The organism is Pseudomonas sp. B707 (genome assembly GCF_022496685.1).
GTDB classification, from domain to species: domain Bacteria; phylum Pseudomonadota; class Gammaproteobacteria; order Pseudomonadales; family Pseudomonadaceae; genus Aquipseudomonas; species Aquipseudomonas paraglycinae.
In genome coordinates, this window is the sequence record NZ_WTVE01000004.1 from 173,015 (window position 1) to 227,915 (window position 54,901).

Sequence of the window (54,901 nt, forward strand, 5' to 3'; positions counted from 1 at the left end):
CCAATATTCTGGTGATGAGCCACAGCTCGCGGCGCGGTCTGACGGCCACCGTGCCGATCATCTTCGGTGCCTGTGTGTCGGCGGCGCTGGTGGTGTTGGTGGTCGGCCTCGGCGTGGGGGAAACCTTGTTGCGCTATCCCCTTGTGCAACAGGCGATGGCCTGGGCCGGGGTGTTGTGGCTGAGCTGGCTGGCGTGGCAGATCTTTCGCAGCACGCCGCCGTCGCTGGACTCGGCGACAGCGGCCGATGACGGCTTCAGTGTATTCGGCGCCGCCGGCCTGCAATTGATCAATCCCAAAGTGTGGATGATGGCCGTGGCGGTGGTAAGTGTGTTTGGCGGCAACGGCGACGACAGCGCGCGGATGCTGCTGTTGTCGGCGGTTTTTCTAATGGTCTGCCTGCCGTGCATGACGGCGTGGGCGCTGCTGGGCATGGGCAGTGCGCGGTTCTTTGGCTCGCCACGGGCATTGCGGCGCATGAATGCCGTGCTGGCGGTTTTGTTGTTGCTGTCGGCTTGGTTGGCGGTGTTGTTCTAGGCGTCGCGATTGGTCACATAAATTTGAATTGCCAGCCGTTGCCCCCCAGAATCGCGCCCCGATCCGGCCACCAGTGCCGGGCGTTCAGAGTGAAAGGGGTTGCGGTTGAACGAACAGACATTGTCCATGCGCCTGGAGCGGGTGGCGGCGCACGTGCCCGCCGGTGCGCGGCTGGCCGATATCGGGTCGGATCACGGCTACCTGCCGGTGGCACTGATGCGCCGTGGCGCGATCGCGGCGGCGGTTGCGGGCGAGATGGCCGAGACGCCGTTCCGTTCGGCGCAACGCACCGTGCGCGAAAGCGATCTTGAGCAACAGATCACCGTGCGCTTGGCCAATGGCTTGATGGCCGTCGAGCCGGCGGACGGGATCACGGCAATTACCGTGTGCGGCATGGGCGGTGAGACCATCCGCGACATTCTTGAGGCCGGCAAGGCGCGCCTGAGCGGCCGCGAGCGCCTGATCCTGCAACCCAACGGTGGCGAACAACCGCTGCGCCAATGGCTGATGGACAACGGGTACCGCATCCTCGTTGAGGAAGTCTTGCGGGAGAACCGCTTCGACTACGAAGTCATCGTGGCCGAGCGGGGCGGGCCGGTTTCCTATACCGCCGAGGAACTGTACTTCGGACCGCTGCAGTTGCAGGCGCGCAGTCCTGCGTTTGTCAGCAAGTGGCAGCATCGGTTGCGACACAAGCAGCAAACGCTGGCTCATTTCGGACGGGCGCGGCATGGGGTATGCGAGCGGAAGGTGCAGGATCTGAAGCAGCAGGTGCAGTGGATCACTGACGTGCTGGGGTGAAGCAGGCCCAACGCTGATATCATTCAACAACTTTCAAGCAGGCCAAATCACCATGAACCGTCAGAAAAAACTGCAGCAGCTCTTCAAGGAAAAATCCAGAAAGGCCAACGCCAAACTGGCACCCAAGAGCAACAAACCGAAGTACATCAGCAAGGCGGATCGCCTGAAACTGGAAGCTGAAGTGGCTACAGAGTCGACTGACACCACTGAGGCCTGATCAGGAGGCGCGCAGCGGTACAGATTCCCATCAGGTTTTTCCTCAGGTACTCGGCGGCTTCGCCAGCTCAATCCCCGCCGCCCCCAGCCGCTTGAGAATCTCGAACAACAGATCACTCTTGGTCGTCCCGACAATCCTAGGGCTGGCGACATACCCGGTCACCGTCAACGTAATCCCGTCCGGCGTCAGTTTGCTGAAACGTACGAACGGCGCGGGTTTTTCGAGGATGGTTTCGTGTTCCTTGTAGGTGTCGAACAGCAGGTTCTGCACCTGTTCGGGATCGATATCCAGCGGGAACATCAGTTCCAGCGTCGCCACGCCTTGGGCGCTGCCGCCGAGGGTGACGTTGCGCAGGTTCTGCGAGATCAGTTGCGAGTTGGGCACGATCACGATCGAGCGGTCGCTGAGCTGGATCTCGGTGGCGCGCACGTTGATCCGGCGGATGTCGCCCTCGACGCCGCTGATGCTGATCAGGTCGCCGACCTTGACCGGGCGTTCGGTGAGCAGGATCAGGCCGGAGACGAAGTTCTTCACGATCTCCTGCAAACCGAAGCCGATGCCCACCGACAGGGCGCTGACGATCCACGCCAGGTTGGTCCATTGCACGCCCAGTGATGACAGGGTCAGCAGGATAACCACCGCATAACCGATGTTGGAAAACAGCGTGCTGAGCGAGGCGCACATGCCCGGGTCCATGTCGGTCTTGGGCAGGAACTCGTTGTCGAGCCAGCGGCGCAGGGCGCGGATCAGGTAGATGCCGATCAGCAGCGCGAGCATCGCGTTGAGCAAATGGCCGGGGACGATGTTCAGCTTGCGCAGGCCGGCGCCGCCGAGGATCGTGCCGATGTTGTTGGCCAGTTGGCCCAGAGTGGTGCCGATCCCGCCGACAAACAGCGTGATCACCGCCAACAGCAACAGCGCAGCCCGACCGAAGCCGGCCAGCAGGGTCGAGGCCTGTTCGAGGCGCCGGTCTCCGACACCCAGCAGCTGTTTCAGCGCCTTGCCGCTGGAATGGCGGGGTGAGAAGAAATACTCGCAGCTGTCCTTGAGCAACTGCATCAGCAGGTAAAACCCGGAAAACACGATAAACGCCCACACCAGTTCATAGGTGATGAACCGCGCCAGCGATACGTAACCCGTGAGCAGGGCGCCGAACGACAGCACCATCGCCAGGGTGGCGATGGTGTAAACCACCCCGGCAAAGGTGTTGCCCGCCACTTGGGTGTCACCGGCTGCGGCCAGTGTTTTGCGCAACCTGCCGACGCGCATCAGCAGCGTGGTGACGATACCGAGCACCGCCAGCGCAATGATGCCTCTGCCTGCGAGCACGATCTGACTGCTCATGCCGGCGGCATTGCTGACTTGCACCGCCGTCACCAGCACCAGCAGCGTTGCGGCGAGGATCCGCGCGTAGGGATGCAGCGCGAGCGCCACCGGGTCAGCCACCGCCGGCAGTCGCCAGGACGGGTGCTCGGTCGAGAGCAACGCGCGGCTGAGCCCTGTGATCAGCACGCAGGCATAAACCACTTTCCCGAACTCCTCGGAAAATGTCGCCAGCATCGGCGGCAACGGCACGTGACGGGTGCAGGCGTAATAGAGCAGTTGCAGGGCAATGGCGGTGGTCGCGAGAGTCGCCAGCGCCGAGGCGAACGCCAGTGAACTGCGGCGCAGTCGACCCTCCGGCATGCGGTGAATGCACACCCACGCCAGCCAGCGGTCGGCCAGTCGCCGCCCCAGCGTCCAGACGACGAAGGCCAGTACCACCAGCAGGGCGGTGTAAAGTCGCTGACCCGGTTGCCAGGCTTCGGCGCCGGTCTGTTGCACCTGATCGACGAAAGAGCGCAGACGCTGGCGGTCATCCGCCGACGGATTGACAAGGGGAGCCCAGAAGCCGGGATTCAGAATGCTGTGGGTGCTGAGCGTCAGTTCGCTTTCGAGCAAGGTGCGGCGGATACCGGCGATCTGGGTGATCAGCTCCGTGGCGTTTTGCTTGAGGGTGGCGAGGTTCTTCAACGCCGTATCGACTTTGGTTTTCTGCTCGATCAACGTCGCCCGTTGCGCCGCGATATCGGCTTGTTCGGCAGCGACCGCTTCGGCCGGCGCGGCACCGAGTACGCCCAGTTGCACAGTCAATTGCGCCTGCTGCGGCAACAGCGAGGCCGATAGCCGATCGATGTCCAGAATGAACGTCTGCACCCGATCCTGCGGGCCTTCGAGCTGGTTGTAATTGTTGGCGGACGAGATCTGCTGCTTGAGGCCGTCGAGGCGCTGTTGCAAGGCCTGCAGATCGCTTTGCGTGACGCCGGGGAGCGGGGCGCCGGTGCTGACATCCGGTGTGCCGGACACGTCGGCGGCCGACACCGCCACCAACCCCGAACCAAGCAGGATCAGAGCGATGAACATCAATGACTTCAATGCATTACGCATGGGACTGGGAGATTCCGGTTGATCACACAAACATTGAGGTTAGGTGATGGGGCGCCTGCTGCATCATTTTTTGCTGCTAATCCTGGCTTAATGCGTGTCCGGTGAGATCGCTGGGCAGCCGATTGTAGGCGCCCGTTTTCACGACTAGACTCCCGGCCATGAAACGCTATCTGCGGTTTTGTCTCGTTTTCCTGATCAGCCTGGCGCTTCCCCTCAGCGGGATGGCGGGCGTGCAGGCACCGACAGAACCGTGCCCGATGCAAACCATGGGCATGGCGATGATGGACGGCATGAACATGGATTGCTGCAAGGACATGAAGAGTCCTGCCGACCATGGCTCCCCCTGCAAACCCGGCCAGGAGTGCAAGACCGGCGGCCTGCTGCAAGTCGCGATCCTCAAGCCGCCCGTTACCGTTTTCAGCCCTGTCACGCATTCGTTCTTCAGTGATTCCCTGCCGCTAGCGGCCCCGTCCGGGGTCTGGCGACCGCCCCGCACCTGATTCCTGTCCCCCCTCGAAGCTCATTCCGCCCAGGCGGAGTGATTTGGCTGTGCGCGTGTTTTTCGCCGCGCGCAGTGGACGATCACAGGAATCGTAACCATGACATTCAAGTGCAATTGCACGGGTTGGCCTCTGGTGGCCGGCCTTGCGGCAAGCGTGCTCGCGTGGCCGGGTTTCGCCGCCGCGCTGACACTCGATCAAGCGCTGCGGCTGGCCGAAAACAATGCGCCGTCGCTGACCGCACAAGATCAGAAAATCCAGGCCGCCAGCAGCGCGGCCATTCCGGCGGGTGAGTTGCCCGATCCCAAGTTGTTGCTCGGTTTGCAGAACTACCCCGTGGGCGGCCCGGATCGCTGGAGCGTCGATCAGGACTTCATGACCATGCAGATGGTCGGTTACCGGCAGGAGATGCCCAACGCAGACAAACGCAAGGCGCGCATCGAAGTTGCCGACGCCGCTATTGAGCGCGCGGCGGCCGAGCGCCGTGTCGAGCGTTTGAAGGTGCGTCAGGCGACGGCGCTGGCGTGGATCAGCGGCTATTCGGTCGAGCGCAAAGAAGCGTTGTTCCAGGACTTGTTCAAGGAAAACCGTCTGCTGAGCGAGACCGTCCGGGCGCAGATCGCCGGTGGCCGCGCGCAACCTGCCGACGCGGTAACGCCTAAGCAGGAGGCGGCCCGACTCGCCGAGCAACAGGACAACCTGACCCTCGAGCGCACCCAGGCCCGAGCCGCGCTCAAACGCTGGATCGGCACCGCCGCCAACGACAAGCCCGAGGGCGGTTTGCCCGTGTGGCCGGTCGATGCCTCGACCTTCAATCATCAACTGCAACACCATCCCGAACTGGCTGCTTTCGCCCCCATGACCCGCGAAGCCCAGGCCAGGGTGCAAGAGGCGGTGTCCGAGAAAAAATCCGACTGGAGCTGGGAGGTGGATTACCAGCATCGGGGCCGCGAGTTTGGCGACATGGTCAGCGTGCAGTTTTCCTGGGATCTGCCGCTGTTTCCCGAGACGCGGCAGAACCCGAAAATCGCCGCCAGACAGGCCGAGGTCAGCCAACTGCAAGCCGAGCGCGAGGCCCTGTCCCGCGAGCACACCGAACAACTGGAAAACCAGTTGGCCGATTACCAGCGCCTCGATCGGGCCGTACGCCGCACCGAAGAAAGCCTGGTGCCGCTGGCCAGAGAGAAAGTCGATCTGAGCCTGGCCAGTTATCGCGCCGGCCAGGGCGATTTGAACGCGGTGGTCAACGCCCGCCGCGAACTCATCGAGGCCCGCCTCAAACAGATCGACATGGAAGAACAACGCGCGCTGACCGCTGCGCGTCTGCATTTCGCTTATGGGGAGACCAGCCTGTGAACCGTAAACAATGGAACGGCGTGTGGCTGGCCGGCCTCGCGCTGGCGGTGGGCGTGGGTGGCGGTTACGGATTGGCTTATCAGCGAATGAAGGGCGTGCCGGCTTCAGCCCCAGCGCCGAGCACCGAGCCCAAGGCCTTGTATTGGTACGACCCGATGTACCCGCAGCAAAAGTTCGACAAACCGGGCAAGTCACCCTTCATGGACATGCAACTGGTGCCCCGATACGCCAGCGGCGGGGAGGGCAGTGCGACCGTCAGCATTGATCCGGGGCTGAGTCAGAACCTCGGTCTGCGTGTAGCGCCGGTCAGTCGCGGCGCCTTCACCTCAAACCTCGATGTGAGCGGTGTGCTGGGGTTCAACGAGCGCGATGTCGCGGTGATCCAGGCGCGCACCAATGGGTTTGTCGAGCGAGTCTACGCCCGAGCGCCGGGGGATGTGCTGACGGCTGGCGCGGCGTTGGCCGATATCCTCGTGCCGGAATGGACGGCGGCCCAGAGCGAGTTTCTGGCGCTCAGACGCAGCGGCGATGCCGACCTGATCGCGGCGGCGCGCCAGCGCTTGCGGCTGACCGGGATGCCGTCGAGCCTGATTGCTCAAGTGGAGCGCAGCGGCAAGGTGCAGTCCGAACTGACGGTCACCAGCCCTTTGGGCGGTGTGCTGCAAGCACTCGATGTGCGGGCGGGCATGACCGTGGCGAGCGGTGAAACCCTGGCGCGGGTCAACGGGCTGAACAGTGTCTGGCTCGCTGTGGCGGTGCCGGAATCGCAGACCGGTTCGGTTGCCGTGGGGCAGGCCGTCGAAGTGCGCCTGCCGGCCTTTCCCGGCAGAGTTTTCAACGGAGTGGTCAGCGCGATTCTGCCGGACACCAACGCAGACAGCCGCACCCTGCGCGTCCGGGTCGAGCTGGCCAATGCCGATGGCCACTTGCGGCCGGGGATGACGGCGCAAGTGCGGCTGAGTCGATCAACCGGGCAGAGTCAATTGTGGGTGCCGAGTGAAGCCGTCATCCGCACCGGCAAGCGGGCTTTGGTCATGCTCGCCGAAGACGCGGGGCACTATCGCCCGGTGGAGGTTCGGCTCGGCCAGGAAAGCGCCGGCAGAACGGTGATCCTCGACGGCTTGGCAGAAGGGCAGAACGTCGTGACGTCCGGCCAGTTCCTGCTCGATTCCGAGGCCAGTCTCAAGGGCATCGTCGCCGAGCCGCTTGAAACAGACGGGAACGTTTCGGGGAGTCAGCCATGATCGCTGCGCTGATTCGCTGGTCCGTCGCCAACCGTTTTCTGGTGCTGCTGGCGACGCTGTTTGTCACGGGGTGGGGCGTGTGGTCGGTGCAGAGCACGCCGATCGATGCGCTGCCGGATCTGTCCGATGTGCAGGTGATCATCCGCACGCCGTACCCCGGACAGGCGCCGCAGATTGTCGAGAACCAGGTGACCTATCCGCTGACCACCACCATGCTCTCGGTGCCGGGGGCGAAAACCGTACGCGGTTATTCGTTCTTCGGTGACAGCTTCGTGTACGTGCTGTTCGAGGACGGCACCGATCAATACTGGGCGCGCTCGCGGGTGCTGGAGTACCTGAGCCAGATCCAGAGTCGATTGCCGGTCAGCGCCAAACCGGCGCTGGGTCCGGATGCGACCGGCGTTGGCTGGATCTATCAGTACGCTCTGGTGGATCGCAGCGGCGGGCATGATCTGGCGCAGCTTCGGGCGTTGCAGGACTGGTTTCTCAAGTTCGAGCTCAAGACCCTGCCTAACGTCGCCGAGGTCGCCACCGTCGGCGGCATGGTCAAGCAGTATCAGGTGCAGCCCGATCCGGTGCGGCTGGCCAGCCTCGGCATCACCCTGGCGCAGGTGCGCGAAGCCATCGGCAAGGCCAATCAGGAAACCGGTGGCGCGGTGTTGGAAATGGCCGAAACCGAGTTCATCGTACGGGCATCGGGCTACCTGAGAACCCTTGATGACTTTCGGGCGATCCCGTTAAAACTCGGTGCTGGCGGGGTGCCGGTAACTCTCGGCGATGTCGCAACGGTTCAGACCGGGCCGGATATGCGCCGGGGCATCACCGAGCTGGACGGCCAGGGCGAAACCGTCGGGGGCGTGGTAATCCTGCGCAGCGGCAAGAACGCCCGCGAGACCATTGCGGCGGTCGCGGCCAAACTCGATGACATGAAAAGCAGCCTGCCGCCCGGCGTGGAGATCGTCACCACCTACGATCGCAGCAAGCTGATCGATCGCGCCGTGGAAAACCTCAGCCACAAACTGCTCGAAGAGTTCATCGTCGTCGCGCTGGTGTGCGGGATCTTCCTCTGGCATTTGCGCTCTTCGCTGGTGGCGATCATTTCGTTGCCGGTGGGCGTGCTGATCGCCTTCATCGTGATGCGTTATCAGGGCTTGAACGCCAACATCATGTCGTTGGGCGGGATCGCCATCGCCATTGGTGCGATGGTCGATGCGGCGGTGGTGATGATCGAGAACGCCCACAAGAAAATCGAAGCGTGGCACGCGGCCAATCCGGGGCAGGCGCTCAAGGGCGAGCGCCATTGGCAGGTGATGACCGACGCGGCAGCGGAGGTGGGGCCGGCGCTGTTTTTCTGTTTGCTGATCATCACGCTGTCGTTCATTCCGGTGTTCACCTTGCAGGCCCAGGAAGGGCGGCTGTTCGGTCCGCTGGCGTTCACCAAGACCTACGCCATGGCAGCAGCTGCGGGATTGTCGGTGACGCTGGTGCCGGTGCTGATGGGCTACTGGATTCGCGGGCGGATTCCGGATGAACGCCACAATCCGCTCAACCGCTGGTTAATCCGGATCTATCAGCCGGCGCTGGATGCGGTGTTGCGGCGGCCGAAACTCACTCTGCTGGTGGCATTGCTGGTATTCGTCAGCGCGGCCTGGCCGATTTCGCGGCTTGGTGGCGAATTCCTCCCACCGCTGGACGAGGGCGATCTGCTGTATATGCCTTCGGCCTTGCCGGGTTTGTCGGCGCAAAAAGCCGCGCAACTGTTGCAGCAGACCGACCGTCTGATCAAAACCGTGCCCGAGGTCGAGCACGTGTTCGGCAAGGCTGGCCGCGCGGAAACCGCCACCGACCCGGCACCGCTGGAAATGTTCGAAACCACGATCCAGTTCAAGCCCCACGATCAATGGCGCCCAGGCATGACCCCGGAAAAACTCGTGGAAGAACTGGATCGCGTGGTGCGCGTGCCGGGCCTGACCAACATCTGGATTCCACCGATCCGCAATCGCATCGACATGCTCGCCACCGGGATCAAAAGTCCCATCGGCGTGAAAGTCGCCGGCAACGATCTGGCCCAGATCGACGCCGCGACCCAGGCCGTCGAGCGGGTGGCCAAAGGTGTGCCCGGCGTCAGTTCGGCACTGGCCGAGCGCCTGACCGGTGGCCGCTACATCGACGTGGATATCGACCGCAACGCCGCCGGCCGCTACGGGCTGAACATCAGCGATGTGCAATCCATCGTTGCCGGTGCCATTGGCGGGGAAAACGTCGGGGAAACCATCGAAGGGCTGGCGCGGTTTCCGATCAACATCCGTTATCCACGAGAGTGGCGTGATTCGCCCGGCGCCCTGGAGCAATTGCCGATCTACACGCCTTCCGGCAGCCAGATCACCCTCGGCATGCTGGCGAAGATCAAGGTCACGGACGGCCCACCGATGCTCAAGAGCGAGAATGCCCGGCCGTCCGGTTGGGTGTACATCGACGTGCGCGGGCGGGACATCGCTTCGGTGGTGGCCGATCTGCGTCGCGCCGTCAATGAACAGGTGAAATTGCAGCCCGGTATGAGTCTGAGCTATTCGGGGCAGTTCGAGTTTCTGGAGCGGGCCAATGCGCGGCTGAAACTGGTAGTGCCTGCCACGCTGCTGATCATCTTCGTGCTGCTCTACCTGACGTTTGCTCGCTTCGATGAGGCGCTACTGATCATGGCCACATTGCCGTTCGCATTGAGCGGCGGTGCGTGGTTCCTGTATTTGCTGGGCTACAACTTGTCGGTCGCCACCGGTGTGGGCTTCATTGCGCTGGCCGGGGTTTCGGCCGAGTTCGGCGTGATCATGCTGCTCTACCTGAAAAACGCCTGGGCCGAGCGCGAAGGCCTCGGCGACCACTCTGAACGTGGACTGGTCGCGGCGATTCGCGAAGGCGCTGTGCAACGCGTGCGCCCCAAGGCGATGACCGTGGCCGTGATCATCGCCGGCCTGTTGCCGATTCTGCTGGGCAGCGGCACCGGCAGCGAAGTCATGAGCCGCATCGCCGCGCCCATGGTCGGCGGCATGGTCACGGCGCCGCTGTTGTCCCTGTTTGTCATACCGGCGGCGTATCGCCTGATGCGCCGTCGACGGTTGCCCGCTGAAAACAAGTCACCTCAAAGCGACGATGCTTCCATCCAGCCGTAACCCGGCGACGAAAAAAACCGGTGCGAACGTTCGCACCGGTTTTTTATTGTGAGGTCTGGTCATCAGATCGAGCGCTGATTGACCCGCTGCATCAATTCCTCCGCCGATTCCTTACGCTCGGAATAACGATCCACCAGATCCGGCCGATCACGCAGCAACAGCGTGAACTTCACCAACTCTTCCATCACGTCTACCACCCGGTCGTACAGCGCCGAGGGTTTCATGCGGTTGCCTTCGTCGAATTCCAGATAAGCCTTGGGTACCGATGACTGATTGGGGATGGTGAACATGCGCATCCAGCGGCCCAGTACGCGCAGTTGATTGACCACGTTGAACGACTGCGAACCGCCGCAGACCTGCATCACCGCCAGGGTCTTGCCCTGAGTCGGACGGACCGCCCCAAGGGCCAGTGGCACCCAGTCGATCTGCGCCTTGAACACCGCCGACATCGCGCCGTGGCGTTCCGGCGAGCACCAGACCTGGCCTTCCGACCATTGCATCAGCTCAAGCAGTTCCTGGACTTTCGGGTGATCGCCCGGCGCATCGTCCGGCAGCGGCAGGCCGGAAGGATTGAAGATCCGCGTCTCGGCACCGAAGTGCTCCAGCAAGCGGGCGGCTTCTTCGACCAGCAAACGGCTGAAGGAGCGCGGGCGGGTCGAACCGTACAGCAACAGGATGCGCGGCTTGTGCGCGTCTTCGTCACGCGTGGTTGTTTGAACCAGTGAAGGATCGAGGTTGGGCAGGTCAGTCATGTCGGCTCCGGTTACAGCGTGCTGATGCGGTCGAGCTCGCGCTTGAGGGCATCACGGTCAAGTTCGGCGAAGGGCAGGGCGAGGAAGGCCCGGCAGCGGGTTTCGATTCGGGCGAGGGTGGCGCGGAAGGCGGCGTCGATGGTGCGTTCATCGCCGCGCACATCCGACGGGTCTTCCAGCCCCCAATGGGCTTTCAGTGCCGGGCCGAAATACACCGGGCAGGCTTCACCGGCGGCCTTGTCGCACACGGTGATGACGATGTCCGGCGGGTTGTCTTCGAAGGCCTCGTTGCCCTTGCTCCTCAACCCGGCGATGGAAATGCCGGCCGCCTGCAACGTGGTCAGGCTGCGCGGCAGTACCTGGCCCTTGGGGAAGCTGCCGGCGCTGACTGCTTCGAAACCGGCCGGCGCCAGATGGTTGAACATCGCCTCCGACAGAATGCTGCGGCAGCTGTTGGCGGTGCACATGAATAAAACTCGCATGGTTGATCCTCAGCAGCAGGCAGACGTATTGAGCGGGCGATCGCCCATGGCCGCCAGCCGCGCGCTGTTTTCTTCCAGCCAGGCGGTGTTGGCGGCGAGCGTGGTTTCAAGCAGCGTGCGAATCCATGCCGGCAAATCAGGGTTGAGCCGGTAATAAACCCACTGGCCCTGACGGCGATCCAGCAACAGGCCGCAGGTGCGGAGTTGCGCGAGATGGCGGGAGATTTTCGGCTGACTGTCGTCCAGCGCACAGACCAGTTCGCAGACACACAACTCACCTTCACGGGTGATCAGCAGCGTGGCCCGGGCGCGGGTTTCGTCGGCGAGGCATTTGAAAACGGAGGCGGGGTTGAGCATGACGATGCCTTGGGTACATATGGTTGTCCGAATATACGGATATCCATATGTAATGGGCAAGTCTTCTGTTTGATGTCTTTTGCGCGAGTGGTGTCAGAGAGGATCAAGCAAGGTAATGGGCCCGCGTGTCATGCAGTGGGCGGGCAGTGGCGAGCGTTCGTTTGACTGCTGCCAGTTCCGAACCTGCCAGACGCGTGCCGCCCAGTTTGCAGAAAACACCGCCCGGATCGATGTGCAACGAAAACAGGCCGATGATCTCGTTCCCGATGACTTTGACGATCAACTCCATGAAGGCTTCATGCGGTGTGAGGGCGTTCAGATAGGTGAACTCCTCAACGGTAGCGCTGCCAGCCCAATGAATTTCATCCCAGGCCAGACGATCCAGGTGTATGAAGCTCTGCTGCCCCTGCAAATCCTCCGCAAGCGCTCGCAATACACTCACAAACAGCTCACGGTTCAGGATTTCGAGTTCGTATCGACCACGACCTGAGGGAGCAATGCCGACGACTCTGGTAGTCAGGAGATAGCTCTGCGTAATCTCAGATGGCTGCTCATCCCAGCCATTCAGATCGGAAATGGGCGGGCACCAAATGACCTGGAGGGTTTCACCAACGGTGATTGGCTCGTGGTAATCAAACCGGGCCAGTGCGCGCTGACCGACACTTGGCACGAGGTCGTTCAGGTCAAGAATCGGGGCGCTGTAATCGATGCCGGAGTCTTTTGACCAGAACGTCGGTAAACAGATCTTAATGGATTGATAGTGATCCTTCAGGCCTTTAGCGCTTGCTGAACGCCAACCGCGCGGCAAACAGTACGAAAATCATCCCGGAGGTGCGATCCATCCAGCGAATCACCTTCTCGCGGCGAAGGAAACCGGACAACGGCTGCGTCGCGCCAATCAACACCAGCGACCAGATCAGCCCGAGCACCACGTGAATGCTCACTAGGCCGAACGTCCACGGCACCAGCGGCTGACCTTGCGGAATGAACTGCGGCAGAAACGACACGTAGAAAATCCCGATCTTCGGATTCAGCACATTCCCCAGCATGCCCTTGAAAAACCAGTTCGCCCCCGGCTTGCCGTCGGCCTCGGCCGGTGCCAGCGAACGGCGAGGGCGCAGCAGCATGTTCAACCCCAGCCACGCCAGATATGCCGCGCCGCAATACTTCAACAGGTTGTAGGCCAGCTCCGACACTGCAATCAACGCCCCCAACCCAAACGCCACCGCCGCGCCCCACAACAGACAACCGGCATTGATCCCCAGCGCCGCACGCAACGCCTGCTGCTTGCCTTCGACGGTGGCGGTGCGCAGCACCAGCGCGGTGTCGAGACCGGGCGTCAGGGTCAACAGCGTGGCGGCGAAAGTGAAGGCGAGGAGGTTGTCAGCGATGGACATGGTGCGAGGGTTCCCTGTTCTGGATTGGGAACGGTAGCGGTTTCAGGCAGGGGGATCCAGCAGGGAAATCAGGCGCGGTTCGATGCGGTCGGGTTGTATCTCGAGGATCGCCAGCGTGACCGGCAACTTGAAACGCCGAGGGCCGGCGCTGCCGGGGTTCACGTAGAGACGCTCACCGCGCCATTCGATGCGGGGTTTGTGGGAGTGGCCGGTGATGATGAGCCTGATGCCCGGATCGAGATCGGCGGGAACGTCGGCGATGTCGTGGACGAGGAGGGTTGGCCAGCCGTTGAGGGTGAAGGTCAGGAGGTCGGGAAGGTTTTCGGCCCACGGGCTGTTGAGGTCGTTGTTGCCGCGCACGGCGTGAACGGGGGCTATTTTGGCCAGCTGGGCGAGGATGTCCGGGTTGCCGATGTCGCCGGCGTGGATGATCTGGTCACAACCCTGGAGCGCGGCGAGGGTTTCGGGGCGGAGGAGGTTGTGGGTGTCGGAGATTAGGGCGGTTTTCATGGATATCTCCGTTGATGTTTTGAAAGACGAATTGCTGGTTCGGTTATATATGAAGCCATTTAACGGTATCAAATAATTTGAACCGCTTCAGGACGCTCTCGCCTAATGATCAGCTTGTGGAAAATTTCATAGGCAATGTGCCAATACCGGCACTTCGAGAGGTGGTCGTCGTGGCTAAAGAAGAGAAGAAAAATAAAGGTGAGTCCTCGAAAAATGCCAAGGAATTGAAAGATAAAAAATCGTCCCCGACGAAAAAGTCAGCGGCAGCTTCGGCGCTTGCCAAATCGTCCGAAAAGAAAGACAAGAAGAAAGATGCCGAACCAAAAAAATCTGACAAGAAAGCTGATGGTAAATCAACCAAAGCTAAGAAATCAGACAAAGCAGAAAAACCGGCGAACAAGAAAAAGTGATATCAGCTAGGGCTACTGGCCCTAGCGTCCTCCACCTGTATTTCCAATCATTATTACCTCTCGCAGCCGTTGCCGTGTATTGGTTCACTTCCGCTATTTGCAAGAACCTCAACCCCTGCTCATGCAGAGTGCATGCTTATATTTGGCCATCATATTGCGCAAGCCGTTGATGTTTAATGCCATTTAAAAGCTGAAGTGCTGGCACAAAATATGCGGTGTCTGTCTGGAATGACGCAAGAATTGCCGACCTGGATCGGCGAATAATAATCCGTGATAGAGGCCTCAAATGAACGCCATCGACCTTTTGAAAACTGACCACGAAAAAGTTAAAGGCATCCTGAATCAACTCAGTGAATCCACCGATCGCGCATTAAAAAAGCGGGCGGAGTTGCTGGACAAGCTTGAACTGGAAATTACCATTCATACCCAGCTCGAGGAGCAGATTCTGTATCCGGCTTTCAAGGAAGCAGGCGGTAAGGAACAGGATGAAATGTATTACGAGGCGAAAGAAGAACATCGCACGGTAGATTCACTGGTATTGCCAGACCTGAAGTCTACCGATCCTTCTACGCCCGAGTTTGCCGGCCGCGTGAAGGTGGTCAAGGAACTTTTGGAACACCATATCGAGGAAGAGGAAACCGAGATGTTTCCCCAGGCCAAAAAGCTGCTGGGCAATGCCAAGCTCGAGGAGTTGGGCAAGGAAATGGAAGTGATGAAAGCTTCACTGAAAAAAAGCCTCAGCGGTTCGAATATGGCGGCCTGAACGAATAGATAGACGGACCTGCGGCGAGATCAAAAGCCCGGCTTAATGCCGGGCTTTTCATTTGGTTACGCCTGGCACATCCATGTTTATCTTGCGCCAACACGCTTCAGAGAAACTGTAAACCGAGAAGGCAATCAGCCCCAGAGCCATCACCATCAAGACAAGCCATCCAGCGGGTAGACTCTGGAGTGCGTCCAGCGCTTCCTTCATGCCGGGTGGGTCCATGGCTTGATAAGCGGAACCGCTCACTGCCAGCAGCAAAGCAATTTCTATAAACACGACTCCGCGGGCGATCAGGCCGAATCGTGACACCGGACGGACGTAACGCATGACCTCGTCGTCGGCCTCAAAATACTTCTCGAACGAAGCCTTCCATCCCTTGATGATGTGAGCCACTCCAACGCCCAGTGGTATGAGCGCGATCAGATACAACAATAAATTCGAGTGCTCCCACGACAGAAGATGCGCCAGCCAATCCTTGGTTTGCTCTCCTGAATGGCTCGAGTTTCGGGTGCCGCTCACGAGCAGGCCCAATGCGAAGAACGCGAGAGCACCGTTGACCAAACCTCCTGCAAACAGGCCTGCACGAATCACCAGACCCTTGAATTGCGTGCCGTGATGATCGACATCGCGTACGGCTTGCAGGACACGCCATGCCGAAAATGCAAGCAGACCCGCCACCACAAGTCCCACCAGAAAATAGCCGAACGGTTGGCTCAGCAAGGCCTCCAGGCTCTTGTGACTGTCCTTCGGTTTTGTCGAGTCATGGGCTGCCATCAAGGCAAATATACCGATGATCAAATAGAGCATTCCGCGGGAGGCGTATCCACCCCGAGCGAGTATTACCAGGTTGCGCTGCGCGGACATTGGATTTACTTCCGAGAGGTCATAAAAGAGCAGACCGTCCTTTCTGGAGGGGGTTCTATTACAAGTCGTAGATGATCGCGCAAACTGTGGTCCCAAGGGCGATGTGAGCTGTTGTTGCGGGCTGAACGATCCTGACCCATCATTTGGGTTTCAGCGGTTATCGCTGTCGTGTATTGGATGTCGAATTGAAGGTATTGGGTGGCGATGTGGAAGGCGTAGTGTTGGGCGAGAAGATTCAGCGTGAAGCAGATCGACTGCTGGCGCAGATTGTCCGGGCAGATTCGATGATCATTGCTGTCAAGGCAGGGGCGCGGGCGGATGGATTCGTGCTGGGACTGGAAACCGGCGGAGCTTTGCGTGCCGGCGATGCCGAACGGCTGTACATCATTTTTGAAGCCGCACTGGTCGAGCGTCTGAAGTCCTTGTCGCGAGGCTGATCAGATCACGTGACTGGATCGAAATTCATGAACAGTCATCTGCTTGAACTATAAGCTGACCACTCAGTCAGGATAGGTGCCGATTACCATTCTGAGGGTGTCATCCATGCGCAATTACACGATCACGTACCTGTTCAACGACCAGCCCCGTACCCATCAGCTCGAACTGAAGCAGCCTGAATTGCCCATTCAGGACGCGGCCATGCACTTGTTGCAGTTACATTTCGGGGATGGCGAGAACAGCCTGATCATGCCTGATGCAGACTCCACACCCGAGGAGATCATCAAGCAGGCGAGTCTGGTCGGAATCACTCGAATCGAAGTGGTGGATGCCCAAGGCGAGTAGGGTGATCCGCTCCGACTGAGCCAACGTTCATTTCAAAGCCACTGCTCTTGATAATGGTTTCGAAGCACGTGGTTCAGGGTATTGCTGCGGGACGGCCATTGTTGCAACCTCATCGTTCATTTTCAGTATGGGACGAGGGCATGGAATGGAGTGACATGCGGGTCTTCCTGGCGATTGCCCGCAGTGGCTCGCTCGGTGGTGCCGCCAGGCAGTTGGGGGTCAGTCACCCGACCGTCGGGCGGCGCCTGCAGGTGCTTGAACAAACCATCGGGCAAACCTTTTTCCTGCGGACGGCTCAAGGGCTGGTGCTCACGGATGTTGGTGAGAGGATTCTCAGTCTGGCGCAGGACATGGAACACAGCGCCTTGGCTATCGAGCGTCGTTTGGCAGGACATGGCGATCAGCCGGAAGGCCTGTTGCGCATATCCTCGGCCGACTGGTTCGCCTGCCATGTGTTGGCGCCGGTCCTGAGCGAACTGGTGCAACGGTATCCGTTGATCGTTCCCGAAGTCATCGCCGGGCATCGTCTGTTCGACCTCGCTCGCCGGGATGCCGACATCGCCTTCCGGATCGTGCCTTTCACCGAACCCGACATCGTCCACCGCAAGCTGACAACCCTGACTTACGGACTCTACGCCGCTTTGCATGCTCCGGCGCCGCAGCCGGACGGTGAAGGCCTGGGGCTGATCCTCATGAACGTTGCCCAGGCTCATTACCCCGACGTGCATTGGTTGCAGCAGCGGTATCCGCGGGCCCGAACAGTGTTCACCAGCAGCAGCCGTACAGTTCAGGCGCAGATGTGCGCGAAGGGGCTTGGTGTTGCCGTATTGCCCCGCGTCCTCGGCGACTCCATATCAGGACTGCGCCTGCTGGATGAGGATGAGCCGCCACCAGGGCGGGACATCTGGATGGGTTATCACCAGGACATGCGCCAGATGGACCGGTTGCGTGCGCTGGCCGACCTCGCTTCCAGCATGATCGGCGCGGGGTAGCCCCCTCAGGTCAAACGGACAGCCGATACCTCCGGTACATGCACTGGCTGGCGCGCTAACGTCAGGCTTATCGCTGCTCCCACGGCCAGACAGACGGCGATGCACAGTACAGCGATAGTGAACGCGTAAGCGATGCTGACTGCCGTAGCCGGTTCTCCCAGCAAGGTATAAAAGACACCGCCAATCAGCGCGACGCTCAGTGATGTGCTGATTTGCAGCGTTGCACTGGTGATGCCTGCGATCATTCCGGCATACGCCGGCGCGACCCGCCCCGTGACCATGCGCATCAACGTCGGCAGGCCCAAGCCTTGTCCCAGACCGATCAGGAACAGGATGATCGTGAGTGATGTGAAGGGCGGGGCGAGGGTGGTCGGTGTCACTGACACGAGCCAGCCCAGCCATAGCAGTCCGAAAACCTCCAGTCCCATGCCTATGGGATTCACGTAGCCCCCGAGGATGCGTCTGAGTAGAGGGACCGACAGGGGGCCGAGCAGAAACCCAGCGCCGAACGGCAGGAAAATCAGCCCGGCATGCAGCGCGGTCATATGCAGCGCGCCTTGCAGGTAAATCGAAAACATCAGAAAAAACACACCGATTGAATAGAAGCAAAGCGCGACCAGTAGCGCTCGCCCCAGGCCCGGCGCTTTCAGTACGGCCGGTGCGAGGATGGGGGTCCCACCAGTTCGGTGCAAGCGGTTCTCGTAGCGCCAGAACAATACCGCCAGCACAGGGCTGGCGGCCAGTGAAAGCCATGCCCACAACGGCCATCCCGCCTCGCGACCTTCAATCAAAGGCACGACCAGAGCGGTCAGGGTCAGCATCGAAAATGCTGTGCCCACCAGATCCAGCTTGTTGGCATGCTGCGCACGGGTTTCTTTCAGCACAGGGATGCCGAACGCAATCACCAGCAACGCAATCGGTAGATTAACGAGAAAAATCGCCCGCCACCCCATGCCCAAAACGTCGATTTCAATCAAAAAGCCGCCCAGTGCCTGACCGATCACGGATGCCAGCCCAAACACGGCTCCGTACAGGCTCAATGCCAATGGTCTTTCCGACGCCGGAAAAATCGCCTGCACCGATGCGAGCGCCTGAGGAGCCATTACGGCGGCGGTCACCCCCTGCAAGGCTCGGCCGAGGATGAGGATCCACGGCGAACCTGCCACGCCACACAACAGTGACGCGGCGGCAAAACCCAGCAGGCCAAGGAAGAACATCCGCCCGCGACCGTACAGGTCGCCGAGTCGCCCGCCGGTAATCAGCGTCACGGCATAGAGCGTCGCGTAGGAAGAAATCACCAACTGCTCGGCAGAGGAACCTGTCCCCAAGTCGTCCTGTATCGAGGGCAGCGCGACGTTGACGATAAAAAAATCCAGGGGCGGTAGAAACGCACCGACGAGCAAGATGGCAAACATCAACCAGCGCCGGGGTTCGGACACTTCGATTTCGATTCGAGACATGACAGGCATCCTGTAGGGAAACTCAGGTTTGACGACAAGTGAAAGGCAAGGCTTCGCGCCCGCTCGGACCAAGTCATGGGTCCCAATTTAGGGAGTCACTCCTGCGTTTTCGCCTTACAAAACTGCACGATCAATGTTCATTCCTGTCAGTGCCGCTCTGCTCCGATGACGCTCACCATGAGCAAGGTCGTTTCAGACGACCCCTTAATCAACGACCGAGGAGTCAGACATGTCAGGAAAATTCAGCGATCAGGTTGCCGTAGTGACCGGCGGTTCCACGGGGATCGGATTTTCCATTGCGCAAGCCTTGATCGCCGAGGGCGCCAAACGCGTTTACATCACTGGGCGGGCAGCGGTAATGCTGGAGGCGGCGGTTGCCAGACTCGGCGACAAAGCTGTCGCGGTGGTTTCCGACGTCTCGCGCCAAGCCGATCTCGACGCGCTCAAAGCGACAATCCAGGCGCGGGACGACCGGCTTGACGCGGTCTTCGCGAATGCCGGGATCTGTGAGAAAAATCCCCTCGGAGAGACCAGCGAGGCTGCTTACTACGCCATGTTCGACGTGAACGTGAAAGGCGTTTTTTTCAGCGTTCAAACACTTCTTCCCTTGATGAAAGACAATTCGTCCATCGTCTTGACCGCCTCAATCTGCTCCAGCAATGGTATGGAGGGATTGAGTCTGTACAACGCGTCGAAGGCGGCGGTGCGATCATTTGCACGCACGTGGGCCAACGAACTCAAGGACCGCAAAATCCGCGCAAATGTGTTGAGCCCTGGCTTCACACGCACGCCGCTGATGGACAACGGGCTGAAAATGAGCGAGAGCGACATCGCTGCACTACGCCAATACGTCGAGCAAATCACGCCATTGGGCTACATGGCACAACCTGAAGAAATCGCCAGCGCGGCACTGTTTTTGGCCTCGGTCGACGCCAGATATGTGAACGGCGTGGAGCTGATGGTCGACGGTGGTTTGTCGCAAATCTGAAGTCTCTGTCGCTGCGAACGGCCTGTTCCACGACATAAAAAGAGGGCGGACACTGGAGATTGGACCTGGTCACAATCGGCAACGTTTGCTCTGGCCGATAGCTGCCATCCACCATGGCAGCTTCGGTCAACACTCATTCCGCAGCCGGCGGACTCTGGCGTAGTCGTAGGCAATGACGCAAGGCGTTGTAGCCTTGAGGAAGTAACGCAGAGTGTCTTCAAACAGCGAAGGCCGAAACCCTTAAACAACCTCCGATGGTTCCTTCAATAACCGTCGTATTGGATCTTTCCCTGGCGTTCTGCTGCCCTGAACTGGCTCCGGCCAGGCGTTCACGCAGGATGCCGGACCCGGCTGGCATCTCTGGAGGGCGGGCACCCGAACTGGCGACTGTATTCCCGGCTGAATTGCGACGGGCTTTCGTAGCCCACTCGATAACAGGCGCTCGCCACATCCAGCCCTTCGCCGAGCAACAGGCGGCGGGCTTCCTGCAGGCGCAGTTGTTTCTGATACTGCAGCGGACTCATGGCTGTCACCGCCTTGAAGCGATGATGCAATGTGGAGTTGCCCAAATTGGCGACCCGGGCGAGTTCTTCGATGCGCAAGGGTTGGGTGTAGTGGTTGTTCAACCAGTCGATTGCCCGTGTTACTCGCCGTGTTTGCGAGTCGCCGAGGGCAAGCTCATACAGACGACGGCCGTGCACACCCCGCAGGAGGCGGTAATACAACTCGCGAAGGGCGAGCGGTGCCAGCATGCCGATGTCTTTCGGTGTTTCCAGCAGCCGGACCAGCCGCAGCATGGTTTCCAGCAGGGGTACATCGACTTTCTCAAGAAAAAGGCCAAGCTCCGGCTCGTCCGGGACGCCTGCCGGCGGAGCGTCGGCGATGACCTGAGCGATTTCCGTGGGCTCGAAATCAAACCGGATACACAGGTAGGGCGCCTCCGGGCTGGCCATCAGCACGCGACCGGACACCGGAAGGGTGACCGAAACCACCAGGTAGCTGAGGGGGTCGTAAAGGTACTGGTCGTCACCCAGGCCGATTTCCTTTTGTCCTTGCACGATCAGGCAAAGTGCCGGTTTGTGCACGGTATGGATCAGCTCCGAAGGTGCATCGAAACGGATGACATGCAGGGGCGCTATGGCGGTCTCATAGATCCCGGGTGTGGTAAAGCGTTGCGTCAGCAGGCGAACCAGTTCGTCACGGTAGACGGCTGTGTTTTGAAGGATGAAAGCATCGCTCTGTTCCATTTCAAGGCTCTCACAAGTGTTGATGAACGTCTGCCTGAAGCTTTTCAGGCAGACGATATTCGCCCGACATCATCAAAGTACTCATTGCCGATACAGGATCATTCCGGCGTGATACAGCACGTCGTCATGAAAGTGGCCGTCAGCGGTGAAGCCGGTGTCGTCCCAGTACTGGATGTAATCACCGACCAGTTCGTAGCGGCCCTGATAGGCGCTCTTGTTTTTACCACGGGCCTCGTCGTAACGACCAGTCGTCAGAAGCTCATGACGGATGAGTCCATCCGCGGTAACCCACATGCCTGCGTAACGATGGTCCTGAGTGGTTTTTTTGGCATCTTTCATCACTTTTCTCCTCGGATGTTCAGACTGAGCCGATACGGCCCAAAGCCGTGCGATCAGAGCCGTTTTCGGCAACGCGAAAACCCGGAGTGCGATCACTGCCACCTTCAGTTACGCGCATGCCGGGGGTGCGGTCCGAACCATCAGCGGCAACGCGGAACCCTGGAGTGCGATCACTGCCACCTTCAGTGACGCGCATGCCTGGCGTGCGGTCCGAACCATCAGCGGCAACGCGGAACCCCGGAGTGCGGTCACTGCCACCTTCACTCACGCGCATGCCTGGAGTTCGATCAGCACCGTCAGCTGCCAGGTACAGGCTGGTCGAGGAAAGGTTGATCGCGCAGGCCACCATCGCGCCGATCACCAGTGAAAGGGAAAGCCGTTTTGCGTTTTTCATTGTTCAGTCCTCATTGACGTTGTTCATCTGAGCGGCCTGCCGTGGCCTGTGTCTGCATCCGTTGCGTGCTTTCAGATTACGTAGCCGAGCGCAGCGGTGTTAGGACGAAACTGCCGCAGATTTGCCTGATCCTCTCGGGTTGGTCGGGCATGTCCTGCGGCGCGTTTGTGCTGCGGCTCAGCCGGCCGTGACCGTCATGCCGCCGTCGGCCATGACCACCGAACCGACCATGAAGCTGGCCCGGTCCGAGGCGATGAACGCGACCACTTCGGCGATTTCTTCCGGTTGGGCGGCGCGGCCGATCGGTGCGGCTTCACCATGTTGGGCGAGAAAGGCAGGGCCGTCGTCGACCACATTGTTGAGGATGTTGGTCACCACATCGCCGACACCGACAGCATTGACCCGGATGCCGTGGCCAATGACCTCAAGCGCCAGGGTGCGCGTCAGTTGGGCCAGCGCGCCTTTGGAGGCGGTGTAGGCCGCAATGGTGGGGAAGGCGAAATAGGAGGCGTAGGACGCGATGTTGACGATCGATCCGGACTTGTTGGGTATCATCGCTTTGACCGCCTCCCGGCTATGCAAAAAGGCCGCCGTGGCGTTGACCGCCTGAATGCGCTCCCAGTCTTCGCGGGTCATGTCGATGACCAGTTTATTGATGATGATGCCGGCGTTGTTGACCAGAATGTCCAGCCGCCCGAATTGCTCGACGGCCAGGGCGACCGCGCGCTCGGCTGCCCCGTTCTGAGTGATGTCGGCCACCAGGGGGACCAGGCCGGGGCGTGCCAGTGCTTCGACCTCAGGGTTTATATCTTCAGCAATGACCTGGGCGCCGCGGGCATGCAGCAGCAGTGCGATGGCCTTGCCGATGCCACTGGCCGCGCCAGTAACCAGCGCGACTTTACCGGCCACTTCGTTTGGGGTGCTGTTCTTGAAGTCGGTCATGATGTTCTCCAGCGTTTTTTGATCGAGTAGGGATAAGCCGTGTTGGCGCCTGCGAGGCGCTGTCATCGGCGACGGGCCTACTGTCTCGCAGCGGAGTGAGGTCGGCTTTCGTGAGATTGCCCACGCTGTCGGGGTTTTGCGCTGAATGTCAGTGAGCGAGGCTTGGTGCTCGATTCAACCCACGGCAAAAGCCCGATATTATCGAGCCGGTCTGCTGACGCGGCGTGCGGGCAAGCATCGGAGACCTGTCTGGCTTCGCACAGCAGAATCTGAAAAGGACGAGTTCATGGCAAATACCGGGCGTACCTCCCAGGACGCGTTGTCGACATCCTCTCGAGACTTGCGCATCACCGGCGAGTCGATGGGTGAGTTCCTGCCAGGCGAACCCCAGGCGTTACCCTCGCACCCGGAAATCACGGACGTGGTGATTCAGCTGTTTACCCATCGCAGCGTTACTGAGCCCATTCTCGTGCCTGCAGTGGTGGAACCGCTGCTCGTTCTGGTTCTGGCCGGGGCGGCGACGGTAGAGGAGCGCGCATTGGGTGGCGAGTGGGAAGCTGCAGATGTCAGTGCCGGCGATTTTTTCCTCACCAGTTCCGATGAGCCGTATGAAATGCGCTGGCAGACGCACGGAGGCGATACCTTCGAAGTCATGCATCTTTATCTGGGGCTGCCCTTGATCGAGCTAGCGTCTCGAGAGCTGTCGGGCCAGCACGCCGGGCCTGTGCGTTTGCGCGATGTTTCAGGGGCACGGGACGGGCGCGTCGCGTTTGTCATGGAGCAGTTGCGCACCGAATTGCTTCTGGAACGCACGCCCAGCGCGCTTTTCGCCCGCTCTCTGGCGCAGGCGCTGGCCGTGCATCTGGTGCGCAGCTATCTCGCTGAAAGCCAGCCCGGGCGTCGGGTCAACGCCTTGCAAGCCTACAAACTGCGCAAAGTCACCGACGCCATGCGCGCGCAACTAAGCGCTGAATTCAGCCTGGCCAAACTGGCCAGCCTTGCCGAGCTGAGCGAGTACCACTTCAGCCGCCTGTTCAAGCGGGCGACGGGGCTGTCGCCATCGCAGTACTTCATCCGCTTGCGCATGGCTCGCGCGCGGCACCTGCTACTGGAAACCCGCCTTAGCATCATCGACGTCGGGCTGGAGGTCGGCTACTCAAGCCCCAGTCACTTCTCTCAGGTCTTTCGTCGTGAAGTGGGCGTAACGCCCAGCGAGTTCCGTGGGGCGTGAGCGGCGCTTCATCACAAATTTGCAGGCGATGCACTCAGACACGAATAGGCAAAAGTTGCGCAGGTTTCGGCACGCGTCGAACAGGTCTGCGCCCTTAATCTTTTCGACGTACCCCGCAGCAACGAACGCGTCTTCAGCGGTCGGTGCTGAACCTCAATGCAGACAGCAGGAGCTACGGATATGTCGAACATTCAAAACAAAGTCGTCCTGATTACCGGTGCAAGCAGTGGTATCGGCGAAGCGGCCGCCAGGTTGATCGCCGCCAAAGGCGCGCATGTGGTCCTCGGTGCCCGCCGTACCGAGCGTCTGGACAAACTGGTCAGCGAGATCCGCGCCGAAGGTGGCTCGGCAAGTGCCTGCGCACTCGACGTTACGGATCTGCAATCAATGCACGCCTTCGTGGCGTTCGCCAAGACGCAACATGGCAAGGTCGATGTGATCATCAACAACGCGGGCGTGATGCCGTTGTCTCCGCTGGCTTCGTTGAAGGTCAACGAATGGAACCAGATGCTCGATGTCAACGTGCGTGGCGTACTGCATGGTATTGCAGCCGTCCTGCCGGACATGCAGGCGCAGGGTTTCGGTCAGGTCATCAATATCTCGTCGATTGGTGGCCTCGCGGTTTCTCCGACCGCCGCGGTGTACTGCGCGACCAAATTCGCGGTCAGGGCTATCTCGGATGGTCTGCGTCAGGAAACGGACAAGATCCGCGTCACCGTGGTGTGCCCGGGGGTCGTCGAGTCCGAATTGGCGGATACGATTTCCGATGATGTGGCTCGCGAGGAAATGAAAGCCTTCCGCCGTGTGGCGCTCAATGCAGACGCCATTGCGCGAGCGCTCGCCTATGCCATCGAACAGCCCGACGATGTCGATGTGAGTGAGATCGTGGTTCGTCCGACTGCCAGTCCGCACTGAGCCGTTCCGGGCGCAATCACCCGTGGTTTGTGCCCCGTTCTGCCTGGCTATAAAGACTGGGCATAGACCTCACAAAGCAATCGCCCACGTCTGACTGACCAAATCCTTGCCGAAGCTGTGAATCGGCTCTTCCTCGACCAACTCAAACCCCGCCCGCTGGTATAACCGGCGGGCATCCACCAGATTGCTGGTGGTCCAGAGAATCATCTTTTTGTAGCCGACATCCCGGGCAAAACGCAGGCATTCCTCGATCAGCCGATTGCCGATCCCCAATCCCCGCGCACTGGCATCCACGTAGAGCATGCGCAGTTTCGCAGTGGTTTCGTCGTGGCGGATGACGAACACCGAACCCACCACCTTGCCATCCTTCTCCGCGATCCAGCAGCGCTCGCCCGTGGGGTCGAATTCGCGCAGGTATTTGGCGACGACCTCTGACACCAGCGCTTCGAACTCTGAATTCCAGCCGTATTCACGGCTGTAGATCGCAGTCTGCTGATGCACCACCAGACCCATGTCACCGGGCTGCGGATCGCGTAGCAGGTAGGTCGTAGACTGGCCGCCCTCGAGCAGCGTTTGGATCTGCTTCATCGACGCGATCAGTTGCAGTTGCTGCGGTTCGGACAGGCGTTCGAGCAGGGTGATGACTTCTTGTCGCGAGGCTTGCTCCAGCGGGGCGAGGATCTCGCGGCCGAGATCGGTGATGTGCAATTGACTGGCGCGGGCGTCGGTGGTGGAGGGGACTTTCTGGATCAGGCCCTTTTTGTCGAAACCGCTGATGAGGCGACTCATATAGCCCGCGTCGAGGCCGAGCATCTGGCGTAGGTCGGTGCTGGTCAGATCGCCCTGGGACGCGAGCTCGTAGAGGATGCGCAGCTCGGTGAGCGAGTAGTCGCTTTGCAGCAAGTGTTCCTGCAACACGCCGATCTGATGGGTGTAGAAACGGTTGAACTGCCGGACGATGTCGGCGCGGTCAGTGATCGTGGACATGGCGTGATGCTCATATGCTTGCTTTAGGCAACTATATAGTTGCCTTAGGCAAGCAAGTCAAATGAATGATTTCACGATCCCGGACCCAAAGTCAGCCGGAACGAACGCTCAGTCGTGTCCATTCGTATGTTTCTGAGGCTCACGGTTTCCAGATGCGTCGCCGCGTGACCGCGATGACAGGGCCATCTCTCCATGCCTGTAAAAAAAAACTGACTAGAATCCAAACACACCTATTCATTCAAGGAACGACCCATGTCCGGTTTACGCACGTTGATTGCGACCACGACCTGTATTGCGCTGTTGAGCACTTCGGTGTCAGCGCTGGCCGATCCTGGCAATGGAAAGGGGCAGGGCAAAGGCAATCCGCATAACAGCCAGGATCATGGCAATCAGGGGAAAAAAGGCGGGGGCGGTTATCAGGGGCACGGCCCAAGTATCGATCGCGGCGGGGTGATCGGGATTGTGGAAGGCTATCGCGGCTACTGGACCCCGGGCCCGGCGTTGCCACCCGGCATCCAGAAGAACCTGGCGCGGGGCAAACCGCTGCCGCCCGGTATTGCGAAGAAGCTCGATGGTCGACTGGTCGGCAGACTGCCGCACTACGACGGCTACGAATGGCAGCAGGTCGGCACCGATCTGATCCTGGTCGCGCTGGCCACCGGGCTGATTTATGAAGTGCTCAATGGCGCCTTCGATTGAAAAATAGATCTGTCCCCATATGAAAAAGCCCGGCGGATAAGGCCGGGCTTTCGTCGGGTACTGCGGTAAAACCCGGCATTCAGGCGTTACGACTTTCGATCAGACGGTCAGAACCACCTTCGGCAACTGCATCACTGAACAGCGGATCGGTTTCAGTCGCGGCAACCGAATCACTGAACAGCGGATCAGTCTGGGTCGCAGCAGCAACCGCATCACTGAACAATGGATCGGTTTGAGTCGCAGAGGCAACAGCATCGCTGAACAGTGGGTCGGTTTGAGTCGCAGCGGCAACCGCATCGCTGAACAGTGGATCGGTTTCAGTCGCCGCAAAAGCATTCAGGGCGAAGAGCGAGAAGGCGATGCCGATGAGGGTTTGGCGTTTCATGGTTCTGTACTCCGTGTGCAGTGGGTTGGTATGGAGCAGATCCTACGCTTTCGATTTGATATGAGAACTTCATTGAATTAATGGTTGTTATTGATGCGGTCAATGATTGGGCTCGGTGGCCTGAGATGCGCTGAACGGTACCGATGACACCAATTCGCTTGCCAGTCACTGCGTAATAAACCTGCGAATCGCTTGAATGGTTTCGACGGGCGCTTCTTCCATCAGCCAATGACCCGCACCGGCGATCACCAATTCGGTGACGTTGTCGGCGGCATTACGCATTACGCATCACGATGGCTTCATTGTTGCCGAAGGACTTCTCACCGCCGACCGCCAGCACCGGCATTTTCAGTTTGGTCTTCATCGACGCCTCGTTGTCCACCGCGTCCTGGCGGATCGCGCGGAACTGGGCGAACGCCGCGTGCATGGCGCCGGGGCGGGCGTAGAGTTTGGCGTAGTGTTGGCGGGTGGCTTCGTCGACTTTTTTCGGGTCGCCGGCGAACTCGTTCCAGAAGCGGTCGAGGTAGATACGCTCACGGCCGGCCACCAGCCGTTCTGCATCCGGCCCGCCGAAATCGAAGTGCCAGAGCATCGGCGAGCGAACGATCTCGTTCCACGGCGGGATCCCCGGAACGGGCGCGTCCATCACCACCAGGCGATCGGTCTGCTGCGGATAACGCGAGGCGTAGGCGAAGGCGACCATGGTGCCGATGTCGTGACCGACCACCACCGAATGCTCGATGCCCAGCGAAGCCAGCACCGCGCGAATATCACCGGCCTGAGTCTTCTTGTCGTAACCATCAGCCGGGATCGACGACAGGCCCATGCCCCGCAAATCAGGCACCACCACGGTGTGATCCTTCGCCAGATCCGCCGCCAGCGGCGCCCACATATCACCGGTGTCGCCGAAACCGTGCAACAGCACCACCGCTGGGCCTTTTCCGTCGATGCGAGTGTGGATTTTCGCGCCGTCCACGGCGATGTCCTGAGTGCGGAACGAGGCGGGGAAGGGCGTCACATCCGCATGGGCCGGAACACTCATGGCCAGCAGCAGGGAAGCGGTGAGCAGGGCGCGGATCATGGCGGTCACTCCAGAGGGGGTGGCTGGAGCGTAGACGGATTTGTGATCGCTGAAGTGCGAATTGTGAACTGGATTTTGGCAACGCTTCAGGAAAGGTATCCGCTGACCCCATCCCACAACAGCTTCAATGCCGTGACCACCAGCAAGCCATAACAGGCGCGGTACATCTGACGCTGGTCCAGTCTGGCGTGCAGCCGCCAGCCCAGCCAGACGCCGCTGGGAATGGCGAGCAAGCTGACGAGCATCAGTGTCAGCACGTTGCCGGTAGGTTTGGCCAGCAGCAGCCATGGCACTGCCTTGAGAAGATTGCCCACGGTGAAAAACAGGCTGGTCGTTCCGGCATACATCTGCTTGCTCAGCCCCAGCGGCAGCAGATAGATCGCCAGTGGCGGCCCGCCGGAATGCGCCACCATCGTCGTGATACCCGAAGTAATGCCGGCAGCCACGGCTTTGGGAGAGGAGCGCGGCCGCACTTGCACTTCTCCGCCCGCCTTGAACCACAAACCGACAAACAACAGCGTGATCGCCGCCATGACGATGGCGATGGCGCGGTGGTCCAATACCCGGAAAAGCAAATAGCCGGCGCCGATGCCGACGATCAAACCTGGTACCAACAACTTCAGGTCAGTTTTTGACCAGGTGGAAGGCTTCCAGTAGCGCAGGCTGAACAGATCCATGGCGACGAACAATGGCGCCAGCAGCCCGCCAGCGGTAATCGGGTCCATCACCAGCGACAGCAGCGGAATCCCGACAATCGCAAAGCCGCCGCCGAACGCGCCCTTCATGAAGCAGATCAGGAACACGCCGGCGAAGGTGACGAGGAGGGTGGTGACGGTCAGATCCACGGCGTGTGCTCACTTCATCTCGGTCGGGGAGTGGCCTTAATTTCGCTCACGGTCTGCAGGATGAACAGTTACAGTTTCGAGGCCGATTCACGGACCAGTTGCCAACTGGATCGAATGTGGGCCTCGGGCAAAATTAAGTTTGCAAAGATAGGGGCACATGGGACTTGAAGACATCCTGACCTAAGACCTTTACGTGGTGTTCTGCGGAATCAATCCGGGCTTATTGGCGGCAGCGGGTATCCGGCAAGAAGTCGATCAAGTGGGGGCTGCAAGAGGACACGTTCGGCGGCGCTGACGTCTGGATCCTGCCCAATCCCGGCGGGCGTAATCTGGCGTTCAATCAGGCGCAACTGGTGACGGCGTATCGTCAGCTTTACCTGGCAATACGCGAAACGATGATCGACTCCCGGTCCAGGATGGGTTTTATATAAAGCAGCTCGTATTCCCCATTTTTTGATGACGCGCAAGGAGCGGCCCTTAATGGATTACCTGATTCGAAACGCTACGAATGCAGATGCGCCAGCGATCAGTCGAACGATCATCAGTGCTTTGCGCGAATCCAACGTTCAGGACTACTCCGCCGAAATCATCGAGCAGGTGACGCGAAGTTTTTCTCCCCCGGCGATCCTTCATCTGTTGAGTGAGCGTCAAGTTCTGGTGGCTACAACCGGCAGCCATATCGTTGCAACCGCGAGTCTGGATCACGACATTGTCCGAAGTGTGTTTGTCGACCCGCGCTATCAAGGAAAGGGTATCGGAAGGCAACTGATGGAGAGGCTTCAATCACTTGCCATCAATGCAGGTCTGAACCGGCTGCGTGTGCCTTCTTCAATCACCGCGGAAGGCTTCTATGCTTCGCTTGGGTTTGAAAAGGTTCGAGACGAGTTTCACGGGGCGGAGGGCACGGTCATCATGGCGAAGGCATTGGAGCTGTAGGCCTCCGTTGTTAAAAAAAACGCCCAAGGGTTTGGCACGTCCTGGATGATTAGGACGGCTTACTGCCTTGGGCGGGATGTGGGTGACGGGAAAAGGATACGGCTTGAGGGGCGAGCCCTGAAAGCCGGCGCTTTCTGGTGAATTTGTAGGCACTTGCTCAAGGGGGTGTAGGCTCGAGTAGCAACAGAAAAGCAAAGAAAATGCTGCCGTTACAGTCGAGGTCGTTCCAGCTTGATCCACTCTTGTACTGTCTTGCGCTGCCATTGGCGTTGAGCGTAATCCTCCAGTTGAGCCGGCACAGCGTCTCCGTTGAGTATCAATCGGTTCAGCATCAACGCGAGATCAACATCGGCGATCGACCATTCACCAAAAAGGTAGTCCGGACTATCGGTAAGCAGCCATTGAGCGACCTCAACCAACTTTTGCCTGGCAGCCTCAGCCGACGCTGACAACGGTCCGTATTTCTGACCATAGAACACGACAAGGGTAGAGCGCTCCTGTCGGATTGGGAGCAGATCACTGCGTAGCCACGCTTGAACTTGCCTCGCTGCGGCCCGTTTTTGTGGATGCTGTGGGTAAACAGGTGTTTGGGGGAACACATCTTCCAGGTATTCCGTGATCGCCGATGATTCCGACAACGCAAAGTCACCCTGCACGAGGGTGGGCACTCTTTGAGTCAGGGAAAGACGGGCGTAATCGCTGGCCTGGTTTTCCAGTTTGTCCAAGTCCAAGGTACTCATTTCGAACTCGATCCCCTTTTCTCGAAGGGCCACAAAGCACGACATTGCGTAGGGACTTGTGAATTGAGCATCGACGTAAAGGCGCAGGCTTGAGTCATTCATAGCGTCATCTCCATATGCGGAATGGCCACGCTAAAAGATTGATCGCTTTAAATAAAATTCATGTTTTTTATGGGGGCATTCCCATCAGGAATGGGCAAAAAGGTCGACACGATTTCCCATCACGGTTTGCAAATCAGCGGGCCAGCGTCACCCAAGGCGCACCTTCAGCAAAAGCGCCCTCGATCCAGTCCTTGAACGCCGTAGTCGTCGCGGTGTTAAACCGCGACGAAGGCCGCACCAGATAAACCCTCGTGTCAGCATCCAGTTGCCACTCGGGCAGCACCCGCACCAGACGCCCCTCGCGCAGGTCGTTGGTCATCAGCCAGTCGCCGCCGGCCAAAATCCCCACGCCCATGCGCGCGGCACACAGCTGCGCTTCATTGTCGTTGCTGACCAGTCGGCTGCGAATTTTCAGAGTGTGTTTCTCATCGCCTCGGGTCAGTCGCCATTCGGGATACGAATGCAACCCGGTAAACCCCAGGCATTGATGATCGGCAAGATCCGCCGGCGTTTTCGGCTCGCCATGCTGTTGAAGATAGGAGGGCGCGGCACAAAGGATTCGGCGGTGATCGCAGAGCTTTTTCGCCACCAGCCGATTGTCCGCCAGCTCGCCAATGCGGATCGCTGCGTCGAAACCTTCAGCGACGATATCGACAAAGCGCTCGGCATATTCAACCTCCAGCGCCACGTTCGGATGGGCCAGGGCAAACGCCGAAACGATATCCCCCAGCCACAGCCGCCCCATGGCGGCCGGCAGGGCGATGCGCAAACGCCCGCGAACTTCGGCGGCACCCTCGCGCGCATCCTGCTCCGCTTCGGCGATCAGGCTGACCGCATGCCCGAACCGCGCCACCAGCCGTTGCCCCTCATCGGTGAAACGCAATTGCCGGGTGGTGCGCTCGATCAGCCGCACCCCCAGCCGTGACTCCAGCGCGCTGAGCCGTTTCGACAGCACCGAGGGATGGCGCTGCAACGTCCGGCCCGCCGCCGCAAACGAGCCGTGCTCGGCCAGGGCCAGCAGGGTGGCGACTTCATCGGCCTGACGGCTATCGAACAGATCCATGCAACGACAACCCTCGTGGATGACTCGAAAAAAGACTCAAGGCACCAGCACAACCGCCCCCGGCAAACCGCCCCGGTGCAGATCGGTATGGGCCCGGGCGGCGTCCGCCAGCGGATAACGACGCCCGACATTGGGCTGGATGATACCGGCGTCAATCGCTTGCAACACGTCCTTTGCGCGCTGCTGGTATTCCTCCGGCGTGGCGGTGTGCGCGGCGAGGGACGGTCGGGTCAGGAACAACGAACCCTTGGTGTTCAGAGTGCTGATCTCGACCGGCGCCGGCGCCCCCGACGCCATGCCGAACGACACCAGCAACCCGTGCGGACGCAGGCAATTCAACGACGCCTCGAAAGACACCCGGCCAATCGGGTCGTACACCACATCCACTTTCTTGCCCTGAGTGAAGTCGATCACCGCGTCGGCCAGCGTCGCCGCATCGAACACCAACACCTCATCACAACCCGCCAACCGGGCCCGCTCGACACTCTCGGCGCCGGACACCACACCAATCACCAACGCCCCCAAATGCTTCGCCCACGGCACCATGATCTGCCCCAGCGCACCGGCCGCGCCGTAGATCAGCACCGTCGAACCCGGCCCGACCGGGTAGGTGGACTTGAGCAAATACTGCGCGGTGATGCCCTTGAACAGCACAGCCGCCGCGTCCTCGAAACTCAGGCTGTCGGGAATCTTCACCAGCCGATTGGCCGGGTAGAGGCGGGCGCTGGCATAGGCGCCGACAGGGCCCGTGGCATAGGCGACCCGGTCGCCGACCGCCACGTTCGTCACATCGGCCCCCACCGCCACAACCCGCCCGGCGCCCTCAAGCCCCAGCCCGGAAGGCAACGCCAACGGCGCGGCACCGGAACGTTGGCTCAAATCGAGCGGGTTGACGCCAATGGCGAACTGCTCAAGCCAGACCTCGGCGGGGCCGGGCGTTTGAGCGGTGGATTGCTCGAGCTGAATGGCTTGAGGCTCACCGGTTTGATGGATGACGGCGGTGGTGACCATGTTGAATGCTCCCTTACGTTGATCGTGGGGAGAGTCTAAAGGCCTGCGTTTGGAGCACTAGTCGGGTTGAATGCAGTTCATATGTGCATTCGATGCAGTAATTGGATCAAGGCCCCGCGTGGTTCGAATTCAACGCCCTTTACTGAAACGCAAACAGCCCGGGCCGACGCCCTTCGTAGTTAACGAGGGTGTCGGCCCGGGCTGTTTTGCATTCCATAACCTCTTGAGCCGCGCTTTTTCCTGCAGCAGCGGTGGACGCGCTACAGAAGCCGCCTGGAGGAAATCTCTTTCCAGATTCAGCCGTCGACTAGCGACGCTTTTTTGGTTAATCCGAGTTGGGCGACGTTGTGTTTAGGTGTCTTCAGTAAAGAGGGAAACGTTAATGTAGAAATACTTAATTTCTGACCACGAATCCCTTTTGTCTATTGGCGTTTCTTCGGACCCCATACCCAGCATGTACCCCACATGTGTTTTTTTATCGCGATAGAAGAACGGTGCTGAATCCCATCCGCAACACATATGCTGAAGCTGTGGCAGACCGAAGCTCTGATGCATGTATCGTTCAGCTTCAAGCGCATCAAGGCCTTTTACTCGGTAGCGAGCAATCAAAGGTTTCCCTTGTATGTCGCTGTCCTGGGTGCACGTCAGAAGCTCAACAAATTCAGGTTTGTCGCTGATTTTTGCCAGGAAGTCCTCACAGTGCGGTTCAGCCTTTGCGCAACCGGCCAAGACAGATAGCACTCCGAACAAGAGTCCAAGGAATAACTTTTTCATCTATTTTTCCACGACCTCATTTCCCCCAAGACACCCTCACACCGCCAGAAACAAAGATCGGTACTGAACAGCTAAACCTTCGTCTGCTGCGCGGCAGTATAGCGAGGGTAAATAAGCATGGGATTTCTGGGTGGCTCTTATCAGCAGATCATCAACTGGAGAGGGCTCAACGATTCAAGGGCCATGAGGTACGTCTGATCTTGAATCTCCAAATTTCACCATATCCAGCATTGTGAAAGCTGAACGGGCACCCAGGCATCCCACACAAATTTCGCTGTAGAAGCAGCCACTGACTGCTCCTACAGGAGCCGACCGATTACGCCACTTCGACGTGATCCAGCGCCTGATTCACCGCCAGCTCGGCAATCATCACCACCTGCGCAATACCGATCGCCGTCTTGCGATGCGACGGATCGAGCGTTGCCGCGAAATTGCTGAGCATCTCACTGGCCGCCCCAAGGTTTTCGCTGGCGTTGGTTAGTAGGCATTCTGTGTTGTATTTCGGATTGGCCAGGTACATCCGCTCGGGCTCGTTCAAGGACGACATGATCCCGGCGGCGGGGAAGAGGTAGTGATCCAGCGCACGTTCGGCGGCGTCGTGGAGTTTTTTGGAGTTGGGGGATTCGTAGGGGGAGGTGGGGTCGGTTTCGGGCGGGTTGGGTGTTGGTTTGATCATGGTGAAACTCCTACATCGTCAAATGGGAGCCGACACTCTCGCTACCAAACGATGGGTGGCGGCCATGCTCAGGTTGGTAGACCGGGACGTAGGAACCGGCGCGCCCGAGGACGCCCTGTGCATGACCACCATGACGCGGAGTCTTTCAGACACTGCACATCATGATGCTTATGCAACCTACGATAATCCGGGGCTACCAAACCCCATCACTGTTTTTCAGTGACCGGGAAACGATAAGACCCGCGTCGTAGACGCACAAGCCGGCGGATTCTGGCGTAGTCGTAGGCAATGACGCAAGGCGTTGTAGCCTTGGGGAAGTTACGGCGGGTTGCTTTAAACGGAGCTGTTTAAGCGCTTAAAGCCTGGAGGAAATCTCCTTCCAGATGTAGCCGTAGTTGTATTGCAGCCAGCAAACCAACGCCTTATCAAACTGCCTGCGAAACCAGCTGTTCTCCCTCGCTGCCAGCCTTTCCTCGATCGTTACCCTGAGCGAGTCTGGATCAAAGCCAGTCCATACCGGAGGCACAGCAGCCACAAGGTTGGTGAAGCACACCGGCGCGACCTCTGAATAAAGGATTTCGTAGAGCACGTCAGGATCGATGCCTCTGACCTCCGCCGCTACGTAATCGTATTCGACCGGCAAATCGTTGAAAGGCCAGGAGAGTGCAGCTCTGACGTCGGTCAGCTGCGGCTCAGTCAGAAGATGTCCCAAAACCAAACTCCTTTTAGTTCGCCACTCAATGGATGAGGACAAGAGACGAAGATATTTCTTGAGAGATAGTACTGGGCTTTATTGGCAGAAAGGGAACGGCGGGATTTTCAGGATTTCGGAGAACGCGGGATTTATGCGAGCCATTCGCGGTGGGCGAGAGCGCTTGGCTCGGAACCAAGCGCTCAGGGTAGGGCGGGGCATTTGCGGCTCCACTCTGATGTTTCAGTTTTTGCTGGCGTTCAGCTTGCGCAGTTCTTCGTAGGTCGCCGACTGGACGAACCAGAAGCCGGAAATGATGCACCAGCACAGGGTGCCGGCCACGAAGATACCCAGCGCCGGCAAGAACCCACTGGTGAAAATCGCGACGATAGCGACCAGCCAGATGAATGCCAGGGAGAGATAGAGGACGGTGTTGTTAACGCTGATGACGAAGTCTTTCACGAGGGCATATTCCTTGCGGGATGTAGAAAAAATCCCCCTATCCGGGGGGAAGCGCAGGAATGCTATCACAATGCCTCCATAGACCAAGAAGAGGTGGGACGTCATCTGAAAATAAATTCGCCCCCTTCACTGGACCCTTTACTGTTTTTTCTGATGATGTGCTTTCAAAGCTACGTAACATTTGTGTAAGTTCGGAAGTGCCCAGTAAGGGGCACTCGACTTCAGCGGAGTAAGGGTCGATTAAATGTTACAGTCCTTCGCTATCTTTAAAATAATCGAGAAAAGACTGCAATGCGCATTATCGGATGGATATTGACAATTCTTGGCTGCGTTTGGACCTTCTCGGGAATCATGAGAGTTATCGCCGCTGCTACAGGGGCGCTGCCTAGCCCCGGGACCAATTTTGCAATGGGCTTGGTCACCTTAGTGTTGGCTGCGTTGGCAATCTGGGGGGGAGGTAAGTTAAGGGCCAAGGCTGCTTATGCGAAGTCGTTAAAAACGATTGATTCACCTGATGATGTCTAGCATGGACAGAACAAGCTCATATAGCGCTGGTAGGCTGATCGCGTTCGATTCTCCATAGCAAAGATTGCGCTTTATCCGCAATAGTGAAGGCAACATGGGACCGCCAGACCCAAAAAACTACTTCCCTACCATAGGCAATGAGAGAAATGGCATGAGGAAACCAAGCATCAATGATGAGCACTTTTACGCTATTGTCGCTGAAGAGTTGGAGAAGGGAGCAATCATCCCAGGCCTTCGCGCCAAGGCTTTCGCAGAGTCAAATGGGGTAGAACCCCATGCACAGGCGCTTTACCTAAAATATCGAGTTGCTCAGCTCGTTCAGCAAGAGAGCGACGCTAGACGGACAAAGACAGAAGAACAAGCTCTCCGCAAACGTCAGGAGTGGGCCGCGGATGTAGCTTTGCAGGCTGCCAGAGCTAAGGCAGAGGGCTTCACATTAATTCACTTCATTTTGGTCGGGCTTCTCTGCTTAGTCTTTATTTTGATAATTTTTAAGTTGTTATAGAAAAGGAGTGAAGGTGCTGTTAAAAGATGATATTTCGACCTTGTGTATTGATATTGACTTGCGCGCTTTAAAAATGAGAAAAGAATTTTCAGCCACTGTCCTCGGGCTGACAGGTTACCCACCCTTATTAGCTCATATTCTCAAGGGTGGAGAATACGGCCCCCTCCTGAGGGGGCCTGATGTCAATAGGCATAGAGATGAATGGCGGGCTCTAATGAAAGAGTTGGCTGCTTGTGCACCTACGAGTTCTGAAGTTGCTGACCAGTTTCATACTCAGTGGCATGTCGGACACCATCATATTCGAGCACTTGTTGACGATGACGAGTTATTGATGGATATGCTATGGAAGTGGTTGCCAAGGTACAACGGGCCTGCGCTGCTCCTCTATCGTGGAGAAAATTTCAATCGATTCGAACTCGGGAAAATTGGAACCGCTTGGAGTGATAAAGAGAGTGTGGCCAGAATGTTTGCTGGTGGTTTGAACGCGGAGGGCAAAGGTGGAGTGATCTTGGAAACCATCGCACCCGCGGATGCAATAATCGCCGGCCCTTCAGCTCACAGTATTTATCTGGGGGAGTATGAGTACACCGTCGACAGGCGGAGATTGAGCACTATCAATCTCAAAAGTCATTTTCCTCCACGTCAAAGTTAGACATGAAAGCGGATGAGCTATTACTAAATTCGAACAGGAAATTGATTGCATGCAACGCGCTATACAAGAAAAGGATAAAAAGGCGACAGATTTTTAGAAAAATAAATCTGTCCCTTTTAGTTCTGTCCCTTTTAGTTCTAAGTTGTTGCGGCTTCCAACGCCTGCTCAGTCACAATGTCGTCAGATTCGAAAATGCCGGTCTCCGTGATTTTTTCTCGAGCGTTTTCGATGTCATGCACGAACATGACCACAGCGAGATCCCTTGTCGCTCGAGAACAACACACATAGAAAAGCCTCCTGGTACGATCCATCACGCTATCGTTGCCTTGTTCAAGGTTTTCCGTATCAGTATCTGAGGGCTCCACAATGCCGAAGTATTTTTCGTAGGAGAACTGCCTTTGCCCTCTACCTTCTTCGTCATCTATGAGCACCAAAACGCGTTCGAATTCCGCCCCCTTCACTCCCTGCTGCGTCGCAAACGGTGAAAGATCTTCGAGGTAGTGGCGATAGCCAGCCAATTCATCGACACCGCAACGTAGGAAAGCCAACACGGCCGGGATCTCAGGATCATCATCATCGTCGGCTTGGCGGTCTGGATCTAAGTATTTTTCCCATGAGTCGTCCAGCTGCAGCAGACCTGTTGCCTGGGAGTGAACGAGCACGTCCCGCAACAGTGCGTCACTCGAAAAAATGAGTCTAGCCAACTCTGTCGTGGATGCTTGCAATGCTCGAAGAACCGCCACCGAATCACCACCGACCAGCGCGGTTGGCTGCAGTAACGGGCATTCCGCACGCAGGAAGGTCATGACGTCGAGCTTGCGGCCCTCTGAAACCGCCGTTGCTAAGGGTAGCAAGTAATTTAGAAACGGCCGCAGTGGCCATGCGGTGCCGTCCTTAAGGCCTTCCTTGATGGACGGTGGTGCATTGTTGTCATTCAAAGCAGCGTAAAGATTAGGGAAGCCGAGCCTCGCCGCCGCCATCCGATGCACGACTACCAACACCCTGAAGTCAGCGACAGGGTCATCACTCACCCAAAGCACGTCATCGTTCGCATGACGCATCCATTCACGAACTTTAGCCAGCTTCATAGACCGATGTTCATCCGCTCTCAGTAGGAAGAATCGTGCAGATCCCATGACAGGTTCAGGAATACCGTCGACCCAATTTATCCGGCCTCGTGTTTGAGACAAACCGTCATCGGGTTCCCGGATAGCATTTACTACCTCTAGCACTCGCTGCGGACACCGAAAGTTTTCTGGCTTGGTAATATGCTTCCAGCCAGGGGGCGCCTCAATGGCTCCAGCTCCATCAAGGTAGATTTTTTGCATCGGATCGCCAAAAAAACCCAGACAGAATTCTACGGTAGTCGTCTCGGCGATCCTTTTGAATACAGCCACTACTTCCGGACGTGTGTCTTGGCTTTCATCAATGAAAATGACTGGATACCTGCTGGCTATGACATCACGAAGCAATTGACTCTGCTCGATTAGTTCGACTGCAGCGGTAATAACATCGGAGTGCCCGAGTACACCTCGCCCGAAATCGCTTCCGGCGCCATAGTTAAAATGAGTTAAATGCTCTACCTCCTCATGCTGGCGCTGGAAACGCGCGATATCTCTCACGAGCCGCTCGCGAGTTGCTGCCCGAGTTCTAGGTTTGTCATGATGCTGCTGCGCGTCGGCGATTTTTTCATGGATCCTCGCGATGACCCAAGCCTTCAAGTTCACTTGGAAGGGTCTTATTACCGTCCATAGAAAACTATGGATCGTCGAGACGTGGAACAGCGAATCGTTACCTACGTCCCCCCAGATCTCCTTAACCGCTACTTCAGTGTAGGTAATGCAAGCGACTCTCTGGCCACGCATTTTTAGTTTTAATCTGCGAGTCTGGCCTAGGTGCGCAAGGGCCTTTACCAGCGATGTCGTCTTTCCAGAACCCGCGCCAGCAACCATGATAAAGCTGCGTTGAGGATGCTGGTCCAAGCACAGCCTTAATTCGATATCTGCTTGAGTATCCGGCTGACCGATACGCGCCGTCATAGCTCGCCTCCATTGAGAGGCTCCGCTTCCGCTGCTGTGGGCGGTGGCGGGGCGACAAGATCTTCCAACCAGCGAAGACCTTCCGAAATGTAATTTGGTACCGTCCATGTCGACGGTTCTTGGGCCAGCAGCCCGAGAGCGAAATCAGTTTTACGAAAGCTTGAGCTTTTGACCTTTCGGTAAAGGCGCTCTGCAATACCTGCGATTTCTAGATTGTTGGAACCCTTGATACGTAGACCGAGATCCTTGCGATCCAAGTGCTGTGTCCAGGATAAATTTTGCAGTGCGAACGCTTCCTCCAACGTCCTCCCTGTCCTAATCTGAGTCGCTTCTCCCCACACCACCGCTACAGGTGTCTGGTAAGTAACGCGTACGAGGGCGCCACCTTCTGCGTCTCGGAGTTGAGTGCGCTGTTCGGCAGTCGCAGCCAGCAGATCGTCGATTGTGGTGCACCTAGGCAGCCACTTGATTAACGTCTGATTTGAAGTAAGAGCCCCAGCTTCATGGACCATGCACGCCTTGCGCCCTCTACGTCTCGCTTCAGCCTCCTCGGCGTCCTCATCGTCGTCAGGCGCTGCATCCGCTGGATCCTCATCACCCGGCACTTCGCCGTTTGCAAGTAAAGCACCCGGTGCGGGCGGTGTAACACTGTCAATGTCTGTCACGATCAGAGATGTGAGCCCCAAGAAATCAATTAGGCCTTTGAATCGGTGTCCGAACGCGCCGCCTACCTCCAAAACACTTAAATAGTTCGATTGAAGTCGAGGTGCAGCTTTAGCAATCATTTGCGGCATCAGCAGCCGTTCGACGTTCCCTTCAACCAAAATGGCCGCGTCAGCGAAGAAAATGTCACAGTGAGTTAGCCTGAGATATCGCTCAAGAAAATCCCTGGTGCGGTCATTTGGGTCGTTAGGAAATTCGGCATTCTCATAAAAGGCTGCCATGCTGAGTACTTGAGATTGTTGTATACCGGCATCCGCTACTCGCCGAAAATATCGAATAGGTTTAAAGCCTCGCTCATAAAGGACGTGCGGCGAGTGCGTGGAGACTACAAGCTGGCTGGTGCAATAGGGGGCGTCTTCCTCGGGCACGGTGAGGATGTCTAAAACTTTCCGGATAAATACCTGCTGCAGCTGAGCGTGGAGATGCGCCTCCGGCTCCTCTATGAATATTAGGTGAAGCGGTGGTCGGTTTTCCTCAATGTCCAACCACTGACCGTGAACATCGAGGAGTTCAACAACCATGTAAATCAGGTTCTTGAAACCGAGGCCGTTGTACCTATCTGGCAAAGTTGCCGTGACTTCTGGCGTCCGGAGAGCGCCGAGTGCGTAGTGAACACGTGCCCCATCATGGCTACTCAGAATGGTCGCAGGATTCAATGCCGTTTTAATCAGCAGTCGAGGATTGTTGACCCCAGGATAGCCCAGGTCGGCCAAACGCTCCAAAGTCGGGCCGAAGACGCGCTCCAGGTGTTCATTCAGCAGACTTTCGGACTGATATAGTGCGCGCTGGGCGTCGTAATCCTCGCCTCGCTTCTCAAGGTTCCGTTCATAGAAGCGGCTCAAACAACGGGAGAGGTCTTCGGATCGAGACCCAGCATTGGAGTCGGACAGATGACGCTGGGCATGTAAACAGTCGACCTTTACCAAGCTATTCAACACATCTCTGCCACTGCGGCCCTTATCAGGAATTAGGCGTAGAGGCACGTAACCATCAAGTTGTTTAAATTCAGCGTCAAATCCGGCGCTATCGAGTATGTAGTATCTCAATTCAAAATCACGCCGTAGCCTGTCACCTACGGTGTTTGCAATGAAGTCACAAAGATCACGGGGTCGGGGGGTGTACACGTCTTGCGCAATGGCTGTCTCCACATTTCCCTGTGCCACGCCTTCCCCTGCTGGCTGCAACTGTGCACGCCGTGCGATGGCCCGTGCTTCTTGGAAACTGGTTCTCAGAACGCCGGCATCTGCTGCTGCGAGTTCCACTCGCATACCAACGCGGCTACCTTGCCACTCAAGGCTAGGTAGCAGATCTACAACTCGATGCAGATCAGCTGGTGTGACGCAAAACCAGATGTCGATAGAGATGGTTGGCAGTTCGACTCCGTCTGCCCCTTCTCCGAAAGCGTTGATGGCATCCCAGCACTCTGAGCTGAAATCATGGAGGGTAAATCGATCCTTTGACGCTGAGGTAAAAAGCTGCAAAGCGTGCGCCGCTGATGTTTTACCGCTGTTGTTGGCCCCAACGAATATCGAAATATCGGACGCCAGGTCGATGCGAGTGTCCTTTAGACGACGGAAATTACGCACCCAAACAGTCTCAATATGCATATTACTTCGCTCCATGAAGATCTTATTTTGAAAACTGAACGAGTCGCTTCTACTTTCCTAGGCTGACCTAGAAATATAGTTAGATGCATTCATTCTGACCAATGTGTGCTTCTGGCCGAAAGCGGACCTTGGCGAGCTCCTGCTTTTACTTGGCTTTACTATCCAAACTACGCCTTAACCCACCGCCCCCGACCCCAACCACTCAACCAATCCACCCCCCACACCAAAATCAGCATAGCCAAAATCACCGTCCCCGCCTGCGCCTCCTGAAACAAACTCAAGCTCACATACAACATCTGCCCCAACCCTCCAGCCCCGACAAACCCCAGCACGCTGGCCATCCGGATATTGTTCTCCCACCGATACAAACAGTACGCCAGCAACTGCGGCGCCAGGTTCGGCAGCGTGCCGTAGCAGAACGCCAAAACCGGATTCCCTCCCTGCAACCGAATCGCATCCGCCGGTTCCGGCGGTGTGTTCTCCAGCGCCTCAGCAAACAACCGCCCCAACACGCCTGTGGTGTGTAGGGCGAGCGCAAGTGTCCCGGCATTCGGCCCAAGCCCAGCCGCCAGCACCATCAACGCAGCCCACACCAGTTCCGGAATTGCGCGCAGGGCATTGAGCAGCAGGCGGGCGGCACTCTGGAAGAACCAGCCAAACCGTCCAGCGGCGGGGAGTGCTAATAGCAGTCCAAGCACGGCGGCGAGGAGGGTGCCGAGGGCCGACATGGCCAACGTTTCCATCGACCCGCGCAAGATGGCGCTTAGGTAGTCAGCGCTGAAGTCAGGGCTGAGAAAGCGCCCCACATACAAGCCCATCTGTTTCAGGCTGGTAGCGCTGCCAAGTTCTTCAAGATCAAGGCCCAGGTAGGTAAACGAGGCAATGACGGCCGCGACAATGGCGAGAATCAGCACCGAGTTGATCAGGCGTTTCATGCCAGCCTCCAGCGCAGCAGGCGGCTGAGTTGGTCGGCGCCGAGGACGAGGAGGAGGAAGGTGAGGAGCATGCTGGCGACTTCGCCGCCGGCGAACATGCGGATCGACAGGTCGATCTGTTGGCCGAGGCCGCCGGCGCCGACGAAGCCCATGACCACCGAGGCGCGAATGGCGCATTCCCAGCGGTAGACGGTGTAGGAAAGCAGTTCCGCCGCGACGTTGGGCAGTATGCCGTAGGCGAAGCTGGCGAGGCGGCCGCTGCCGGCCTGGAGCAGGGCGTGGGCCGGGCGTTGGTCGGTGGATTCGTAGATTTCGGCGTAGACCTTGCCGAGCATGCCGCTGTAGGTGATCGCGATGGCCAGCACGCCCGCCGCCGGGCCGAGGCCGACGGCGCGCACGAACAGCAGCGCCCAGACGATTTCCGGCACGCTGCGCAGGAAGATCAGCAGCCCGCGCACCGGCCAGCGCAGCAGGCGGCCCAACAGGCTCGGGCGGCCGCTGCGGGAGGCGGCGGTCAGCGACAGGGCGCGGCTGGCGAGCAGGCTGGCCGGCACCGCCAACAGCAGGGCCAGGGCCATGCCGGCGGTGGCGATGGCCAGGGTTTGCAGGGTGGCTTTGAGCAGTAATTGCAGAAACTCGCGATCATGCTCCGGTGGCCAGAACATCGAGACGAAACGGCCCATTTCACTTTGGCTATCGGCGTGAAACAGCACGCCCAGATCCAGTTCGCTGAGCTGAATCCCCGGCCAAAGCAGGGCAATCGCCAGCCCGGTCAGCAGCAACCGTGGCAGCGCGGCGGGGTCGCGAGTGTCGGCGCTCAGCATCGGGGAATCTGCACAACCAGCGGCGCGACGGCGGGTGCCGGGGATTGCAGTTGTTCGTTGGCGTAGAGGGTGTCGAGCATGTCGCGGCTGACCTGCGCGGACGGGCAGTCGAAGAGGATTTGCCCCTCGCGCAGACCGATGATGCGCGGGAAGTGCGACAGCGCCAGTTCCACCGCGTGCAGGCTCGCGACCAGCGTGACGTTGTGCTCCCGGGCATGGCGCGACAGGATCGACAGCGTGTGCCCGGCCAGCACCGGGTCCATCGCCGAGACCGGTTCGTCGGCCAGCAACACTTCTGGCGCCTGATACAGCACGCGGGCGATGCCGACCCGCTGCAATTGCCCGCCGGACAGTTGCTGGCATTGGCTGAAGAGTTTGTCGGCCAGATCCAGTTTTGCCAGTGCGGCGCGGGCGCCGGGCACGTCGAGCGGATGCAGCAGATTGATCAGGCTTTTGCCCAGGCTCCATTGGCCGAGCTTGCCGGCCAGCACCGCCGTCACCACGCGTTGCCGGGGCGGCAGGGGCGGCGCCTGATGCACCAGACCGATGCGGGCGCGCAGGCGTTGCCGTTGGCGGGCGGACAAATGCCAGGCGCGCTCGCCCAGCACTTCGATGTCGCCGCTGCTGGGCCGAATGGCGGTTGCCAGCAGGTTCAGCAGGCTGGATTTGCCGGCGCCTGACGGGCCGATGATCGCCACCTGCTCGCCGGCCTCGATCTGCAAATCCACGCCGCGCAGGGCTTCCACACCATTGGTGTGGTGCAGAAAACCCTGTTTGAGGCGCAGCGTCATTTCAGCAAGTCGGCGGCGCGGGCGGCTTCCTCGATGCCTTTGTAATTGTCCGGGCTGGTTTCGATGAAGCGGCTGGCGGCTTGCAGGTCGAGGATTTTCTTGTGCTCGGGGTTGGCCGGGTCGAGGTCGAGGAAGGCTTTTTTGATCTTCGCCGCCAGCGCCGGATCGAGGGTGCCGCGCACGGTCCAGTTGTAATCGAAGTAGGCCGGGGTGGTGGCGAAGACCTTGACCTTGTGGGTGTCGACCTTGCCGGCGTCCACCAGTTTTTGCCAGACGCTGGCGTTCAGCACACCGGCGTCGACCTTGCCGGCCTGCACCCAGGCGACGGTGGCGTCGTGGGCGCCGGAGTAGCCGACGCGGCTGAAATAGCTTTCCGGTTTGATGCCGTCCTTGAGCATGAAATAGCGCGGCATCAGGCTGCCGGAGGTGGACGACACGGAGCCGAAAGCGAAGGTCTTGCCCTTGAGGTCGGCGAGGCTTTTGACGTTCGGGTCGGCGGTGATGAATTTGCTGGTGAACTGGGCGTCTTGCTCACGCTGCACCAGCGGAATGACCTTTGGATCACTTTTCAACTGCGCCTGGACGAAAGTGAAGCCACCGAGCCAAGCCAGATCGAGACGGTTGGTGGCCAACGCTTCGACCACCGCCGGGTAGTCGGCCACCGGCACAAACTCGACTTTCATGTTCAGTTGCTTCTCCAGATAAGACCCCAGCGGCTCGAACTTGCGCAGCAGCTCGGTCGGGGCTTCATCGGGAATCGCGCTGACCTTCAACACCTCCGCGGCTTGCGCCAGCACGGCGGACAGGGACAGGGCCAGACCAGCGGTCAGTGCCAGGGTTCGCTTGAGCATGGAATTCTCCGTTTCGTGGGCATCAAGGTCGATGCACCCGTCGATGGGCAATCATCGTCGGGTGCAACGTCAGGTTAGACGAAACGGCGCGATTGCGAGGGAGTCGGGCCGTGGTTGCTTGTCAGGCGCTGGGCAATCGCGTCACCCATTTCCCGCCACCCGCGCCGTCCTTCAGGGCGCGCAAGGCCTGGGGCAATTCATCGAAGTTGAACATCTGCAGCGCCGGGCCGATCAGGCTGCCGTCGAGCAGAGCTTGCAGCAACTGCTCGCCGTTGCGGCGCAAGGTCTGGCGATCGTGCAGGCTGGCGTGGACGTGGAAGCTGTTCAATGCCACTTCATGCAGCGAAATCGCCGTGGTGAACGCCGGCAGCGGCGCGCTTTCCTGACGATCCTGAATGCACACCAGATGGCCGTTGTAGCCCAGCAGGTCGGCCATTTTCGCCGCGTGAGCGCCGCTGACCGTGTCGAATACGGCATGCAAACGACGTTCGCCGAGGCTGGTTGCGAGTGCGGTTTGCCAGTCCGGTTCGCGGTAATCGAATACGCCGACTGCGCCCAGGGCCTTGAGCTTTGCATGATGCGCGCCGGACGCGGTCGCCCAGACCCGCCATCCGCGTTGTACCGCCAGTTGCACCAGCAGCAGGCCGACCGCGCCGCCGGCGCCGATCACCAGCACATCGGCTGCGCCATTCGCGGGGACTTTTTCCACGGCTTGCCACGCGGTCAAACCGGGGCAGGGCATTGACGCCGCTGCGGCATCATCGAGCGCGGCGGGCACTGACAGCACGGTGGCGGCGTCGAGCAGGCAGTACTCGGCGAAGCTGCCGTCGTTCGCCAAGGATTGGTGATACGCCACGCGACTGCCGGGTTGCAGTGTCACGCCGGCGCCGGCCGCGACCACCACGCCCATGCCGTCGACACCCGGCACACGGCCGGTGCTCCAGGCGGGATGGCCCCACTCGATGATCTTCCAGTCCACCGGGTTCAAGGCGATGGCGCGGTTGGCCACCAGCACTTGCCCGGGGTCGGGTTGCCGGAGAGGTTTGCGGGTCAGTGTCAGGCCATCCAGCCCTTGGCCGGACGTCCAGGCCCAGGCAGCGTAATCGGTTTGCATTGTGCGGTTTCCCATGACTGTCAATGGCCGCCAGTATCGGTGGCAACGTGCATGAGAAGAACCGGCCCTGGGTCAAAGGTGTTTTGCGTAAAAGTCAGCAATGCTCCTGCAGCACTTCAATCGACCTGCGCAAACCGCTCCACCAGCCAATCGATAAACACCCGCACCCGATTGCTCAAATGCCGGTTCGGCGGATACAGCACATGAAACGGATAGGCCGGCGGGCGCCAGTCCTCGAGGATCGGCACCAGTTCGCCGCGCTCGATGGCTGTCCTCACCGTGTAGTTGAAGGTGTGGATGATCCCCAAACCCGCTAGGCCTGCCGCCAGGTGCGCGTTGCTCTCGTTGACGCTGATCAGGCCTTTGCCTTCGATCTGATGGCGTTCGCCGTTGCGCTGGAAATTCGACGGCAGGATGCGCCCGGTGGAGGCCGAGCGGTAGGCAATCAGCTGATGGCTGGCCAGGTCGAGCGGGTGGCTCGGGGTGCCGTGGCGTTGCAGATAGTCGGGCGTGGCGCAGGTAGTCCAGGACACTTCGCCGAGGCGGCGCACGGCCAGGGTTTGTTCGGTCAGCGGGCCGCCGCGAATCACGCAGTCGACCCGTTCGCTGATCAGGTCCACCGGGCGGTCGCTGACGCCCAAATCAATTTGGATGTCCGGATAGCGTTCGAAGAACTTCGGCAGTTCGGGGATCACCAGCATCGTCGCGGTCGAGCCGCCGATGTCTACGCGGATCTTGCCGCGCGGCAGGCCCTGGGCCTGGCTGAAGCCTTGGTCGATGTCGTCCAGTTGATGCAGCAGTTGTTGGGTCAGTTGGTAATAAGAGGCGCCGTCGGCGGTGACGGTGAGGCGGCGGGTGGTGCGTTGCAGCAGGCGTACGCCGAGGTGGTTTTCCAGTTGGCCGATCAGTTTGCTGACTGTGGTTTTCGGCAGGTTCAGCGAGTCGGCGGCTTTGGTGAATGAACCGCTTTCCACGACGCGGGCGAAGGTGCGGATCGCCATTAACTGATTCATCGGTTCGGGCTCGGTGGGGTAGATGCGGTTGAGTATTGTGCATGTCTGTGCACAAACAAAACCGATTTTGCGGATTTTTCAATTCAATCGATCGGCCTAAAGTCGCTTCCAACGGCTCACCTACGACCCGTCACCTACCTCGAAACGGTTACTGGAGATTCATCATGAGCAACAGACTTGAAGGCAAAATCGCACTGATCACTGGCGGCACCACCGGCATCGGCCTGGCCTCGGCGCAGGAATTCGTCGCCCAGGGCGCCACCGTATTCATCACCGGCCGTCGTCAGGCCGAACTGGACAAAGCGGTCGCCGCCATCGGCCCGCGTGCCATCGGCATCCAGGGCGATGTGGCGAAGCTGGAGGATCTGGATCGCATCTACAGCGAGATTTCCGCCAAGGCCGGGCACCTCGACATCCTGTTCGCCAACGCCGGCGGCGGGGACATGCTGCCGCTGGGCTCGATCACCGAAGAGCACTTCGACCGGATTTTCGACGCCAACGTGAAGGGCACGCTGTTCACCGTGCAGAAGGCCTTGCCGCTGCTGCGCGATGGCGCCTCGATTCTGCTGACCTCGTCGACCACTTCGGTGCAGGGCACGGAGAACTTCAGCGTCTACAGCGCGAGTAAAGCGGCGGTGCGCAACTTCGCGCGGTCGTGGCTGCTGGACCTGAAACCACGGCGCATCCGCGTCAACGCCATCAGCCCTGGCCCGGTGCGCACGCCAGGTCTGGCAGGGCTGGTGCCGGCGGAACACACCCAGGGGCTGTTCGATCAACTGGCGTCGATCGTGCCGATCGGGCGTCTCGGCGAGCCGAGCGAGATTGCCAAGGCTGCGTTGTTCCTGGCCTCGGATGACAGCAGCTTCGTCAACGGCATCGAGTTGTTCGTTGACGGCGGTACTGCGCAGATCTGATTTAAGTCGCTTGATGCCCCGGCACTTGTTCAGTCGAGTGCCGGGGCATTTCCGTTTCATCGTCCGGCGTGTTATCCCAGATCAGGCGCGGGTCGAAACTCATGGCCGAGAGCATGGTGAACACGACCACCAGGCCGAAAAACAGAATCCCTACGCGCGGCTCGATATCCCCCAGCGCCTGGAATTTCACCAGCGCCGCCACCAATGCGACCACCAGCACATCGAGCATCGACCAATAGCCGATCAGCTCGACGAAGCGGTACAGCTTCGAACGCTCCTTGCGTGCCCAATGGCTGTCCCGTTGCACGGTGACCAGCAGCAGGGTCAGCGCAACGAATTTCACCCCCGGCACAGCGATGCTGGCGATGAAGATGATCAGGGCGATGTCCCACGCGCCGTGTTCCCAGAACTCCAGCACGCCGCTCATGATGGTGCTGTCGGCGCCGCTGCCGAGCAGGGTGGTGTTCATCACCGGCAGCAGATTGGCCGGCACGTAAAACGCCAGCGCGGCGAACATGTAGGCCCAGGTGCGGGTCAGCGAATTGGTTTTGCGCCGGTGCAGCGGGGCGTCGCAGCGCGGGCATTGGTGCGGTTCGCCAGTCATGTCGCAGGCCAGCCCGCAACTGTGGCACAGGCAGAGGTTGAGTTCGGTTGCCGTCGGTGGTCGTTTCATAGGATGTCCCACAGTTCGCGCACGTCGCGCCCGGCGATGCGGATTAGCAACAGGCTGAGCACGGCCAGGGCAAACAGGCCGATGCCGGGAATGACGTCGAGCATGCCCGCCAGTTTGAACACCGCGACCATCGCGCCAAGCAAACACACTTCGAGCATGCTCCACGGCCGCAGCGTTTCGAGCCAGCGCATGCACAGCTTGAACCCCGGCGAGCGGCGCGAGGCGAGGGCGAAGCTCAAGACCCAGATCAACAGCACCAGTTGAAAGGCCGGGGCGATGATGATCGAGATTGCCGCGACCATCGCCATGAAGGTGATCGGTCCCTGACTCAGGGCCAGCACCGAATCCCACAGGGTCGCGCTGTTTTTCAGGCCTTTCATGCTGATGCTCATCACCGGGTAGAAATTGGCGAACAGCCACAGCATCGCCGCCGTGAAACTCAGGGCCAGCCGTTGCTCCACGCTCAGGTTGTTGTAGCGCTGGAGCACGGCGCCGCAGCGCACGCAGAGGGTCTTCTGGTGTTTGGCCAGCGCGACTTTTTCGTACACGCAGTCGCAATGCTCGCAGATGATCAGTTGATCGGTGCTGGCCATGGGGCGCTCGACGGAGGAGGGCTTGAACCCCTTCACTATAGAAGCGCTGGGGCATTCGGCAACCGGGGCGCCATTCGTCCAACACCGGGCACTTACCCGCACGCGCTTGTTTCACACGTTCAGGTACCCCTATCCCGCAGCAGAACGGAGAACCCCATGGACATTGATGAAAATGCACCCGGTAACCAGTCACAACAGGCCGTGACGCGCACCACCGACAATGAAACCGGCCATGATCCCCGCAAGGATGAGTCGCCAGTCCCCTTGCCGCCGGACGATGAAGCGCCACTGGAAGAAGACATGAGCGATGTGGCGGCCAACGATTCGGTGGGATCCGAGCATCCGCAGGACGGCAACCGCTCAGGAAGCACCGACGCCAACCCGCAGAGCACCGCCAAGGATGATGAGGACCGAGAAGCGCGGGGCCTGCCGGCAAGTGATCCGGAGTCGGGCGCCTGACTGCGCGACGGCCCATTAAGGGCGCTTGGCGCAACCGGTCATGTCAGACGACCGGTTGCGTGGCTTCCTCTGCCGCGATGGCAGCCCGCACACTAGGCCGCTCGGCGATACGCGACATATAGCTCGCCAGCGCTGGCCAGTCCTCAATGGCGATACTGAAAGTCGGCAACCACTTCAGCACCGTGAAAAGATAGGCATCAGCTACGCCGAACGCCTGCATCAGAAACGGCTGGGTGGCGAGGAGGCGGTTCAGGTAATCCAGTCGCTTGAACAATTTGTGTTTGAAGATCGTTTTGGTGGTTTCCGGGATTTCGCCGCTGAACAACGGCGCGCTGCCCCCATGAATTTCCGAGCTGATGAAGTTCAGGTATTCCTGCAGGCGCGAGCGCTCCCAGGTGCCGTTGGCCGGGGCCAGCGCATGACCAGGTACGAGGTCGGCGAGGTATTGCAGAATGGCCGGCCCTTCGGTCAGCACTTCACCGTTGTCGAGCATCAGCGCGGCCACGTAACCCTTCGGATTGATCTGGCGAAAGTCCCGGCCGTCGGCGGTTTGCTTGGTCTGGTTGTTGACGCGGATCAGCTCGAACGGCAGCTCCAGCTCGCGCAGCACAATGTGCGGCGACAGCGAACAGGTCATGGGGGCGAAGTACAGTTTCATGGGATCTCCTTGCAGGTAGAGCCTCAGAATCCGCTATCGCCGCGCCGCTTCGCAAACGACAAATGCAGTGCTAGCGTATGACAAAATCTCATGGACTGAAGAGGTCATATGCTCCCCCGACTGCCATCGCTCAATGGATTGCGAGCCTTCGAATGTGCCGCCCGACACCTGAGCTTCACCCGCGCCGCCGAAGAACTGAACGTCACGCAAACCGCGATCAGCCATCAGATCCGGCGCCTTGAAGATGAGCTTGGCGTGCGTCTGTTCATGCGCTTGAAGGACGGGTTGGCGTTGACCGAGGAGGGCAATGCTTACTTGCCCGGCATTCGTTCGGCGTTTCTTGAATTGCGCTACTCGACTGAAAAGCTGCTGGAATCGAGCAACAACAGTGTCCTGACCATCAGCACCCTGGTGTCGGTGGCGTCCAAATGGCTGTTGCCGCGATTGCCATCATTTCGCAAGGCGCATCCCGAGATTGATGTGCGGATCAGCGCCTCCATCGAGCGGGTGGACTTTCGCAAGGGCGGCATCGATGCGGCGATCCGCTACGGCGACGGGAACTGGCCGGGGCTGCGGGCCGATTGGTTGATGTCCGACGAAATCTTCCCGGTGTGCAGCCCGCGCTTGCTGACCGGCGACAAGCCGTTGAATACGCCGGTGGACCTGGCCCGTCACCCTTTGCTGCAAGTCAGCGGCGTGACCGCCAATGACTGGAACGACTGGCTGCATGCGGCAGGCCAGCCACCGTTGACGGCCAAGGGCCCGCGATTGACCTTCGACCTGGCGATGATGGCGGTGCAGGCGGCGATTGACGGTCAGGGCGTGTGCATCGGTCGCTCGACCTATGTCGATGACGATCTGCGCGCGGGCAGGCTGGTGGCGCCGTTTGATTTGCGCTTGAAATCCGCTTCCGGCTTTTACCTCGTCACGCCCCACGATCAGGCCGAATCGAAAAAGATCGTGGCGTTCAGAGGCTGGCTATCGCAGGTGCTGGCCAAACCCTTTGTATAAGCGTGTATCCATCGCGCCGCCGTACACAAACGGGTAACAAACCCCGTCATCAGGACACATCCCGCATACAGGCCTCGGCCAAAGTAGTCGTCAACACATCACTACTTCCAAGAGGGCAACACCATGCGCCGCACACTTCTGATGACCGCTGCCGCCGTATTCGTTTCGCTGACCGGCCTCGCACAGGCGGCTGACACCCCATCTGCCGCCCCGGCGAAGAACTGGCAACAAGGCCTGAGCCGTACCGATCTGGTCCGTCAGGATCTGGGTGCTGCGGATCGCGAGGTGATCCAGGCTCGCGTCGACTTCGAACCGGGCGTCACGTCACCCAACCATGCGCATCCGGGTGTGGAAGTGGCTTACGTGATCAGCGGCACGTTCGAGTATCGGCTTGAAGGGCAGGCGCCGGTGACGCTGAAGGCGGGTGATTCGCTGTTCATCCCGGCGGGTGTGGCGCATATCGCCAAGAATGTCGGCAACGAGAAGGGCTCGGAACTGGCGACCTACATCGTCAAGAAGGGCGAGCCGCTGCTGATTCTCAAGCAGTAATGCTCCGCGAAAACGAACAAGGCCTGCCGATGTGACAGGCCTTTTTGCGTCCGCTGTTCAGCGCATCAGTGGGCGTGCACCGGGTAGTCGGTATAGCCACGCTGATCGCCGCCAAAGAACGTGCTCGGGTCCGGTGCGTTGAGCGTCAGGCCTTCGCGGATTCGCCGAGGCAGATCGGGGTTGGCCAGGAACGGTCGGCCGAACGCGATAATGTCGGCGCGACCGTCGGCCAGCGCCTGTTCCGCCGACTCGGGGTCGTAGCCGCCGGCGATCATCAACACGCCAGCCCAGGCATCACGCAACTGAGCGATGATCGCGTCCCAGCGCGGATCGAAGTTTTCATCCTTGACGGTGCCGACCACGGCGGGCTCGACCAGATGCAGGTAGGCCAGTTTCCAGCGGTTCAACGAACTCACGATGTAGCCGAACGTGGCTTCCGGCGATTCATCACCCATGCCCATGAAGCGGCCCATGGGCGTCAGGCGCACGCCGACACGGTCGGCGCCGACTTCGTCGACCACGGCGGCCACCACTTCCAGTAACAGACGCGCACGGTTTTCCAGGGGGCCGCCATAACCGTCGGTGCGCTGGTTGCTGTTGCTGTTGATGAACTGGTCCAGCAGATAGCCGTTGCCCGCGTGAATTTCCACGCCATCCATCCCGGCGTTCAGCGCATTGCGTGCGGCGCGGCGGTAGTCGTTGATGATGTCGGCGATTTCCGACGTTTGCAGTGCGCGCGGCACCGGCACGTCACCCCAGACACCGTTGCCCTCGGCATCGACGATGAAAGTCTTGCCCGGTACAGGCAATGCGCTCGGCGCCACCGGCAGTGCGTTGTCCGGTTGAAAGCTTGGGTGCGATACGCGGCCCACATGCCACAGCTGCATGAAGATCAACCCGCCAGCCTCGTGTACCTCGCGGCTGACTTCGCGCCAGGCTTGCACTTGTTCATCGTTGTAGATGCCAGGCGTCCACGCATAACCCTGGCCCTGACGGGAAATCTGCGTTGCCTCGGTGATAATCAGCGCGGCGCTCGCCCGCTGGCGGTAGTACTCGGCGTTCATGGACGTCGGGATGTCGCCCGGTTGCCCGGCACGGGAGCGGGTCAACGGTGCCATCGCCACCCGGTGGGGAAGTGTGTAGGGGCCGAGGGCGATGGGGCGGAACAGATGTTGTGTCATGGGGGTTCTCCAGTCTTCGAAAAGGGTCGGCAGGGCGGTGTCGGGACATTTGTCCCGACACCGGATGGCCCTACGTTAAGCGGCTGTCCGGCGCTTGATAATCCACACGCGACGCCACGCTGCATTGCGTGAAATGCAACGTGGCGCGGTTCAGGCAGGCTGTTGCGAGCGGGTCAGGGGCAGGTTCAGCCAGCGCCGTCCGGTGGCATTCGCCACGGCATTGCCGATGGCGGCGGCCATGGGGCCCTGGACGATTTCGGCGGCCCCGAGAAACGGTTGCCCCGGCTGGTCGAGCAGGTGAACGTCGACCTTTTTGGGCACTTGCGAGAAGCGCAGGATCGGGTAGCCGCTCCAGTCGTAGCTGCGGATGCCGCCGGCGTCATAGGCGACCTTTTCATACAGCGTCCAGCTGGTGGACTGCACGATCCCGCCCTCGACCTGGTTGCGCAGGCCATCGGGACTGACGATCTGTCCCACGTCGACCGCCGTGACGACGTGATCGATCTGCACTTCGCCGGTCTGCGGATGCACCCGCAGACGCACGGCAATGGCGCAGTAGCCCATGATGTTTTTGTAACGCGCGAAGGCGAAGCCAAGGCCTGCGCCGGGTTCACTGCTTTTTTGCGGCCAGCCGACGGCATCGCGAACCTTTTCCACAACAGCCCGTGCCCGAGGGTCTGTCAGGTGCGCCAGACGCAGGGCAACCGGATCGACTGCGGCCTTGGCGGCGAGTTCGTCGATACAGGCTTCGATGGCGAAGACGTTGATGTGGGCGCCCAGCGAGCGCATGGCCGAGGTGCGGAACGGCATTTCGGTGACGAAGTTCATGTCGATCCGCGAAGAGGCCACGGTGTACAGCGGCACCGCGTTACGATCGCCATCGCCCTCAGGCTGGGCGATCGGCACCGAGGGTGCTGAAGCGAAAGGCCGGGCCAGCAGGCGTGCAGGCAGCAAGCGCCCGGCGTTGACGATGCGTTCGTTGTGCGGCGTGGTCCACAGCTCATAGTTCCAGTCCTGCAGCCGACCCTGTGGGTCAAGGTTGGCTTGCACTTCGGTGACCATCGCCGAGCTGTAGGGCTCCCAGAGGTTTTCCTGCTCGCGCATCCACTGCACCCGCACCGGCGAGCCCGGTACGCGCATGGCAATCAGCGCTGCGTCAGCCGCGGCATCGTCTGCGCCGTTGTGGCCGTAACAGCCGGAGCCTTCAGTGTGGATGCAGCGCACGCGCTCGGGCGGCAACCGCAGCATTTCGGCGATCCCGGCTCGCAGCGGATACACGCCCTGGGTGTGGGTCCAGACGGTGAGGGTGCCGTCCTTGAACCAGGCCACGGCGCAGGACGGACCGATCGAACCGTGCATCAGGTATTGCTTGGTCACCCGGGCGCGATATTCGTGGTCGGTCGCGCCCTGGGGCGTGCCTTCATGGCTGATCGGATAACGCCGTGAAGGCAGGCGTTCGAGCAAGGTGTGGATGTCGCGCGATTCGGGAATCGCCTGTCCGCCGCTCCAGCGCGCCGATGCGTATCCATGACGCATGGCTTTGATCGCCTGCCATTCATCCCGCGCCACCACGGCCAGATAATTGCCGTCGCGAATCACCTGCACCACCCCCGACAGCGTCTTGATCGATTCAATATCGATGGCTTCCAGCGTGCAGCCGGGACGCGGCGGGCGGATGACCCGGGCGTGGAGCATGCCCGGCAGGCGAATGTCCTGCACGAACGCCGCGCCGCCGCTGACTTTGCCCGGGATATC

The 54,901-nt window shown here is 59.6% G+C and carries 59 protein-coding genes and 2 pseudogenes (2 of these 61 cut by a window edge); 23 read left to right on the top strand and 38 right to left on the bottom strand.

Translation table 11 applies throughout. The features are described from left to right. The 3 genes from GQX66_RS00760 to GQX66_RS00770 form a co-directional block, all read left to right on the top strand. Positions 1-536 carry the 3' portion of a LysE family translocator gene (locus tag GQX66_RS00760; RefSeq protein WP_102718800.1) on the top strand. 61 nt of this gene lie to the left of the window's left edge, so only the last 536 of its 597 coding nucleotides appear in the window; its start codon lies off the left edge, out of view; its stop codon occupies positions 534-536. Positions 537-641: 105 nt separating this feature from the next. Next, a complete protein-coding gene (locus tag GQX66_RS00765; RefSeq protein ID WP_102718799.1) occupies positions 642-1,337 on the top strand; it encodes a tRNA (adenine(22)-N(1))-methyltransferase TrmK in 696 nt (231 codons plus the stop codon). A gap of 52 nt (positions 1,338-1,389) precedes the next feature. Then, the gene (locus tag GQX66_RS00770) at positions 1,390-1,554 is read left to right on the top strand and encodes a DUF2986 domain-containing protein (RefSeq protein WP_102718798.1); all 165 of its coding nucleotides are present in this window, start codon (positions 1,390-1,392) and stop codon (positions 1,552-1,554) included. A 42-nt stretch (positions 1,555-1,596) separates the two neighbouring features. Here the strand turns inward: GQX66_RS00770 and GQX66_RS00775 are convergent, their stop codons facing one another. Beyond that, positions 1,597-3,981: a DUF3772 domain-containing protein gene (locus GQX66_RS00775; RefSeq protein ID WP_240865120.1), complete on the bottom strand. Its 2,385-nt coding sequence runs from the start codon at positions 3,979-3,981 to the stop codon at positions 1,597-1,599. A gap of 158 nt (positions 3,982-4,139) precedes the next feature. Here GQX66_RS00775 and GQX66_RS00780 point away from each other — a divergent pair, with 158 nt between their 5' ends. From GQX66_RS00780 to GQX66_RS00795, 4 genes are all read left to right on the top strand, one after another. After that, on the top strand, positions 4,140-4,481 hold the full coding sequence (locus GQX66_RS00780; RefSeq protein ID WP_085703749.1) for a hypothetical protein: 342 nt from the start codon (positions 4,140-4,142) through the stop codon (positions 4,479-4,481). Positions 4,482-4,580: 99 nt separating this feature from the next. Next, complete coding sequence (locus GQX66_RS00785) at positions 4,581-5,837, top strand: TolC family protein (protein ID WP_102686737.1); 1,257 nt, start codon at positions 4,581-4,583, stop codon at positions 5,835-5,837. Beyond that, complete coding sequence (locus GQX66_RS00790; protein ID WP_240865122.1) at positions 5,834-7,081, top strand: efflux RND transporter periplasmic adaptor subunit; 1,248 nt, start codon at positions 5,834-5,836, stop codon at positions 7,079-7,081. The genes GQX66_RS00785 and GQX66_RS00790 overlap by 4 nt, the downstream gene beginning before the upstream one ends. Beyond that, a complete protein-coding gene (locus GQX66_RS00795; protein WP_240865124.1) occupies positions 7,078-10,248 on the top strand; it encodes an efflux RND transporter permease subunit in 3,171 nt (1,056 codons plus the stop codon). Before GQX66_RS00790 ends, GQX66_RS00795 begins: the two co-directional genes overlap by 4 nt. A gap of 62 nt (positions 10,249-10,310) precedes the next feature. Here GQX66_RS00795 and arsH read toward each other — a convergent pair whose 3' ends face one another. The 6 genes from arsH to GQX66_RS00825 form a co-directional block, all read right to left on the bottom strand. Next, entirely contained in the window at positions 10,311-11,000 is a 690-nt protein-coding gene (arsH, locus tag GQX66_RS00800) for an arsenical resistance protein ArsH (protein ID WP_102718793.1), read from the bottom strand. Positions 11,001-11,011: 11 nt separating this feature from the next. Beyond that, on the bottom strand, positions 11,012-11,482 hold the full coding sequence (locus GQX66_RS00805) for an arsenate reductase ArsC (RefSeq protein WP_240865126.1): 471 nt from the start codon (positions 11,480-11,482) through the stop codon (positions 11,012-11,014). A gap of 9 nt (positions 11,483-11,491) precedes the next feature. After that, positions 11,492-11,839 (bottom strand): metalloregulator ArsR/SmtB family transcription factor, encoded by a 348-nt coding sequence (locus GQX66_RS00810; RefSeq protein ID WP_064381911.1) that lies wholly within the window; start codon positions 11,837-11,839, stop codon positions 11,492-11,494. Positions 11,840-11,942: 103 nt separating this feature from the next. Further along, the gene (locus tag GQX66_RS00815; protein WP_240865133.1) at positions 11,943-12,647 is read right to left on the bottom strand and encodes a hypothetical protein; all 705 of its coding nucleotides are present in this window, start codon (positions 12,645-12,647) and stop codon (positions 11,943-11,945) included. Next, positions 12,616-13,236 (bottom strand): LysE family translocator, encoded by a 621-nt coding sequence (locus GQX66_RS00820; protein WP_240865136.1) that lies wholly within the window; start codon positions 13,234-13,236, stop codon positions 12,616-12,618. Before GQX66_RS00820 ends, GQX66_RS00815 begins: the two co-directional genes overlap by 32 nt. A 42-nt stretch (positions 13,237-13,278) precedes the next feature. Beyond that, positions 13,279-13,746 carry a metallophosphoesterase family protein gene (locus GQX66_RS00825; RefSeq protein WP_240865145.1) on the bottom strand — a complete coding sequence of 156 codons (468 nt, stop codon included), beginning with the start codon at positions 13,744-13,746 and terminating at the stop codon, positions 13,279-13,281. Between the two features lie 161 nt (positions 13,747-13,907). Here GQX66_RS00825 and GQX66_RS00830 point away from each other — a divergent pair, with 161 nt between their 5' ends. Both GQX66_RS00830 and GQX66_RS00835 read left to right on the top strand, forming a co-directional pair. Next, complete coding sequence (locus GQX66_RS00830) at positions 13,908-14,156, top strand: hypothetical protein (protein WP_240865432.1); 249 nt, start codon at positions 13,908-13,910, stop codon at positions 14,154-14,156. 286 nt (positions 14,157-14,442) lie between these two features. Beyond that, on the top strand, positions 14,443-14,919 hold the full coding sequence (locus tag GQX66_RS00835; RefSeq protein WP_007955324.1) for a hemerythrin domain-containing protein: 477 nt from the start codon (positions 14,443-14,445) through the stop codon (positions 14,917-14,919). Positions 14,920-14,976: 57 nt separating this feature from the next. Here GQX66_RS00835 and GQX66_RS00840 read toward each other — a convergent pair whose 3' ends face one another. Next, complete coding sequence (locus GQX66_RS00840; RefSeq protein ID WP_240865153.1) at positions 14,977-15,786, bottom strand: DUF1206 domain-containing protein; 810 nt, start codon at positions 15,784-15,786, stop codon at positions 14,977-14,979. Positions 15,787-15,992: 206 nt separating this feature from the next. Between GQX66_RS00840 and GQX66_RS00845 the strand changes: the two genes are divergently transcribed. The 3 genes from GQX66_RS00845 (at position 15,993) to GQX66_RS00855 (ending at position 17,561) form a co-directional block, all read left to right on the top strand. Then, complete coding sequence (locus GQX66_RS00845) at positions 15,993-16,223, top strand: hypothetical protein (RefSeq protein WP_085747576.1); 231 nt, start codon at positions 15,993-15,995, stop codon at positions 16,221-16,223. Positions 16,224-16,329: 106 nt separating this feature from the next. After that, complete coding sequence (locus GQX66_RS00850) at positions 16,330-16,569, top strand: hypothetical protein (RefSeq protein WP_240865154.1); 240 nt, start codon at positions 16,330-16,332, stop codon at positions 16,567-16,569. Positions 16,570-16,709: 140 nt separating this feature from the next. Further along, on the top strand, positions 16,710-17,561 hold the full coding sequence (locus GQX66_RS00855) for a LysR family transcriptional regulator (protein ID WP_240865156.1): 852 nt from the start codon (positions 16,710-16,712) through the stop codon (positions 17,559-17,561). A 5-nt stretch (positions 17,562-17,566) separates the two neighbouring features. On the opposite strand, the gene GQX66_RS00860 is transcribed toward GQX66_RS00855, so the two are convergent. Next, positions 17,567-19,021, bottom strand: coding sequence for an MFS transporter (locus GQX66_RS00860; protein WP_240865159.1), 1,455 nt, complete (start codon positions 19,019-19,021; stop codon positions 17,567-17,569). A 229-nt stretch (positions 19,022-19,250) separates the two neighbouring features. On the opposite strand from GQX66_RS00860, the gene GQX66_RS00865 reads away from it, so the two are divergent. Further along, positions 19,251-20,009, top strand: a complete 759-nt coding sequence (locus tag GQX66_RS00865) for an SDR family oxidoreductase (protein WP_129972591.1) — start codon at positions 19,251-19,253, stop codon at positions 20,007-20,009. A 329-nt stretch (positions 20,010-20,338) separates the two neighbouring features. On the opposite strand, the gene GQX66_RS00870 is transcribed toward GQX66_RS00865, so the two are convergent. The 4 genes from GQX66_RS00870 to GQX66_RS00885 form a co-directional block, all read right to left on the bottom strand. Continuing rightward, entirely contained in the window at positions 20,339-21,256 is a 918-nt protein-coding gene (locus GQX66_RS00870) for an AraC family transcriptional regulator (RefSeq protein ID WP_102718781.1), read from the bottom strand. An 81-nt stretch (positions 21,257-21,337) separates the two neighbouring features. After that, positions 21,338-21,595 (bottom strand): Atu4866 domain-containing protein, encoded by a 258-nt coding sequence (locus tag GQX66_RS00875; RefSeq protein WP_240865161.1) that lies wholly within the window; start codon positions 21,593-21,595, stop codon positions 21,338-21,340. A 19-nt stretch (positions 21,596-21,614) separates the two neighbouring features. Further along, positions 21,615-21,989 carry a hypothetical protein gene (locus GQX66_RS00880; RefSeq protein ID WP_085611829.1) on the bottom strand — a complete coding sequence of 125 codons (375 nt, stop codon included), beginning with the start codon at positions 21,987-21,989 and terminating at the stop codon, positions 21,615-21,617. Positions 21,990-22,166: 177 nt separating this feature from the next. Then, positions 22,167-22,931 carry an SDR family oxidoreductase gene (locus tag GQX66_RS00885; RefSeq protein WP_240865164.1) on the bottom strand — a complete coding sequence of 255 codons (765 nt, stop codon included), beginning with the start codon at positions 22,929-22,931 and terminating at the stop codon, positions 22,167-22,169. A 286-nt stretch (positions 22,932-23,217) separates the two neighbouring features. On the opposite strand from GQX66_RS00885, the gene GQX66_RS00890 reads away from it, so the two are divergent. Then, positions 23,218-24,162 carry an AraC family transcriptional regulator gene (locus tag GQX66_RS00890; RefSeq protein WP_240865165.1) on the top strand — a complete coding sequence of 315 codons (945 nt, stop codon included), beginning with the start codon at positions 23,218-23,220 and terminating at the stop codon, positions 24,160-24,162. A 180-nt stretch (positions 24,163-24,342) separates the two neighbouring features. Further along, positions 24,343-25,077, top strand: a complete 735-nt coding sequence (locus GQX66_RS00895) for an SDR family oxidoreductase (RefSeq protein WP_039773164.1) — start codon at positions 24,343-24,345, stop codon at positions 25,075-25,077. A 69-nt stretch (positions 25,078-25,146) separates the two neighbouring features. On the opposite strand, the gene GQX66_RS00900 is transcribed toward GQX66_RS00895, so the two are convergent. Next, positions 25,147-26,064: a helix-turn-helix domain-containing GNAT family N-acetyltransferase gene (locus GQX66_RS00900; protein WP_240865172.1), complete on the bottom strand. Its 918-nt coding sequence runs from the start codon at positions 26,062-26,064 to the stop codon at positions 25,147-25,149. Positions 26,065-26,316: 252 nt separating this feature from the next. Between GQX66_RS00900 and GQX66_RS00905 the strand changes: the two genes are divergently transcribed. Then, positions 26,317-26,763: an anti-virulence regulator CigR family protein gene (locus GQX66_RS00905; RefSeq protein ID WP_039773166.1), complete on the top strand. Its 447-nt coding sequence runs from the start codon at positions 26,317-26,319 to the stop codon at positions 26,761-26,763. 79 nt (positions 26,764-26,842) lie between these two features. Here the strand turns inward: GQX66_RS00905 and GQX66_RS00910 are convergent, their stop codons facing one another. The 4 genes and pseudogenes from GQX66_RS00910 to GQX66_RS28545 form a co-directional block, all read right to left on the bottom strand. Then, positions 26,843-27,148, bottom strand: a complete 306-nt coding sequence (locus tag GQX66_RS00910) for a hypothetical protein (protein ID WP_240865174.1) — start codon at positions 27,146-27,148, stop codon at positions 26,843-26,845. Positions 27,149-27,313: 165 nt separating this feature from the next. Beyond that, positions 27,314-28,229, bottom strand: a pseudogene (locus GQX66_RS00915) (alpha/beta hydrolase). Between the two features lie 86 nt (positions 28,230-28,315). Beyond that, a complete protein-coding gene (locus GQX66_RS00920) occupies positions 28,316-29,074 on the bottom strand; it encodes a sulfite exporter TauE/SafE family protein (RefSeq protein ID WP_240865179.1) in 759 nt (252 codons plus the stop codon). Positions 29,075-29,283: 209 nt separating this feature from the next. Beyond that, positions 29,284-29,541 (bottom strand): hypothetical protein, encoded by a 258-nt coding sequence (locus GQX66_RS28545; protein ID WP_346769657.1) that lies wholly within the window; start codon positions 29,539-29,541, stop codon positions 29,284-29,286. Between the two features lie 13 nt (positions 29,542-29,554). Between GQX66_RS28545 and GQX66_RS00930 the strand changes: the two genes are divergently transcribed. Then, positions 29,555-30,010, top strand: a complete 456-nt coding sequence (locus tag GQX66_RS00930) for a GNAT family N-acetyltransferase (protein ID WP_240865187.1) — start codon at positions 29,555-29,557, stop codon at positions 30,008-30,010. 209 nt (positions 30,011-30,219) lie between these two features. Here the strand turns inward: GQX66_RS00930 and yfcF are convergent, their stop codons facing one another. The 7 genes from yfcF to GQX66_RS00965 all read right to left on the bottom strand — a co-directional run bounded on the left by yfcF (position 30,220) and on the right by GQX66_RS00965 (position 35,529). Next, positions 30,220-30,852, bottom strand: coding sequence for a glutathione transferase (gene yfcF, locus GQX66_RS00935; protein ID WP_240865189.1), 633 nt, complete (start codon positions 30,850-30,852; stop codon positions 30,220-30,222). 133 nt (positions 30,853-30,985) lie between these two features. Further along, positions 30,986-31,915 carry a LysR family transcriptional regulator gene (locus tag GQX66_RS00940; RefSeq protein WP_240865191.1) on the bottom strand — a complete coding sequence of 310 codons (930 nt, stop codon included), beginning with the start codon at positions 31,913-31,915 and terminating at the stop codon, positions 30,986-30,988. A 36-nt stretch (positions 31,916-31,951) separates the two neighbouring features. Further along, entirely contained in the window at positions 31,952-32,926 is a 975-nt protein-coding gene (locus GQX66_RS00945; protein WP_240865200.1) for a quinone oxidoreductase, read from the bottom strand. A 351-nt stretch (positions 32,927-33,277) separates the two neighbouring features. Further along, positions 33,278-33,700 carry a DUF4952 domain-containing protein gene (locus GQX66_RS00950; protein WP_129972578.1) on the bottom strand — a complete coding sequence of 141 codons (423 nt, stop codon included), beginning with the start codon at positions 33,698-33,700 and terminating at the stop codon, positions 33,278-33,280. Positions 33,701-34,016: 316 nt separating this feature from the next. Next, entirely contained in the window at positions 34,017-34,376 is a 360-nt protein-coding gene (locus GQX66_RS00955; RefSeq protein ID WP_240865207.1) for a hypothetical protein, read from the bottom strand. A gap of 355 nt (positions 34,377-34,731) precedes the next feature. Further along, a complete protein-coding gene (locus tag GQX66_RS00960) occupies positions 34,732-35,088 on the bottom strand; it encodes a hypothetical protein (RefSeq protein WP_240865209.1) in 357 nt (118 codons plus the stop codon). 222 nt (positions 35,089-35,310) lie between these two features. Then, positions 35,311-35,529 (bottom strand): hypothetical protein, encoded by a 219-nt coding sequence (locus GQX66_RS00965; protein WP_011333849.1) that lies wholly within the window; start codon positions 35,527-35,529, stop codon positions 35,311-35,313. A 619-nt stretch (positions 35,530-36,148) separates the two neighbouring features. On the opposite strand from GQX66_RS00965, the gene GQX66_RS00970 reads away from it, so the two are divergent. Further along, a complete protein-coding gene (locus GQX66_RS00970; RefSeq protein WP_240865226.1) occupies positions 36,149-36,559 on the top strand; it encodes a hypothetical protein in 411 nt (136 codons plus the stop codon). A gap of 13 nt (positions 36,560-36,572) precedes the next feature. Beyond that, the gene (locus tag GQX66_RS00975) at positions 36,573-37,211 is read left to right on the top strand and encodes a hypothetical protein (RefSeq protein WP_240865228.1); all 639 of its coding nucleotides are present in this window, start codon (positions 36,573-36,575) and stop codon (positions 37,209-37,211) included. Positions 37,212-37,348: 137 nt separating this feature from the next. Here GQX66_RS00975 and GQX66_RS00980 read toward each other — a convergent pair whose 3' ends face one another. From GQX66_RS00980 to GQX66_RS01015, 8 genes are all read right to left on the bottom strand, one after another. Then, positions 37,349-39,250, bottom strand: coding sequence for a UvrD-helicase domain-containing protein (locus GQX66_RS00980; RefSeq protein WP_240865230.1), 1,902 nt, complete (start codon positions 39,248-39,250; stop codon positions 37,349-37,351). Beyond that, positions 39,247-41,580, bottom strand: coding sequence for an ATP-dependent endonuclease (locus GQX66_RS00985; protein WP_240865232.1), 2,334 nt, complete (start codon positions 41,578-41,580; stop codon positions 39,247-39,249). The genes GQX66_RS00980 and GQX66_RS00985 overlap by 4 nt, the downstream gene beginning before the upstream one ends. 167 nt (positions 41,581-41,747) lie before the next feature. Further along, positions 41,748-42,515, bottom strand: coding sequence for a phosphonate ABC transporter, permease protein PhnE (gene phnE, locus GQX66_RS00990; protein WP_240865234.1), 768 nt, complete (start codon positions 42,513-42,515; stop codon positions 41,748-41,750). After that, positions 42,512-43,339 carry an ABC transporter permease gene (locus GQX66_RS00995; RefSeq protein WP_240865235.1) on the bottom strand — a complete coding sequence of 276 codons (828 nt, stop codon included), beginning with the start codon at positions 43,337-43,339 and terminating at the stop codon, positions 42,512-42,514. Before GQX66_RS00995 ends, phnE begins: the two co-directional genes overlap by 4 nt. Next, complete coding sequence (locus GQX66_RS01000) at positions 43,333-44,130, bottom strand: ATP-binding cassette domain-containing protein (protein ID WP_240865236.1); 798 nt, start codon at positions 44,128-44,130, stop codon at positions 43,333-43,335. Before GQX66_RS01000 ends, GQX66_RS00995 begins: the two co-directional genes overlap by 7 nt. Continuing rightward, positions 44,127-44,981 (bottom strand): putative selenate ABC transporter substrate-binding protein, encoded by an 855-nt coding sequence (locus tag GQX66_RS01005; RefSeq protein WP_085747400.1) that lies wholly within the window; start codon positions 44,979-44,981, stop codon positions 44,127-44,129. The genes GQX66_RS01000 and GQX66_RS01005 overlap by 4 nt, the downstream gene beginning before the upstream one ends. A 121-nt stretch (positions 44,982-45,102) precedes the next feature. Continuing rightward, entirely contained in the window at positions 45,103-46,095 is a 993-nt protein-coding gene (locus GQX66_RS01010) for a zinc-binding dehydrogenase (protein WP_240865239.1), read from the bottom strand. A gap of 116 nt (positions 46,096-46,211) precedes the next feature. Then, positions 46,212-47,108 carry a LysR family transcriptional regulator gene (locus tag GQX66_RS01015; RefSeq protein ID WP_240865241.1) on the bottom strand — a complete coding sequence of 299 codons (897 nt, stop codon included), beginning with the start codon at positions 47,106-47,108 and terminating at the stop codon, positions 46,212-46,214. Positions 47,109-47,272: 164 nt separating this feature from the next. On the opposite strand from GQX66_RS01015, the gene GQX66_RS01020 reads away from it, so the two are divergent. Beyond that, positions 47,273-48,022, top strand: a complete 750-nt coding sequence (locus GQX66_RS01020) for a glucose 1-dehydrogenase (protein ID WP_011333861.1) — start codon at positions 47,273-47,275, stop codon at positions 48,020-48,022. Between the two features lies 1 nt (position 48,023). Here GQX66_RS01020 and GQX66_RS01025 read toward each other — a convergent pair whose 3' ends face one another. Continuing rightward, on the bottom strand, positions 48,024-48,695 hold the full coding sequence (locus tag GQX66_RS01025; protein ID WP_240865243.1) for a paraquat-inducible protein A: 672 nt from the start codon (positions 48,693-48,695) through the stop codon (positions 48,024-48,026). Then, positions 48,692-49,288 carry a paraquat-inducible protein A gene (locus GQX66_RS01030; RefSeq protein WP_074690848.1) on the bottom strand — a complete coding sequence of 199 codons (597 nt, stop codon included), beginning with the start codon at positions 49,286-49,288 and terminating at the stop codon, positions 48,692-48,694. Before GQX66_RS01030 ends, GQX66_RS01025 begins: the two co-directional genes overlap by 4 nt. A gap of 156 nt (positions 49,289-49,444) precedes the next feature. Between GQX66_RS01030 and GQX66_RS28550 the strand changes: the two are divergent. Continuing rightward, positions 49,445-49,639: pseudogene (locus tag GQX66_RS28550) on the top strand (hypothetical protein); the annotation flags it as partial. A gap of 151 nt (positions 49,640-49,790) precedes the next feature. Here GQX66_RS28550 and gstA read toward each other — a convergent pair. Further along, positions 49,791-50,405 (bottom strand): glutathione transferase GstA, encoded by a 615-nt coding sequence (gene gstA, locus GQX66_RS01040; protein WP_240865248.1) that lies wholly within the window; start codon positions 50,403-50,405, stop codon positions 49,791-49,793. 108 nt (positions 50,406-50,513) lie between these two features. Here gstA and GQX66_RS01045 point away from each other — a divergent pair, with 108 nt between their 5' ends. After that, complete coding sequence (locus GQX66_RS01045) at positions 50,514-51,416, top strand: transcriptional regulator GcvA (protein WP_240865250.1); 903 nt, start codon at positions 50,514-50,516, stop codon at positions 51,414-51,416. A gap of 123 nt (positions 51,417-51,539) precedes the next feature. Then, positions 51,540-51,965: a cupin domain-containing protein gene (locus tag GQX66_RS01050; RefSeq protein ID WP_102718325.1), complete on the top strand. Its 426-nt coding sequence runs from the start codon at positions 51,540-51,542 to the stop codon at positions 51,963-51,965. 65 nt (positions 51,966-52,030) lie between these two features. On the opposite strand, the gene GQX66_RS01055 is transcribed toward GQX66_RS01050, so the two are convergent. Together GQX66_RS01055 and GQX66_RS01060 are read right to left on the bottom strand one after the other, a co-directional pair. Beyond that, positions 52,031-53,146, bottom strand: a complete 1,116-nt coding sequence (locus GQX66_RS01055) for an alkene reductase (RefSeq protein ID WP_240865253.1) — start codon at positions 53,144-53,146, stop codon at positions 52,031-52,033. Positions 53,147-53,296: 150 nt separating this feature from the next. Beyond that, positions 53,297-54,901, bottom strand: partial view of a molybdopterin cofactor-binding domain-containing protein gene (locus GQX66_RS01060; RefSeq protein WP_240865255.1) — the 3' portion only. 633 nt of this gene lie beyond the right edge of the window; 1,605 of the gene's 2,238 nt are visible here — the last part of the coding sequence; the start codon falls outside the window, past its right edge; its stop codon occupies positions 53,297-53,299.

Coding starts and splice junctions, on each gene's coding strand:
- GQX66_RS00770 (WP_102718798.1), top strand. CDS start 1,390: ATGAACCGTCAGAAAAAACTGCAGCAGCTCTTCAAGGAAAAATCCAGA.
- GQX66_RS00775 (WP_240865120.1), bottom strand. CDS start 3,981: ATGCGTAATGCATTGAAGTCATTGATGTTCATCGCTCTGATCCTGCTT.
- GQX66_RS00780 (WP_085703749.1), top strand. CDS start 4,140: ATGAAACGCTATCTGCGGTTTTGTCTCGTTTTCCTGATCAGCCTGGCG.
- GQX66_RS00785 (WP_102686737.1), top strand. CDS start 4,581: ATGACATTCAAGTGCAATTGCACGGGTTGGCCTCTGGTGGCCGGCCTT.
- GQX66_RS00795 (WP_240865124.1), top strand. CDS start 7,078: ATGATCGCTGCGCTGATTCGCTGGTCCGTCGCCAACCGTTTTCTGGTG.
- arsH (WP_102718793.1), bottom strand. CDS start 11,000: ATGACTGACCTGCCCAACCTCGATCCTTCACTGGTTCAAACAACCACG.
- GQX66_RS00805 (WP_240865126.1), bottom strand. CDS start 11,482: ATGCGAGTTTTATTCATGTGCACCGCCAACAGCTGCCGCAGCATTCTG.
- GQX66_RS00810 (WP_064381911.1), bottom strand. CDS start 11,839: ATGCTCAACCCCGCCTCCGTTTTCAAATGCCTCGCCGACGAAACCCGC.
- GQX66_RS00820 (WP_240865136.1), bottom strand. CDS start 13,236: ATGTCCATCGCTGACAACCTCCTCGCCTTCACTTTCGCCGCCACGCTG.
- GQX66_RS00825 (WP_240865145.1), bottom strand. CDS start 13,746: ATGAAAACCGCCCTAATCTCCGACACCCACAACCTCCTCCGCCCCGAA.
- GQX66_RS00835 (WP_007955324.1), top strand. CDS start 14,443: ATGAACGCCATCGACCTTTTGAAAACTGACCACGAAAAAGTTAAAGGC.
- GQX66_RS00840 (WP_240865153.1), bottom strand. CDS start 15,786: ATGTCCGCGCAGCGCAACCTGGTAATACTCGCTCGGGGTGGATACGCC.
- GQX66_RS00850 (WP_240865154.1), top strand. CDS start 16,330: ATGCGCAATTACACGATCACGTACCTGTTCAACGACCAGCCCCGTACC.
- GQX66_RS00855 (WP_240865156.1), top strand. CDS start 16,710: ATGGAATGGAGTGACATGCGGGTCTTCCTGGCGATTGCCCGCAGTGGC.
- GQX66_RS00860 (WP_240865159.1), bottom strand. CDS start 19,021: ATGTCTCGAATCGAAATCGAAGTGTCCGAACCCCGGCGCTGGTTGATG.
- GQX66_RS00865 (WP_129972591.1), top strand. CDS start 19,251: ATGTCAGGAAAATTCAGCGATCAGGTTGCCGTAGTGACCGGCGGTTCC.
- GQX66_RS00870 (WP_102718781.1), bottom strand. CDS start 21,256: ATGGAACAGAGCGATGCTTTCATCCTTCAAAACACAGCCGTCTACCGT.
- GQX66_RS00875 (WP_240865161.1), bottom strand. CDS start 21,595: ATGAAAGATGCCAAAAAAACCACTCAGGACCATCGTTACGCAGGCATG.
- GQX66_RS00880 (WP_085611829.1), bottom strand. CDS start 21,989: ATGAAAAACGCAAAACGGCTTTCCCTTTCACTGGTGATCGGCGCGATG.
- GQX66_RS00885 (WP_240865164.1), bottom strand. CDS start 22,931: ATGACCGACTTCAAGAACAGCACCCCAAACGAAGTGGCCGGTAAAGTC.
- GQX66_RS00890 (WP_240865165.1), top strand. CDS start 23,218: ATGGCAAATACCGGGCGTACCTCCCAGGACGCGTTGTCGACATCCTCT.
- GQX66_RS00895 (WP_039773164.1), top strand. CDS start 24,343: ATGTCGAACATTCAAAACAAAGTCGTCCTGATTACCGGTGCAAGCAGT.
- GQX66_RS00900 (WP_240865172.1), bottom strand. CDS start 26,064: ATGTCCACGATCACTGACCGCGCCGACATCGTCCGGCAGTTCAACCGT.
- GQX66_RS00905 (WP_039773166.1), top strand. CDS start 26,317: ATGTCCGGTTTACGCACGTTGATTGCGACCACGACCTGTATTGCGCTG.
- GQX66_RS00910 (WP_240865174.1), bottom strand. CDS start 27,148: ATGAAACGCCAAACCCTCATCGGCATCGCCTTCTCGCTCTTCGCCCTG.
- GQX66_RS00930 (WP_240865187.1), top strand. CDS start 29,555: ATGGATTACCTGATTCGAAACGCTACGAATGCAGATGCGCCAGCGATC.
- yfcF (WP_240865189.1), bottom strand. CDS start 30,852: ATGAATGACTCAAGCCTGCGCCTTTACGTCGATGCTCAATTCACAAGT.
- GQX66_RS00940 (WP_240865191.1), bottom strand. CDS start 31,915: ATGGATCTGTTCGATAGCCGTCAGGCCGATGAAGTCGCCACCCTGCTG.
- GQX66_RS00945 (WP_240865200.1), bottom strand. CDS start 32,926: ATGGTCACCACCGCCGTCATCCATCAAACCGGTGAGCCTCAAGCCATT.
- GQX66_RS00950 (WP_129972578.1), bottom strand. CDS start 33,700: ATGAAAAAGTTATTCCTTGGACTCTTGTTCGGAGTGCTATCTGTCTTG.
- GQX66_RS00955 (WP_240865207.1), bottom strand. CDS start 34,376: ATGATCAAACCAACACCCAACCCGCCCGAAACCGACCCCACCTCCCCC.
- GQX66_RS00970 (WP_240865226.1), top strand. CDS start 36,149: ATGGGACCGCCAGACCCAAAAAACTACTTCCCTACCATAGGCAATGAG.
- GQX66_RS00980 (WP_240865230.1), bottom strand. CDS start 39,250: ATGACGGCGCGTATCGGTCAGCCGGATACTCAAGCAGATATCGAATTA.
- GQX66_RS00985 (WP_240865232.1), bottom strand. CDS start 41,580: ATGCATATTGAGACTGTTTGGGTGCGTAATTTCCGTCGTCTAAAGGAC.
- phnE (WP_240865234.1), bottom strand. CDS start 42,515: ATGAAACGCCTGATCAACTCGGTGCTGATTCTCGCCATTGTCGCGGCC.
- GQX66_RS00995 (WP_240865235.1), bottom strand. CDS start 43,339: ATGCTGAGCGCCGACACTCGCGACCCCGCCGCGCTGCCACGGTTGCTG.
- GQX66_RS01000 (WP_240865236.1), bottom strand. CDS start 44,130: ATGACGCTGCGCCTCAAACAGGGTTTTCTGCACCACACCAATGGTGTG.
- GQX66_RS01005 (WP_085747400.1), bottom strand. CDS start 44,981: ATGCTCAAGCGAACCCTGGCACTGACCGCTGGTCTGGCCCTGTCCCTG.
- GQX66_RS01010 (WP_240865239.1), bottom strand. CDS start 46,095: ATGCAAACCGATTACGCTGCCTGGGCCTGGACGTCCGGCCAAGGGCTG.
- GQX66_RS01015 (WP_240865241.1), bottom strand. CDS start 47,108: ATGAATCAGTTAATGGCGATCCGCACCTTCGCCCGCGTCGTGGAAAGC.
- GQX66_RS01020 (WP_011333861.1), top strand. CDS start 47,273: ATGAGCAACAGACTTGAAGGCAAAATCGCACTGATCACTGGCGGCACC.
- GQX66_RS01025 (WP_240865243.1), bottom strand. CDS start 48,695: ATGAAACGACCACCGACGGCAACCGAACTCAACCTCTGCCTGTGCCAC.
- GQX66_RS01030 (WP_074690848.1), bottom strand. CDS start 49,288: ATGGCCAGCACCGATCAACTGATCATCTGCGAGCATTGCGACTGCGTG.
- gstA (WP_240865248.1), bottom strand. CDS start 50,405: ATGAAACTGTACTTCGCCCCCATGACCTGTTCGCTGTCGCCGCACATT.
- GQX66_RS01045 (WP_240865250.1), top strand. CDS start 50,514: ATGCTCCCCCGACTGCCATCGCTCAATGGATTGCGAGCCTTCGAATGT.
- GQX66_RS01050 (WP_102718325.1), top strand. CDS start 51,540: ATGCGCCGCACACTTCTGATGACCGCTGCCGCCGTATTCGTTTCGCTG.
- GQX66_RS01055 (WP_240865253.1), bottom strand. CDS start 53,146: ATGACACAACATCTGTTCCGCCCCATCGCCCTCGGCCCCTACACACTT.